Annotated in this window: 53 protein-coding genes, 1 pseudogene and 1 riboswitch (1 of these 55 only partly in view); of the genes and pseudogenes, 41 read left to right on the top strand and 13 right to left on the bottom strand. The window is 62.3% G+C overall.

What is annotated here, in order from left to right; translation table 11 throughout:
* Positions 1-34: 34 nt before the first annotated feature.
* Positions 35-898 carry a DUF2238 domain-containing protein gene (locus BN1969_RS06725; RefSeq protein WP_050623601.1) on the bottom strand — a complete coding sequence of 288 codons (864 nt, stop codon included), beginning with the start codon at positions 896-898 and terminating at the stop codon, positions 35-37.
* A 232-nt stretch (positions 899-1,130) separates the two neighbouring features.
* On the opposite strand from BN1969_RS06725, the gene BN1969_RS06720 reads away from it, so the two are divergent.
* Positions 1,131-2,390 (top strand): chloride channel protein, encoded by a 1,260-nt coding sequence (locus BN1969_RS06720; RefSeq protein ID WP_050623600.1) that lies wholly within the window; start codon positions 1,131-1,133, stop codon positions 2,388-2,390.
* Positions 2,391-2,534: 144 nt separating this feature from the next.
* Here BN1969_RS06720 and BN1969_RS17860 read toward each other — a convergent pair whose 3' ends face one another.
* Positions 2,535-2,780, bottom strand: a complete 246-nt coding sequence (locus BN1969_RS17860) for a hypothetical protein (protein ID WP_147577019.1) — start codon at positions 2,778-2,780, stop codon at positions 2,535-2,537.
* A gap of 191 nt (positions 2,781-2,971) precedes the next feature.
* Between BN1969_RS17860 and BN1969_RS06715 the strand changes: the two genes are divergently transcribed.
* The 7 genes from BN1969_RS06715 (at position 2,972) to BN1969_RS06685 (ending at position 10,507) form a co-directional block, all read left to right on the top strand.
* Positions 2,972-3,832: a MurR/RpiR family transcriptional regulator gene (locus BN1969_RS06715; protein ID WP_050623599.1), complete on the top strand. Its 861-nt coding sequence runs from the start codon at positions 2,972-2,974 to the stop codon at positions 3,830-3,832.
* A 78-nt stretch (positions 3,833-3,910) separates the two neighbouring features.
* Entirely contained in the window at positions 3,911-5,464 is a 1,554-nt protein-coding gene (locus tag BN1969_RS06710) for an ABC transporter substrate-binding protein (RefSeq protein ID WP_050623598.1), read from the top strand.
* 134 nt (positions 5,465-5,598) lie between these two features.
* Positions 5,599-6,519: an ABC transporter permease gene (locus tag BN1969_RS06705; RefSeq protein WP_050623597.1), complete on the top strand. Its 921-nt coding sequence runs from the start codon at positions 5,599-5,601 to the stop codon at positions 6,517-6,519.
* 13 nt (positions 6,520-6,532) lie between these two features.
* Complete coding sequence (locus tag BN1969_RS06700) at positions 6,533-7,393, top strand: ABC transporter permease (RefSeq protein ID WP_077138715.1); 861 nt, start codon at positions 6,533-6,535, stop codon at positions 7,391-7,393.
* A gap of 15 nt (positions 7,394-7,408) precedes the next feature.
* Positions 7,409-8,413: an ABC transporter ATP-binding protein gene (locus BN1969_RS06695; RefSeq protein ID WP_050623596.1), complete on the top strand. Its 1,005-nt coding sequence runs from the start codon at positions 7,409-7,411 to the stop codon at positions 8,411-8,413.
* Positions 8,406-9,395, top strand: a complete 990-nt coding sequence (locus BN1969_RS06690; protein ID WP_050623595.1) for an ABC transporter ATP-binding protein — start codon at positions 8,406-8,408, stop codon at positions 9,393-9,395. Before BN1969_RS06695 ends, BN1969_RS06690 begins: the two co-directional genes overlap by 8 nt.
* A 14-nt stretch (positions 9,396-9,409) precedes the next feature.
* Positions 9,410-10,507 (top strand): C45 family autoproteolytic acyltransferase/hydrolase, encoded by a 1,098-nt coding sequence (locus BN1969_RS06685; protein ID WP_050623594.1) that lies wholly within the window; start codon positions 9,410-9,412, stop codon positions 10,505-10,507.
* Between the two features lie 134 nt (positions 10,508-10,641).
* On the opposite strand, the gene ggt is transcribed toward BN1969_RS06685, so the two are convergent.
* The 5 genes from ggt to BN1969_RS06660 all read right to left on the bottom strand — a co-directional run bounded on the left by ggt (position 10,642) and on the right by BN1969_RS06660 (position 16,441).
* Positions 10,642-12,363: a gamma-glutamyltransferase gene (gene ggt, locus BN1969_RS06680; protein WP_050623593.1), complete on the bottom strand. Its 1,722-nt coding sequence runs from the start codon at positions 12,361-12,363 to the stop codon at positions 10,642-10,644.
* A 65-nt stretch (positions 12,364-12,428) separates the two neighbouring features.
* Positions 12,429-13,814, bottom strand: a complete 1,386-nt coding sequence (locus BN1969_RS06675) for a sodium:solute symporter family protein (protein ID WP_050623592.1) — start codon at positions 13,812-13,814, stop codon at positions 12,429-12,431.
* Between the two features lie 373 nt (positions 13,815-14,187).
* Positions 14,188-14,868: a GntR family transcriptional regulator gene (locus BN1969_RS06670; RefSeq protein WP_050623591.1), complete on the bottom strand. Its 681-nt coding sequence runs from the start codon at positions 14,866-14,868 to the stop codon at positions 14,188-14,190.
* Between the two features lie 108 nt (positions 14,869-14,976).
* Positions 14,977-15,435 carry a GNAT family N-acetyltransferase gene (locus tag BN1969_RS06665; protein ID WP_077138714.1) on the bottom strand — a complete coding sequence of 153 codons (459 nt, stop codon included), beginning with the start codon at positions 15,433-15,435 and terminating at the stop codon, positions 14,977-14,979.
* A gap of 16 nt (positions 15,436-15,451) precedes the next feature.
* A complete protein-coding gene (locus tag BN1969_RS06660; protein WP_050623590.1) occupies positions 15,452-16,441 on the bottom strand; it encodes a 2-hydroxyacid dehydrogenase in 990 nt (329 codons plus the stop codon).
* Between the two features lie 231 nt (positions 16,442-16,672).
* On the opposite strand from BN1969_RS06660, the gene BN1969_RS06655 reads away from it, so the two are divergent.
* From BN1969_RS06655 to BN1969_RS06640, 4 genes are all read left to right on the top strand, one after another.
* Complete coding sequence (locus BN1969_RS06655) at positions 16,673-17,095, top strand: Hsp20/alpha crystallin family protein (RefSeq protein WP_050623589.1); 423 nt, start codon at positions 16,673-16,675, stop codon at positions 17,093-17,095.
* A gap of 249 nt (positions 17,096-17,344) precedes the next feature.
* A complete protein-coding gene (clpB, locus tag BN1969_RS06650; protein ID WP_050623588.1) occupies positions 17,345-19,975 on the top strand; it encodes an ATP-dependent chaperone ClpB in 2,631 nt (876 codons plus the stop codon).
* A gap of 177 nt (positions 19,976-20,152) precedes the next feature.
* Entirely contained in the window at positions 20,153-21,565 is a 1,413-nt protein-coding gene (locus tag BN1969_RS06645; RefSeq protein WP_050623587.1) for a copper amine oxidase N-terminal domain-containing protein, read from the top strand.
* Positions 21,566-21,766: 201 nt separating this feature from the next.
* On the top strand, positions 21,767-24,016 hold the full coding sequence (locus BN1969_RS06640; protein ID WP_050623586.1) for an S-layer homology domain-containing protein: 2,250 nt from the start codon (positions 21,767-21,769) through the stop codon (positions 24,014-24,016).
* Positions 24,017-24,067: 51 nt separating this feature from the next.
* On the opposite strand, the gene BN1969_RS06635 is transcribed toward BN1969_RS06640, so the two are convergent.
* Positions 24,068-24,484, bottom strand: coding sequence for an RNHCP domain-containing protein (locus BN1969_RS06635; RefSeq protein ID WP_050623585.1), 417 nt, complete (start codon positions 24,482-24,484; stop codon positions 24,068-24,070).
* Between the two features lie 610 nt (positions 24,485-25,094).
* Positions 25,095-25,811, bottom strand: coding sequence for a hypothetical protein (locus tag BN1969_RS06630; protein WP_050623584.1), 717 nt, complete (start codon positions 25,809-25,811; stop codon positions 25,095-25,097).
* 251 nt (positions 25,812-26,062) lie between these two features.
* On the opposite strand from BN1969_RS06630, the gene BN1969_RS06625 reads away from it, so the two are divergent.
* The 5 genes and pseudogenes from BN1969_RS06625 to BN1969_RS06605 form a co-directional block, all read left to right on the top strand.
* Positions 26,063-26,926, top strand: coding sequence for a class I SAM-dependent methyltransferase (locus BN1969_RS06625; protein ID WP_050623583.1), 864 nt, complete (start codon positions 26,063-26,065; stop codon positions 26,924-26,926).
* Between the two features lie 110 nt (positions 26,927-27,036).
* On the top strand, positions 27,037-27,909 hold the full coding sequence (locus BN1969_RS06620; protein WP_050623582.1) for an energy-coupling factor transporter ATPase: 873 nt from the start codon (positions 27,037-27,039) through the stop codon (positions 27,907-27,909).
* The gene (locus BN1969_RS06615; RefSeq protein WP_050623581.1) at positions 27,906-28,166 is read left to right on the top strand and encodes a hypothetical protein; all 261 of its coding nucleotides are present in this window, start codon (positions 27,906-27,908) and stop codon (positions 28,164-28,166) included. The genes BN1969_RS06620 and BN1969_RS06615 overlap by 4 nt, the downstream gene beginning before the upstream one ends.
* A gap of 69 nt (positions 28,167-28,235) precedes the next feature.
* A complete protein-coding gene (locus tag BN1969_RS06610; RefSeq protein ID WP_050623580.1) occupies positions 28,236-29,102 on the top strand; it encodes an energy-coupling factor transporter ATPase in 867 nt (288 codons plus the stop codon).
* A pseudogene (locus BN1969_RS06605) lies at positions 29,103-29,819 on the top strand (energy-coupling factor transporter transmembrane component T family protein); the annotation flags it as partial.
* A 132-nt stretch (positions 29,820-29,951) separates the two neighbouring features.
* Here BN1969_RS06605 and BN1969_RS06600 read toward each other — a convergent pair.
* Positions 29,952-30,221, bottom strand: coding sequence for a hypothetical protein (locus tag BN1969_RS06600; protein ID WP_050623578.1), 270 nt, complete (start codon positions 30,219-30,221; stop codon positions 29,952-29,954).
* Between the two features lie 91 nt (positions 30,222-30,312).
* On the opposite strand from BN1969_RS06600, the gene BN1969_RS06595 reads away from it, so the two are divergent.
* From BN1969_RS06595 to BN1969_RS06570, 6 genes are all read left to right on the top strand, one after another.
* Positions 30,313-30,534: a helix-turn-helix domain-containing protein gene (locus BN1969_RS06595; RefSeq protein WP_050623577.1), complete on the top strand. Its 222-nt coding sequence runs from the start codon at positions 30,313-30,315 to the stop codon at positions 30,532-30,534.
* Positions 30,535-30,577: 43 nt separating this feature from the next.
* Entirely contained in the window at positions 30,578-31,330 is a 753-nt protein-coding gene (gene truA / locus BN1969_RS06590; RefSeq protein WP_050623576.1) for a tRNA pseudouridine(38-40) synthase TruA, read from the top strand.
* A 42-nt stretch (positions 31,331-31,372) separates the two neighbouring features.
* Positions 31,373-32,272 (top strand): DUF5711 family protein, encoded by a 900-nt coding sequence (locus BN1969_RS18520; RefSeq protein WP_050623575.1) that lies wholly within the window; start codon positions 31,373-31,375, stop codon positions 32,270-32,272.
* Positions 32,263-32,652, top strand: a complete 390-nt coding sequence (locus tag BN1969_RS06580; protein ID WP_050623574.1) for a hypothetical protein — start codon at positions 32,263-32,265, stop codon at positions 32,650-32,652. Before BN1969_RS18520 ends, BN1969_RS06580 begins: the two co-directional genes overlap by 10 nt.
* A gap of 35 nt (positions 32,653-32,687) precedes the next feature.
* Positions 32,688-33,455 (top strand): CvpA family protein, encoded by a 768-nt coding sequence (locus tag BN1969_RS06575; RefSeq protein WP_050623573.1) that lies wholly within the window; start codon positions 32,688-32,690, stop codon positions 33,453-33,455.
* Between the two features lie 114 nt (positions 33,456-33,569).
* Entirely contained in the window at positions 33,570-35,879 is a 2,310-nt protein-coding gene (locus BN1969_RS06570; RefSeq protein WP_050623572.1) for an ATP-dependent Clp protease ATP-binding subunit, read from the top strand.
* Positions 35,880-36,031: 152 nt separating this feature from the next.
* Here the strand turns inward: BN1969_RS06570 and BN1969_RS06565 are convergent, their stop codons facing one another.
* Positions 36,032-37,237: an acetate/propionate family kinase gene (locus BN1969_RS06565; protein ID WP_050623571.1), complete on the bottom strand. Its 1,206-nt coding sequence runs from the start codon at positions 37,235-37,237 to the stop codon at positions 36,032-36,034.
* A gap of 184 nt (positions 37,238-37,421) precedes the next feature.
* Here BN1969_RS06565 and BN1969_RS06560 point away from each other — a divergent pair, with 184 nt between their 5' ends.
* The 5 genes from BN1969_RS06560 to BN1969_RS06540 all read left to right on the top strand — a co-directional run bounded on the left by BN1969_RS06560 (position 37,422) and on the right by BN1969_RS06540 (position 42,467).
* Positions 37,422-38,606, top strand: coding sequence for a tRNA(Met) cytidine acetate ligase (locus tag BN1969_RS06560; protein WP_050623570.1), 1,185 nt, complete (start codon positions 37,422-37,424; stop codon positions 38,604-38,606).
* A gap of 18 nt (positions 38,607-38,624) precedes the next feature.
* Entirely contained in the window at positions 38,625-39,731 is a 1,107-nt protein-coding gene (locus BN1969_RS06555) for a DUF3810 domain-containing protein (protein WP_050623569.1), read from the top strand.
* Between the two features lie 134 nt (positions 39,732-39,865).
* Complete coding sequence (locus BN1969_RS06550) at positions 39,866-40,810, top strand: metal ABC transporter substrate-binding protein (protein WP_050623568.1); 945 nt, start codon at positions 39,866-39,868, stop codon at positions 40,808-40,810.
* On the top strand, positions 40,807-41,622 hold the full coding sequence (locus tag BN1969_RS06545; RefSeq protein ID WP_050623567.1) for a metal ABC transporter ATP-binding protein: 816 nt from the start codon (positions 40,807-40,809) through the stop codon (positions 41,620-41,622). The genes BN1969_RS06550 and BN1969_RS06545 overlap by 4 nt, the downstream gene beginning before the upstream one ends.
* Entirely contained in the window at positions 41,619-42,467 is an 849-nt protein-coding gene (locus tag BN1969_RS06540) for a metal ABC transporter permease (RefSeq protein WP_202973708.1), read from the top strand. The genes BN1969_RS06545 and BN1969_RS06540 overlap by 4 nt, the downstream gene beginning before the upstream one ends.
* A 73-nt stretch (positions 42,468-42,540) precedes the next feature.
* On the opposite strand, the gene BN1969_RS06535 is transcribed toward BN1969_RS06540, so the two are convergent.
* The gene (locus BN1969_RS06535) at positions 42,541-43,095 is read right to left on the bottom strand and encodes a phosphatase PAP2 family protein (protein WP_050623566.1); all 555 of its coding nucleotides are present in this window, start codon (positions 43,093-43,095) and stop codon (positions 42,541-42,543) included.
* Between the two features lie 170 nt (positions 43,096-43,265).
* On the opposite strand from BN1969_RS06535, the gene BN1969_RS06530 reads away from it, so the two are divergent.
* The 12 genes from BN1969_RS06530 to BN1969_RS06475 all read left to right on the top strand — a co-directional run bounded on the left by BN1969_RS06530 (position 43,266) and on the right by BN1969_RS06475 (position 54,423).
* Entirely contained in the window at positions 43,266-44,354 is a 1,089-nt protein-coding gene (locus BN1969_RS06530; RefSeq protein ID WP_050623565.1) for a glycosyltransferase family protein, read from the top strand.
* A 340-nt stretch (positions 44,355-44,694) separates the two neighbouring features.
* Complete coding sequence (gene purE, locus BN1969_RS06525) at positions 44,695-45,183, top strand: 5-(carboxyamino)imidazole ribonucleotide mutase (protein WP_050623564.1); 489 nt, start codon at positions 44,695-44,697, stop codon at positions 45,181-45,183.
* A 139-nt stretch (positions 45,184-45,322) separates the two neighbouring features.
* Complete coding sequence (gene purC / locus BN1969_RS06520; RefSeq protein ID WP_050623563.1) at positions 45,323-46,033, top strand: phosphoribosylaminoimidazolesuccinocarboxamide synthase; 711 nt, start codon at positions 45,323-45,325, stop codon at positions 46,031-46,033.
* A gap of 249 nt (positions 46,034-46,282) precedes the next feature.
* The gene (locus tag BN1969_RS06515) at positions 46,283-47,707 is read left to right on the top strand and encodes an amidophosphoribosyltransferase (protein ID WP_050623562.1); all 1,425 of its coding nucleotides are present in this window, start codon (positions 46,283-46,285) and stop codon (positions 47,705-47,707) included.
* A gap of 215 nt (positions 47,708-47,922) precedes the next feature.
* Complete coding sequence (gene purM / locus BN1969_RS06510) at positions 47,923-48,966, top strand: phosphoribosylformylglycinamidine cyclo-ligase (protein WP_050623561.1); 1,044 nt, start codon at positions 47,923-47,925, stop codon at positions 48,964-48,966.
* A 147-nt stretch (positions 48,967-49,113) separates the two neighbouring features.
* Positions 49,114-49,752 carry a phosphoribosylglycinamide formyltransferase gene (gene purN / locus BN1969_RS06505; RefSeq protein ID WP_050623560.1) on the top strand — a complete coding sequence of 213 codons (639 nt, stop codon included), beginning with the start codon at positions 49,114-49,116 and terminating at the stop codon, positions 49,750-49,752.
* Positions 49,753-49,773: 21 nt separating this feature from the next.
* A riboswitch (ZMP/ZTP riboswitch) is annotated at positions 49,774-49,854 on the top strand.
* A 58-nt stretch (positions 49,855-49,912) separates the two neighbouring features.
* Positions 49,913-50,149: a hypothetical protein gene (locus BN1969_RS06500; RefSeq protein ID WP_050623559.1), complete on the top strand. Its 237-nt coding sequence runs from the start codon at positions 49,913-49,915 to the stop codon at positions 50,147-50,149.
* Positions 50,136-50,876 carry an IMP cyclohydrolase gene (locus BN1969_RS06495; RefSeq protein ID WP_050623558.1) on the top strand — a complete coding sequence of 247 codons (741 nt, stop codon included), beginning with the start codon at positions 50,136-50,138 and terminating at the stop codon, positions 50,874-50,876. Before BN1969_RS06500 ends, BN1969_RS06495 begins: the two co-directional genes overlap by 14 nt.
* A gap of 18 nt (positions 50,877-50,894) precedes the next feature.
* Entirely contained in the window at positions 50,895-52,067 is a 1,173-nt protein-coding gene (locus BN1969_RS06490) for a phosphoribosylaminoimidazolecarboxamide formyltransferase (RefSeq protein ID WP_050623557.1), read from the top strand.
* A gap of 29 nt (positions 52,068-52,096) precedes the next feature.
* Positions 52,097-52,465, top strand: a complete 369-nt coding sequence (locus tag BN1969_RS06485) for a four helix bundle protein (RefSeq protein WP_050623556.1) — start codon at positions 52,097-52,099, stop codon at positions 52,463-52,465.
* Positions 52,466-52,501: 36 nt separating this feature from the next.
* Entirely contained in the window at positions 52,502-53,758 is a 1,257-nt protein-coding gene (purD, locus tag BN1969_RS06480; protein WP_050623555.1) for a phosphoribosylamine--glycine ligase, read from the top strand.
* Positions 53,755-54,423 (top strand): HAD family hydrolase, encoded by a 669-nt coding sequence (locus BN1969_RS06475; protein ID WP_050623554.1) that lies wholly within the window; start codon positions 53,755-53,757, stop codon positions 54,421-54,423. The genes purD and BN1969_RS06475 overlap by 4 nt, the downstream gene beginning before the upstream one ends.
* 89 nt (positions 54,424-54,512) lie before the next feature.
* Here the strand turns inward: BN1969_RS06475 and BN1969_RS06470 are convergent, their stop codons facing one another.
* The gene (locus tag BN1969_RS06470) at positions 54,513-55,538 is read right to left on the bottom strand and encodes an AEC family transporter (RefSeq protein WP_082203528.1); all 1,026 of its coding nucleotides are present in this window, start codon (positions 55,536-55,538) and stop codon (positions 54,513-54,515) included.
* A 259-nt stretch (positions 55,539-55,797) separates the two neighbouring features.
* On the opposite strand from BN1969_RS06470, the gene BN1969_RS06465 reads away from it, so the two are divergent.
* On the top strand, positions 55,798-56,270 hold the 5' portion of the coding sequence (locus BN1969_RS06465) for a helix-turn-helix domain-containing protein (protein WP_050623552.1). Its footprint extends 307 nt past the window's final position; 473 of the gene's 780 nt are visible here — the first part of the coding sequence; the start codon lies at positions 55,798-55,800; the stop codon falls past the right edge of the window.

Here is a 56,270-nt window from a genome sequence, read left to right as displayed (position 1 = left end):
GTGGACGGTCCTAGTATAAGCTGCCGCGGCAGTTTTATGTGTGGTCCGGGCCGGAATCTTCTTCATCGGCCTGCACCGGCTCTTCAGGCAGCACCTTGGGGATGAAACGGCGGGCAAACCTGCCCCGGCCACGGTTTTTCACATAAAAATACCCAATGATGGAGAATACAAAGGCGCCGATGAAATTGACGAACAGATCCTTCATGGTATCCAGCAGGCCTATGTCCAGATAGCCGCCCAGCCCCAGAGGGATCTCCTTCCCGCCTGCCACCACAATCACGTCTGTGATGCCCCGGATGGCGGTGATCTTGTTGCCGCCGGTGGGGTCCAGCATGACGGTGCTAATGTCGTGGACAATGGTGTCCTTCTGCATGTCCAGCAGGAAAAAGCTGTCCATGATACACTCAAAAAATTCCCACAAAACACCGATGGTCATGGAGAAGCAGAAGGCCACGATGGCCATGAACACCGGGGAGAGGGACAGGGAAAACCGCTCGTTGCGGTTGAACAGGTCCACCAGTGAGAAGCCGATGGCCGCGCAGAGGAAGCCGTTGAGCGTATGGAGCATGGTGTCCCAGCCATGGAAATAGGTGTAGTAAGCCTGGATCTCTCCCAGGATCTCCGCAGAGAAGATGAAGAGCAGGATGATGATCTCCAGCGTGTCGGGCAGATCGATGCGGACCCGCCGCTCGATGACGGTGGGCAGGGTGAACAGTACCAGCGTCAGGATGCACAGGAACACGTTTTCAAAGTTCCCGTTGAGAAATTGGGCCACCATGGTCAGGATGACCAGGACTCGAAGAATGATGTAGATGGTGACCACCGTTTTTTTCCCCTTCAGCTCTTCCCGCAGCTCACGCCGCATCCGGGCAGTTTTGCCGGGATCTTTTGGCCGCATCTATATCTCCCCTTTTATATTATATATTGTTATAGTATAGCGGTTTCCGGAACAAAAGTCAAGGAAACCGGGGCGGCGCCCGGTGGCCGTCCCTCTCTGTCTTGGTCTCCCGGAACAGAGAGCGAAAGTCAGAATCATGAAAAAAGGGTGGCAATCCTGCTATCTTATGGTATGATAGAGGCAGAATGATCAGAGCCGGCCCCCAGGGCCGGTCTGAGGGGAGGCAGATTCCATGCCCGCATTTTCCCCCCGGATACGGGGCCACATCGACGAGGCGCTGACCTTTCTCAAATGGGTCCTGTACGCCTGCAACATCGGGCTCATCGTGGGCGCTGTTGCGGTGGCGTTTCATTACGGAATCGACTGGGCGGCTCAGTTCCGGGCGCACCAGCCCTGGGTCATTCTTTTCCTTCCCCTGGGAGGCGTGGTCATCGTCCTGCTCTACCGCTGGAGCGGGATGGAGCGGGACCGGGGCACCAATCTGGTGCTGACGGCGGTCCGGGAGGCCGAGCCCATCCGTCTGCGCACCGCCCCCCTCATCTTCCTGTCCACCATCCTGACCCACCTGGTAGGCGGGTCGGCTGGCCGGGAGGGGGCCGCCCTCCAGCTGGGGGGCTCCATCGGGGCCTGGGTGGGCAGAAAGATCCACCTGGATGAGAAGGACCGCAGGATCATGGTCATGTGCGGCATGTCCGCCGCCTTCTCCGGGCTGTTCGGCACCCCCATCACCGCCGCCATCTTCGCCATGGAGGTGGTGAGCGTGGGAGTGATGTACTACGCCGCCATCGTCCCCTGTGTCGTCTCCTCTTTGGTCTCGGTCCAGCTGGCCCGCTTCTTCGGCCTTCATATAGGAACAGGCTATCTCATCGGAAATGTGGCTGTCCTGGGTCCCTGGTCCATGGCCCAGGTGTGCGTGATGGGGGTGCTGTGCGCTCTGCTCTCCATCCTGTTCTGCAAAGTGATGCATGCGGCCCCCAAGCTCTATGCCAAATACTTCCCCAATCCCCTGGTCCGGGCGGCTGTTGGCGGCGCCCTGGTGCTGCTGCTGACCCTGCTGGTGGGGGAACAGACCTACAACGGCGCTGGGGATGCTGTCATCCGCCGGATGCTGGCGGGCGAGACCATCTCGGAGGCGTTCCTGCTCAAGCTGGTCTTTACCGCCCTCACTCTGGGGGCCGGCTTCCGCGGCGGCGAGATCGTGCCAGTGCTCTTCACTGGTGCCGCCTTTGGCACGGTGGTCGGACCGCTGCTGGGCCTGTCCCAGTCCTTCGGCGGGGCGCTTGGGATGACGGCGGTATTCTGCGGCGCTACCAACTGCCCCATCACCTCCATCCTCCTGGCCTATGAACTATTTACCAGCCGGGGCCTGCCTCTTTACGCCCTGTGCTGTGCCATCTCCTACATGCTCTCCGGGTACTACGGCCTTTACAGCGAGCAGAAGATCATCTACTCCAAATTCAAGGCCACCTGGGTGGACCGAAAGGCGGAGTAGTTCCCCCTGTCCACGGCGCCGTTCTTCTGCTCCACGCTCAGCAGCGGAATGGTGGGCCTGGGTGCTCTGTCTATGGGCCGCAGTTTCTTCAGCGACCTCCATGTGACGGAACTGTAAAACAGTCCTATTCAAGCTCTTATTTTATCAAGCGGAGACATCCCGGCAGAATTTCCGGGACGTCTCCGTTTTTTCTTCATAAAATGAAAAAAATATTTTTCCCCTTGCAAATTTAATATATTTTTTCATTTTCTCCATTATTGCACTTTCTCCTTTGTTTTCTCTGTACTTTTTTCCTTCCATGTAAGAACGCATAACCTTTTCCCTCTCTTTTCTTTTTTTCGCCTTTCTTCCGGGTTTATTTTTGGTCAAAACATTCAATTTCTGCGGCACCCTTCTCTATTCTCTTGCCTGTTGTGCTGTCCACCCCCTTCATCTCTTTCCTTGTTCAGATGTTCCCTCCGTTTACTCAATCGTCAAAATATCGAGTATTCGATATTTTCGATTTGAAGTATTGACTTTTCAACATTTCATGTTATCATAGGTCTAACCAAAGAAACTGCAAAAAAGGATGGTATTTCGACATGGAGCTTCCCGCCGCCTTTTCCCAGCGGATCAAGTCCACTCCTCTTACCGCAAAGGAAGCCTTGGTGGCGGAATACATCCTGAACAATTTTCTCTCCGTATGCTATGTGTCCACCAGTGAACTGGCCCGCATCTTGGGCGTCAGCGACGCCACGGTCTCCCGTACCAGCAAAGTGCTGGGCTACCGCTCCTTTCTGGACCTTCAGAAGGAGATACAATCCTTTGTCTCTCAGAAAGCGGATTATGCACAGCGTGGCTTCTTCCCTCCCATTGAGCGTCTTCATACCCATCAGAGCCTGGATGCCAAGGAGAATATCGTAGCACAGTTTTCCACCCTTACCTACAAGAACCTACAGAGCGTTTTGGAAAAAAACTCCGAAGAATCCATCCATGCGGCGGCGGATCTGCTTTGCTCCTGCCGCATCAAATATATTGCCGGGCGCCGGCCCACCGCACCTATTGCTGAGAAATTCAGCTTTTTGATGCGCATGGTTGTCCCCGGTGTCGTATCGGCCACAGGGAGCGTCACCTTTGAACAGCTGCTGGACATCTCCCCAGAGGACTGCCTGTTCGTCATCAATTTCAATCCCTATGGTGAGGAAGTCCGGCGCTGGATCGATCTTGCCCACAGCCGCGGGGCGAAAATCATCCTGCTCACTGATAAGCCCTCCACTCCCTTCTCCGATTTTACTGATGTGCTGCTGTTGGCGGACATATACAGCGTCAGCTTTTTCAACTCCAATGTATCCGCCACCTTTCTTCTGGAGCTTCTTGTGTCTCTGGTCGCAGACCAGATGGACGAGACCGCCACCAAGCGCCTGGATCTTTTGAACCCTTACTTCGAGCGGAACAAGCGCTGATCTTCTCTTATGGGATCTCCCCTCGCACCGAGGGTGGTCTGAATATGCTTACCCCACTAAAAAAGGAGGAACGCCAACATGAAAAAAGCACTCTCTCTTGCCCTTGCACTGGCGCTCTGTATGGGGCTGTTCAGCGGCTGCGGCACTGAAACCGGCTCCAACAGCACCAGCCAGCCCGCGCAAAGCAGCGGGGAAACTGTTAAGACGGTGACATGGGCCAGCACCAGCGACATCACCGGCCTGGACCCCAGAAACGGCAACTCCACCATCACCGCCAGCATTCTGGCCTCCCTTTACAGCACCCTGGTCAAGACGGACCCCCAGGGGCAGATCGTGTGCGACGCTGCTGAGAGCTATGAGCAGGTGGATGACACTACCTGGCACTTCACTCTGCGGCAGGACGTGTACTTTACCAACGGCACCCAGATGACTGCTGACGATGTGGCCTACACCATCAACAGCCTGCGTGACTCGGAGAAGCACTACGCTCTGTCCGGCGATTTCTCCTTCATGCAGGTGGAGGTACTGGGCGACTTCGAGTTCAACATCATTACTGACTACGCTTTCCCCTCTCTCCCCCTGCGCTTGAACTATATCAAGATCGTCCCCAGTGCCTATGTGGAGGAAGTGGGAGACGAGGGCTTTGCCGCCGCCCCCATCGGCTCCGGCCCCTTCAAGTTCGTCTCCTGGGAGAAGGACCAGAAGGTGGTGCTGGAGAAGAATCCCGACTACTATGGCGAGGTGCCCCAGATCGATCAGCTGGTCTTCCGGGTCATCCCCGAGGCCGCCGACCGGGTAGCCGCTCTTCAGGCCGGCGAGGTGGACATCATCTGCAATATCCCCACCACCCAGGCCGAGTATCTGGAGAGCCTTGACGGCATCTCTGTGGTGGGCCAGCCCTCCACCCGTGTGGTCTGGCTGCAGTTCAACCTGGTAGGCGGCCCCACCCCCCTGGACGATGTGCGGGTGCGTCAGGCCATCAACTATGCGGTGGACCGGGACGCGCTGATCGCTGGCGTGCTGGACGGCTACGCCGTCAAGGTCGCCTCCATCTCCACCCCCGAGTACGAGGGCTATGATCCCAATGTGCAGGGCTACACCTACGATGTGGAGAAGGCCAAGCAGCTGATGGCCGACGCCGGCTATGCCGACGGCTTTGACATCGAGTGCTCCGTCTCTCCCGGCCTGCTCAACAGCACCGACGTGGTCCAGGCCATCGCCTCCCAGCTGGCTCAGATCGGCATCAACGTCACCATCAAGCAGGAGGACTCCGCCACGCAGCGGGACGAGATCGGCGCGGGCACTGTGGCCCCCCTGTTCCTCCAGGGTCTGGGCGGCCCCTACTGCGATATCAACCTGATCGCCTCCATTGGCTTTACTGAGGGTGCCCGGTACTGCACCTGGGTCTCCCCCGAGTTTATGGATCTGGCCTCCCAGGCCGCCTCTGAGATGGACGCTGAGAAGCGCGTGGCGCTTTACAGCCAGATGCAGCAGATGATGGTGGACGAGGCCCCCGCCCTGTGGCTGTATCAGCAGGACACCCTGTATGCCTACAACTCCAAGAAGGTCCAGAATTGGACTGCCCGCACCGACGAAGTCGTCCTCATGGACGGCGTCTCCGTGGCCGGCTGAGCGATTTGCTCCCTTAACTGAATATCCGCAGCTGGTGCGGTATTTCAATGGCAGAGAAACAGGCGGCGCACCCGTGATCTGGAACGGGTGCGCCGTTTCTCACTATCCTGGCTCGCTATGAAAGGTTGAAAAGCATGGGGAAATACTTACTCAAGCGGCTCGGGCAGTCCATCATCGCAATCTTGGGCATTACCGTAGTCGTATTTTTTATCCTGCACCTCACCGGGAACCCGGTGGAGCTGATGGTCTCCCCCACCACCTCCAAAGAGGAAATGGAGATCCTCAGTGAAGAGATGGGCTTCAATGACCCCCTGCCCGTCCAATATGTCCGCTTTCTGAAGGGGGCGCTGGTGGGGGATTTCGGCACCTCCTACTACTACAATGAACCGGCCATGTCCGTGGTGCTGGAGCGGGCGCCTGCCACCCTGACGCTGGCCTGTGCGGCCCTGCTCATCTCCGTGGTACTGGGCATCCCGGCAGGCATTGTGGCGGCTGTGAAGCGCAACAGCGTCTCCGATGCCGTGATCCGGGTGCTGGCCCTGCTGGGCCAATGCATGCCCGCCTTCTGGCTGGGCATCATGCTCATCATGCTCTTTGCTGTCAAGCTGGGCTGGATGCCCACTGGCGGCGCAGAGGATGGCCTGCGTTCCCTGATCCTGCCCGCCTTCACGCTGGGGGTCTTCTCAGCGGCCACCATCTGCCGGCTCCTGCGCAGCAACCTCATCGAGGTGCTGGGCAAGGAGTATATCGATGTGGCAAAGGCCAAGGGTCTTCCCAAAAGCAAGATCATCGGCAAGCATGCTCTGAAAAACGCGATGAGCTCCATCATCACCATCCTGGGCATGCAGTTCGCCTCTCTGCTGGGCGGCTCGGTCATCACCGAGCAGGTCTTCGCCTGGCCGGGCGTGGGACGTCTGGTCATCCAGAGCATCACCACCAGCGACTTTGCGGTGGTGGAGTGCATCGTCTTTCTGATGGCGGTGATCTTCGTGGTGATCAACTTCATCGTGGACGTGCTGTATTGCGTGATCAATCCCCGCGTCCGGCTGCAATGAGGAGGTAGGATCAGTGAAAAAAGGATTTAAAAGCGCCTGGTCCAGCCTGAAGAACAGCAAGACCGGCATGTTTGGGCTGATCCTGGTGCTTCTCATCATCATCTGTGCCATCTTTGCCCCGCTCCTGGCGCCTTATGACCCGCTGGCTCAGGACGTCATGATCAAGCTGAAGGACCCCATCTGGGGCGCTGACCCTGTGGCCGGCCATCTGCTGGGTACTGACCAGCTGGGCCGCGACATTCTCTCCCGTCTGCTGTACGGCGCCCGCGTCACCCTGATCGTAGCTCTGGCCGGCACCGTGGTAGGCGGCATCGTGGGCGTGGTCCTGGGCAGCCTGGCCGGCTACTACGGCAAATGGGTGGACGCGGTCATCATGCGCCTGGTGGACATCCAGCTCTGCTTCCCCTTCACGCTGCTGGCCCTGTTTATCGCGGCAGTGCTGGGCTCCAGCCTGGGCAATGTCATTTTGATCGCCGGCATCACCAGCTGGGTGCGATACGCCCGCCTGGTCCGCGGCGAGATCCTGGGCATCAAGGAGATGGAGTATATTGAGGCCATACGCGCTGCCGGCGGCACCGATGCCCGCATCATTTTCAAACATATCCTGCCCAATATCATCAGCCCTGTCATCGTTATCGCCACCCTGGAGATGGCCAAGATCGTACTGATCGAGGCCTCCCTCAGCTTCCTGGGCTACGGTGTCCCTATCACCATCCCCACCTGGGGGCGGATGCTCAGCGAAGCCCGTGACAACATTCTCACCGACCCCTGGCAGTGTATCTTCCCCGGTCTGTGCATCACGCTGACCGTGCTGGGCGTCAATCTGCTGGGCGACTGGCTGCGGGATTACCTGGATCCCAAACTGGATGTATAAGGGGGGAGCTCAGTTATGCAGAATGAACCTATGCTTTGCGTACAAGATCTCAGCGTCAGATTCAAGACCAAATACGGCTCCGCCGCTGCGGTGAACCACGTCAGCTTCTCCTTGAAAAAAGGGGAGAAACTGGGTCTGGTGGGGGAGTCCGGCTCGGGCAAAAGTGTCACTTCCAAGAGCATCATACGCCTGCTGCCCACCCCGCCCGCTCAGATCACCGGGAGCATCCGCCTCAACGGGGAAGAGCTGCTCACCAAGACCGAGCGCCAGATGTGCAGGGTCCGGGGCAACCAGATCTCCATGATCTTTCAGGAGCCCATGGTCAGCCTGGACCCCCTGTTTCCCATTGGAGACCAGCTTGGAGAGGTGGTCCGCCTCCACAAGAAGGTCTCCCAAGCCCAGGCCAACGAGATGTCTATCGAGATGCTGCGCACCGTGGGCATCCCCAGCCCGGAGACCCGACTGAAGCAATATCCCTTTGAGCTGTCCGGCGGCATGCGCCAGCGCGTCATGATCGCCATCGCTCTTCTGTGCGACCCGGAGCTGCTCATCGCGGATGAGCCCACCACCGCTCTGGATGTAACTATCCAGGCCCAGATCCTGGACCTGCTCCGGTCCATAAACGAAAAGCTGGGCACCTCCATCATTCTTATCACCCACGACCTGGGCGTCGTGGCCTCTATGGTGGATACTGTGGCAGTGATGTACTGCGGCCACATCGTGGAAAAAGCTGATGTGCGCACCATCTTCCAGCACCCTCTTCACCCCTATACGGAGGGACTGCTCCGCTCCATCCCGCACATGGATGACAGCCAGGGGGACCTGGCCACCATTGAAGGGTCGGTCCCCAGTATCTATCACATGCCGGAGGGCTGTGCCTTTCACAACCGCTGTGCCTGCTGCCGGAAGATCTGCACCCAGAAACAGCCTCCCCTCCTGACCCTGGATGGGGAACACACCGTCCAGTGCTGGAAATATACGCCCCAGTGGGACGAGGAAGGGGGGAGCGATCATGTCTGAACGCCCGATCCTGCTCCAGGCCGACCACCTGAAAAAATGGTTTCCGGTACGCAAAGGGGTCTTCTCCAAGGCCGCCCAGTACGTCAAAGCCGTAGACGACGTCTCCCTGGTCATTCGGGAGGGGGAGACCCTGGGCATCGTCGGGGAGTCCGGCTGCGGGAAATCTACCCTGGCCCGCACCATGATGCGGCTCATCGAGCCCACCGAGGGCACGGTCCTTTTTCAGGGTCAGGATCTGACCAGTGCCGACAAGGAGAGCCTGCGCCGGATGCGCCGGGATATCCAGATCATCTTTCAAGATCCCTATGCCTCCCTCAATCCCCGCCAGCGGGTCTCCGATATCCTCGCTGAGCCTTTTCTGATCCACAAGCTGGGCAGCCGGGAGGCCGCCATGAAGCGCGCGGAGGAGCTGCTGGATCTGGTGGGACTGTCCCAGGACAGCATGCGGAAATTCCCCCATGAGTTTTCCGGCGGCCAGCGCCAGCGGCTTTGTATTGCCCGCGCCCTGTCCGTCAGTCCCAAGCTGATCGTCTGTGACGAGTGCGTCTCCGCCCTGGATGTGTCGATCCAGGCCCAGATCATCAACCTGCTCATGCACCTGCAGCAGAAGCTGGGCATCGCGCTGGTCTTCGTCTCCCATGATCTGCGTGTGGTACAGCACATCTCCACCCATGTGGCGGTCATGTACCTGGGCAAAGTGGTGGAATATGCGGAGAAGCAGGAGCTCTTTGCCCACCCCACCCACCCCTATACCCAGGCTCTCCTCTCCGCCGTCCCCCTGCCAGACCCCACACGGCAGCCGGAGCGCATCATCCTTCAGGGCGACCTGCCCAGCCCCATCGCCGTCCCCAGCGGCTGCCCCTTCCACCCCAGATGCTTTGCCGCCATGGCAGAGTGTGCCTCTGCCGTCCCGGAAGCCAGGGACATCACGCAGAACGGACATATCTGCAGCTGCCTGCTGTGCGGACAGTCTCAGTCTTAAGGAGGTATTTCTGTATGAATTCCCAATATCAGCACGCCTATTGCCAAGTGAGCGGCACGCCCTTCGAGCAGGGCGTCCAGCAGGGGCAGGAGCTCTCTGACGCCATCCGCCGCAACCTGGCTTCCGTCCACCGGAAGCTGGAGCAGGAGAAGGTGGACCTCCAGGCCTATCAGGCCTTTGTGAACCAAAACCTCCGTTTCTTCCAGGAGCAGCGGCCTGAGATGTACGAGGAGCTCCAGGGCATCGCCCAAGGCAGCGGTCTGCCCCTTGACGACATCCTGCTGCTGAACATCCCCGCCTATTTCCTCTGTGAGTCCTTCCGTCACATCACGCAGGAATGCAGCATGCTCTGTGTCCGGGGACAGGCTGCCGCTGACGGATGCACCTACATCATCAAGAACCGGGACATGGGCATGCCCATGGAGCAGGCTCTGGTCCGCCACATCTACCCCGACGGCCAGGAGATCATCGAGGTGGGCGGGGCCGGTATCCTCACCTATCCCGCTGTAGGCATCAACAGCCATGGTCTGGCTGTGACCACCACCGGCTTCTGGACAGAGAAGGACCCCACCCGCATCGACCGGGTGGAGGAGGCCGATATCTTCCTCAATGTGCGGGTCCTCCTCTCCTCCTGCAGGACCGCCGCCCAAGCGGTGGAGTTCTGCCGCACCGCCCCCCGTATGAACGGCCTGAACGTCATTGCCGCCGACCCCACAGAGGCCTATGTCATCGAGATGACCTCCGACGAGATCTATGTGGAAAAGGATGAGGGCAGGGGGGTCCTCTTCCGCACCAACCACGTGGTCAGTGACCAGCTCAGCCATTTCAATCCCCCGGAGGAGAACTACCCCTCCACTCACAAGCGCTATGACCGCATTGCCCAGATGGTGGAAGAGCGCTACGGCTCCCTCCGGTTCCAGGATCTCTACCGCATCATGTCAGACCACACCAACGAGCCGAACTGTATCTGCCGTCATCCCCACGAGGGCGTCCCCGCCACCACCGTTTCCACCACCCTCTGCGTGGTAGAGGACCGCGAGGTGTGGACTACGCTGCAAAATCCCTGTCTGGCCCTGCCCCATGTCCAGATCGGAGAGCCCTCTGCACAGTGAGTCCCCTGTGCCAGGTTCTGGCCCCGGTACGCACCGTCCCTTCTCTTTATTGATTCCCAATATCAAAAAATGGTCAGCAGAAATTCTGCTGACCATTTTTCTCTTTTCGCTTTTTGATGCTTCAGGCAGGCCGCTCAATCCTCCTGACTGATCCCGTCCAGCACCATATGCCCGTCAGAGAGAAGGGCTCCGCCGCAGCCGTCCACCCGCTGGGTGCCGGCAGCGTGGTACTCCCCGTCCACATACATGACGCTGTTGAGCATGGTGCTCATGGCCTGGTCCACCGGGACCCGCACCGGCCGGTGCCCCTTCTGTTCCAGAAGCCGGATGGTGTCCTCTGAGATCCCGAACTCCAGCTCCAGCCCCTGTTCCCGGGTCAGGCAGTTGAGGTAGGGCTGGCGGACCAGCTGCTCCGGCAGCATCCCAAAGTCCACCGCGTTGACGATCCCCTGGAGGGTTCCGGTGATGATCCGGGGACCGCCCGCCGCGCCGATGGCCAGATAGGGCCGTCCGTCCTTGAACACCATGCTGGGGGCCATGGAGGACAGAGGCGTCTTCCCCCCCTGGATGCTGTTGGCGCTCCCATAGGTCAGTCCCTGGCTGGTGAGTGCGCCCGGCTTGGCGCTGAAGTCGGACATGGCGTTATTGAGCACAAAGCCGCAGCCGTCCACCACGATCCCGCAGCCGAACCAGTCCCGTACAGTCTGGGTCTGGGAGACCGCGTTCCCAAAGCGGTCCATCACCGCAAAGTGAGAGGTGTTTCCCGGGTACTCCTTGGCCTCGATCCCCTCCGCCGGAGCGTATTCCCCCGCCGTCTCCGGTGATGAGAGGGCATACCGCTCCGCCGCATGGGCCTTGCTGGTCAGCCGCTCCACGTCCACCTGGACGAAGTCGGGATCGCCCAGAGCCACGCTTCGGTCCGCAAAGCCCAGCTTCATGGCCTCCGCGATGGCATGGATGGAGGCGGCGGTGTTGTGTCCCATGGCGGCCAGATCGCTGTGCTCCAGAATGTTCAGCATCTCCACCACGGCGCATCCGCCGCTGGGCGGCGCGAAGGCCGCCACCTCCAGTCCCCGGTAGGTGGTCTTCACCGGGGTACGGTACTTGGGCTGATATCGGCTCAGGTCCTCCAGGGTAAAGCACCCGCCCCGCTGGTTGATCTGCTCCACCATTTTCCGGGCCACCGGCCCGGTGTAAAAGGCGTCCGCCCCCTCCGCCGCCACCAGCTCCAGCAGGCCGGCCAGCTCAGAGTTCACCTGCTTCTCACCGAAGCGGTAGCGGCTCCCGTCCGGCTTCAGATACAGCCGCCGGAACTGGGGTGAAAGATCCAGCTTCCGCCGGACCGAGTCGTCCTCCATGGTGAGCTCTCCGGTATAACTGGTGCCGAAGCCCTCCCGGGCACAGCGGATGGCGGGAGCCGCCGCCTGCGCCAGCGTCATAGTGCCGTACTCCCGCAGCATGGTTTCCATGGCTCTCAGCAGCCCCGGAATGGCTACCGACTGGCCCCCCAGGTCCTTCCACTCGTCCTGGACCTCTCCATCCTTGAGGAACAGGTCCTCCCCCGCCTTGGCGGGAGCCACGCCCCGGGCGTCCAGTGCCAAGACCTTCTGATCCCGCTGGGAGTACAGCAGGCTGAAACAGCCGCCCCCGATGCCGGAGTGGTGGGGCTCCACCACAGAGAGGGTCAGAGAGACCGCCACGGCGGCGTCAAAGGCGTTCCCTCCGGCCCGCAGCATCTCCAACCCCGCCCGGGTGGCATAGATATTGTTGCAGCTGACCGCTCCGCAGTCCCCGTGGGCGGAGGGCTTGCTCCACCGCGAGGGCCACATGTACTGCTGCTTCTTTGCTTCACTCATACTTGATCCGCTTCCCTTCCCGGCCGCGCCGGACAGTGTTTTCATCGAGTCTTGTTCGGATTCCATTATTCCTTCGCCAAACCATGCGTCTTTTTACTGGTCGCCAGAGATACCACAACACCCACTGTATAGCTGACCAGCACTGTGGGGTAGACCGCCTCCAGTGTGTCGGTCAGGCCCAGCAGCATCCAGGCCACACCTACCACCATGCCGCTGGCCATGGCCCAGAAGGCCCCCTGCCGGGTGCAGCGCTTCCAAGTCAGGCCCACCAGGATGGCGAAGCTCACCGGGGCGGCGGCCACGTGCTGCAGGGTGAGGAACAGGTTGGTGAGGGCGGCGCTGGGCATGATGACCGCAGGGATCAGAGTCAGGTAGGCAAAGACGAAAGTGATGATCTTGGACAGCTTCAGCAGCTTGGCGTCGTCCACGTTGGGATTGATGTCGTTTTTATAGACATTGGTAATGATGGTGCCTGTGGCCAGCATCATGGTGGCCATGGTAGCCGCGATGATCATGGTGGCAAAGGCAAAAATGATCCCAGCGAAAGCCGGATTGCTGAAGGTCTTGATGGAGTAGGCAAATGCGGTGGCACCGTCGCCCAGGTCCGCACCGGACGCCTTGGCAAAGATGCCGCAGGTGGCGGTGAGCAGGCAGATGGGGGCAGCCAGCACATAGCCCAGGATAGAGCCGGTGCGGGCGGCGGAAGCGCTCTTTGCGGCCAGCAGGGGCTGGAGCACGGACTGCATCACTGCGGTGGACAGGCAGCCGCCCAGGATCCAGGCGATGATGCGCTGGGTGGGCATATTGCCCATGGAGGAGTACTCTGCGGGAAGTTCAGAGAGCATCACGGTGAAGCCGCCGAACTTGGGCAGCGTCATGAGCACGAAGGCAATGAGCAGGATGTAGATGCCGAAGCATACGATGCGCCCCACAGCGGACATGCCCCGCATGCCGGAGAAGCTGGTGTAGATCACGGCGATGGTCAGGCCGATGAGCATGGCCAGCGTGATGTTCAGACCGGGGATGGCGATCTGGATGATGGAAGCCACGGTCTTGAGCTGATAGGGGATGTACAGGAAGCCGTAGACGATCCAGGCGTAGGAGTACAGGCGGCTGGTCTTGGTGTCGAAGCGCTTTTGCAGATAGATGGGCACCGAGTCGCCGGGCATGTTGTTGCGGATCAGCTTGGCGAACAGGGCCAGCGCGATGAAGTAGAAGGAGCCGGCGATGGAGTACCAGGCCCCGGAGATGCCCAGGGTGTAGCCGTTCTGAGCCGCCCCTACCACGGCCATGCCGCCAATCTGCCAGGCGGCAAAGACACAGCCCAGAGTCAGGGGGCCCATGGTCTTGTCACCGCCCGACCACTGGTTGGCACTTTTGATCTTGGTGCCGGACCAGACACCGATCCCCACGATAATGACAAAGGTCACGATCCATGTTGCGATTAACATACGGTTCTCTCTCCCTTTTGTTTATTTGCAGCGGATGCCGGTGCCGCCCCGCCTCCGGATGCGGAACAGATACCGCCCACCGCAGCTGCTCAAACCTGCCTGTGCCCTCCCTTTGCAACATATTACATTTTTCCTATTTTATTAAATATGTAATATATTACTTGAGTTCTAAAAAAGGAGAGCGCGCAGAACCGCTATTCTGTTCGCTCTCCAATACACTTGTTTTATGGCCTTATCATAAGATATTTTAGGGGCAATGTCAAGAACTTTTTCGAGCTCTGGTTGAAAACATTTTATATGGGATATATTTACATATTCAGACAGGTCAAACGGCCGCATCCTCCCGGGACACGGCCGTCCATGTTTTCTTCCACTATTCCGCCCAGAAACGGCTGACGGTGCGGCGGTAGGAGTTGGTCAGGTGTCGGGCCATGGCCTGCTCTGCCCGCTCGGCGCTCCCTTCCGCGATGGCATCGCAGATGGCCACATGCTCATCAAAGACGATCTTGGCGTCGATGGAGTTGTTATACACCGACTTGACCTCAAACCGGAGATAGTGGTCCAGGAGCAGCTCGCACTCCCGGTAGAGCAGGCGGTTCTGAGTGGCCGCCGCCACTGCCCGGTGGAAGATGTGGTCCAGGCGGTACAGGTGCTGCCCATCCCTGGTGGAGAGCTGGTCCCGGAGGCGGTCCAGGCTCTCCCGCATGGCCTGAAGGTCCCGCTGGGCAGCACGGTTCGCCGCCAGCTTCGCGTTGATGCACTCGATATACATCCGGGTCTCCAGGATGTCCCGGGCGTCCCGGTCAGACACCGGCACCACCTGCACCCCCTTGCCCCGGGAGAAGGAGACATAGCCGTCCTTCTGGAGCTCCAGCAGAGCCTCCCGCACCGGGGTTCGGCTGATACCCAGCTCCTTGCAGATGTCGTCCTGGGAGTAGATGGCCCCTACCCGAAACCGGTTGAAGAGGATCGCCTCCTTGATCAGGCGGTATGCCTGTTCTTTATAAGAGGGCGTGGCCCCCACATCCTGTCCGCCAAACAGCTCCTCTGCCATAAGCTCTCCTCCCGTCCCATGCCAGCTTTTCCCCATCTTACCATCCCCGGACGCCCGGTGTCAAGCGGAGCTGCGGACCTGCTCCCGGGGCAGCGGGGTCTTAGCGGATCAAGGCTCCCCGCGCCGCGGTGGAAGGTGCTGTCCTCCCCTGCGCCATTCCATATGGTACTCTTCCCGGCCGGTGTTCTCCTCCCGCTCCGCGGCCCGGATGGCAAAGCCCTCCCGCTGGTAAAAGCGGACCGCCGGGCTGTTCTCCCGGTACACATGGAGTGTCAGGCTCTCCCGCCCCTCCTTGGCCCGCTCCAGCAGCGCCCGCCCGATCCCCCTGGACCGGGCGGCACGCCGGACGAAGAGCCCCGCCAGATAGTCGCCGGTCAGTCCCGCAAAGCCCTGGAGCCCCTCCCAGTCCTGATAGACGAACACCTGGGCGGCGGGCAGCACCGCCCGCACCTCCTCCATATGGTCACACCAATAGCTCTCAGGAAGAAAGCAGTGGGCTTCCAGGTTGGCGTCCAGCCAGATCTGCATCACCTGGTCCAGATCCTCCGGACGGAGAGCCCGGATCATAATGCCGTCCCCCCTCTTACAGCCCGTTGACCACGTTGGTGGGCCGCTCTCCGTTCAAAATATGCCGGGCGTTGGTCCACATGGTCAGATGCGCCTTGGCAAAAGCCCCCCCGGAGCTGCCCCCCAGGTGGGAGCTGTAAACCACCCGATCTCTGACCTCCGGCGGCAGGTCCACCAGAGGGTGGTCGCCGGGGGTGGGCTCCGGGAAAATAGTATCCAGCGCCGCGCCCCGGATGGTCCCGTCTATGAGTGCCTTCCGCAGGGCCTGGTTGTCCACCAGGTCGCCCCGGCCGCAGTTGACCAAGATGGAGTTGGGCTTCATCCGGGCCAGGAAGGCCCCATCCACCATCTCCCGGGTCTCGTCGGTGACCGCGCAGTGGAGCGAGATGATGTCGCACTGGGCGGTCAGCTCCTCCAGAGGCAGATAGGTCACCCCAAAGTCCTCCTCCACCTGAGGCGGACGGCGGTGGCGGGTGTAATAGTATAGCTTGCAGCCGAAGCTGGCCAGCCGCCGGGCGGTGGCCTGGGCGGTGTCTCCAAAGCCCACCAACCCCACCGCACACTGGAACAGGCCGGGGGCGTGGGCGGCGATGGCCTTCTGCTTCATCTGGATCTGTTGCCCCTGGATGACCGCGTTGTGTCCAGGGATGCCGAAGCGCAGAGCCATCAGCATCAGCATGATGGTGTGCTCCGCCACCGATTCCGCGTTGCACCCCTTATTGTTGCACACATAGATCCCCCGCTCCCGGGCGGCCTGGCAGTCGATGCAGTTGTACCCTACACCCTCAGAGTGGATCATCTTCAGCTCTGGAAGCTGGTCCATCACATCGGGACCCACATCCGTGATGGCATCCACAAAAATGATCCTCGCGTCCGCATTTTCCTGGGCCGCCTGGACATAGGTCTGGTCCGGGCGGCGGAACACCAGCTCCACCGGCATCTCATCCGCAAATGGGGGCCGGTACACGTCATAGCGGTCTCTGGGGCCAAAAACTAATATCTTCATGGGGTGCCCTCCTTATTTTAATTGTATGACAATTATACCACCCGTTTTTCGCCAATACAAGGGGAGCCTTTCTGCAAAATATTAGCACTCTTATTTATTGAGTGCTAATATTTACACTTGTGACACATCTGTGTAACAAAAAATTCATAATCCCTCACTATAATAAAGCCAAAGTTCAGAGAGGCCCGGGCCGGAGGATGCTCCGCCCGGGACCGAAAGGAGTTTTGACTTATGTATATGATCCCCTACACCCGCCGCAGCAACAGCAGCATGATGGATCTGTTTGACGAGTTGGAGCGCAGCATGTTCGGCGAGAGCGGCCGCCGCACGCCGGTCTTCAGCACTGATATCCGGGACGAGGGTGCCCACTACCTGCTCCAGGCCGACCTGCCCGGCTTCCGCAAGGAGGACATCGATCTGGATGTAAAGGACGGCGTGCTCACCATCTCCGCCAAGCACCAGGCCGATGACCGCACCGCCGCCGACAACTACATCTGCCGGGAGCGCCGCACCGGCAGCTTCTCCCGGTCCTTCACCCTGGACGGCATCCAGGAGGACGCCATCCGGGCCTCCTATCAGGACGGGGTGCTGGAGCTCATTCTGCCCAAGCGGCAGGAGGTCCTTCCCCAGTGCCACAAGATCCAGATCCAGTGAGGTCTCCCCAGCTGCGGTCAGGCGGAGCCGGTACGCCGGCTCCGCCTGACTCTTTTCCAAATCGCGTTTCTTCCAAAACTCAATTTTCAGTTTGTGTGCCCCTGCAGGACGCAGCACACAAAAGTATGGAAACTTGAAAAAAGACTTGCAAATCTTGTCCAATGGCTCTATACTAATTTTAGCAGTTAAGTTTATTGAGTGCTAAATTTTAAGAATCAATATAGATCGGATCTAGGAGGTGTTCCTTTTATGAATATGAATCAATTTACCCAGAAATCGCTGGCCGCCATTCAGGGCGCCCAAGACATCGCCCTGGAGTACGGGCACCAGCAGATCGAGCAGGCCCATCTGCTCATGGCGCTGGTCCAGGACGGCGAGGGGCTGATCCCCCAGCTGCTCACCAATATGGGCCTGACCCTCCCCAGCTTCCAGGCCGCCGTCCAGCACGAGGTGGAGAAGCTGCCCCGGGTCTCCGGTGGAGGCCGGGAGGCGGACAAGGTCTATGTGGCTCAGGACGTAGACCGTGCCCTGAAATCCGCCGAGTCCGCCGCGGCGTCCATGAAGGATGAGTATATCTCTGTGGAGCACATCCTGCTGGGCCTGCTGGACAGTGCCAACAGCGCCCTGAAGGAGCTGTTCCGCACCTACAACGTCACCCGGGAAAAAGTGATGCAGGCCCTGACCTCTGTCCGGGGCAACCAGCGGGTCACCAGTGACAACCCTGAGGAGACCTATGACGCCCTGAAGAAGTACGGCACCGACTTGGTGGAACGGGCCCGCCAGAACAAGCTGGACCCGGTCATCGGCCGGGACGACGAGATCCGCAATGTCATCCGCATCCTCTCCCGCAAGAGCAAAAACAATCCCGTCCTTATCGGGGAGCCCGGCGTGGGTAAGACCGCCATTGCCGAGGGACTGGCCCAGCGGATCGTGAAGGGAGACGTGCCCAACAGTTTGAAGGACAAGACCATCTTCTCCCTGGATATGGGCAGCCTCATCGCCGGGGCCAAGTACCGGGGCGAGTTTGAGGAGCGGCTGAAGGCCGTCCTCAATGAGGTGAAGAAGTCCGAGGGGCGTATCATCCTCTTTATCGACGAGCTGCACACCATCGTAGGGGCGGGCAAGACGGAGGGCTCCATGGATGCGGGCAATCTCCTCAAGCCCATGCTGGCTCGGGGAGAGCTGCACTGTATCGGCGCCACGACCCTCAACGAGTACCGGCAGTATATTGAAAAGGACGCCGCTCTGGAGCGCCGCTTCCAGCCTGTCATGGTGAATGAGCCCACGGTGGAGGATGCCATCGCCATCCTCCGCGGCCTGAAGGAGCGGTACGAGGTCTATCACGGCGTCAAGATCACCGACGGGGCCATCATCGCCGCCGCCACTCTCTCCAACCGCTATATCACTGACCGCTTCCTCCCCGACAAGGCTATCGATCTGGTGGATGAGGCCTGCGCCATGATCCGCACCGAGATCGACTCCATGCCCACCGAGCTGGACGTCATCCAGCGGAAGATCATCCAGCACGAGATCGAGGAGGCCGCTCTGAAAAAAGAGACAGATAAGCTGTCCCAGGAGCATCTGTCGGAGATCCAGAAGGAGCTCTCCGACATGCGGGATGAGTTCAACGCCAAGAAAGCCCAGTGGGAGAACGAGAAGAACGCCATTGGCAAGGTCCAGAAGCTCAGGGAGGAGCTGGAGGAGGCCAACGCCCAGCTGGAGAAGGCCCAGCGGGAGTACGACCTGGAGCGGGCCGCCCAGCTCCAGTACGGCCGCATCCCCGAGCTGAAAAAGGCCCTGGAGGCGGAGGAGCAGATCGCCAATGAGGGGCGGCAGCGTTCCCTGCTACGGGACAAGGTCACCGAGGAGGAGATCGCCCGCATCATCGAGCGGTGGACCGGAATCCCCGTCTCCCGGCTCATGGAGGGGGAGCGTGAGAAGCTGCTTCACCTGGAGGACATCCTCCACCAGCGGGTGGTGGGTCAGGACGAGGCGGTACGCCTGGTGTCCGAGGCCATCCTCCGCAGCCGGGCTGGCATCGCTGACCCCAACAAGCCCATTGGCTCCTTCCTGTTCCTGGGCCCCACCGGCGTTGGTAAGACCGAACTGGCCAAGACCTTGGCTGAGGCCCTGTTCGACAGCGAGAAGAACCTGGTTCGCATCGACATGAGCGAGTATATGGAGAAATTCTCCGTGTCCCGGCTCATCGGGGCTCCTCCCGGATATGTGGGCTATGAGGAAGGCGGCCAGCTCACTGAAGCGGTGCGGCGGAAACCCTACTCCGTTATCCTCTTTGATGAGGTGGAAAAGGCCCACCCGGACGTGTTCAACATATTACTCCAAGTATTGGACGACGGCCGTATTACAGATAGTCAAGGCCGCACCGTGGATTTCAAGAACACTATCATCATTCTTACCTCCAACCTGGGCAGCCAGTTCCTGCTGGACGGCATCGACAGCCGGGGGGAGATCAGCCAGGAGGCCCGGGAGCAGGTCAGCGATCTGCTCAAGCGGTCCTTCCGCCCGGAGTTTCTCAACCGGCTGGATGAGATCGTGTTTTACAAGCCCCTGACAAAGGACAACGTGACCCATATCATCGATCTGATGGCCGCCGACCTGAACCGCCGGCTGGAGGACAAACAGCTCACCGTGGTCCTCACCCCCGCGGCCAAGGAGGAGATCATTGCCAGCGCCTACGACCCCATCTACGGCGCCCGGCCCCTGCGCCGCTATCTCCAGCATACGGTGGAGACCCTTATCAGCAAGAAGATCATTGCCGACCAGGTGGAGCCCGGCTCCCGCATCACCGTGGACTGCCGGGATGGACAGCTCACCGTGGACAGCCGGGAGGTGCTCACCGGCGAGGTCATCGACGCCTGATTTCTCCCCTATTCCTCCTTTTTTCGGCGCGGACCTGCGGGCCCGCGCCGGATTTTTTCTTCCTTCTCCCTCTCGCTCCTTGTCTTTTCCCCCCGGATATGCTATATTGAGACCGGAAAAAAGCTCGGCTTTCGGGCCGCCTGGCGGCCCATGTCAATTTTAAGGAGTGGATCTGTCATGTTAAACCGCGCGTTCCGCACCGCCCTGTGCGCCGGCGCCCTGCTTCTGGCGCTCTGCCTGCCCGCCTCCGCGGCCCAGGAGGGGGATTTCTCCGTCCTGGTCAATGGGGAGGCCGTCACCTTTACCGACGCCGCCCCCCTGCTGAAGGACGGCCGTTCTTTCCTGCCCATGGTGGAGACCTTTGACGCCCTGGGCTTCGCCCAGGGGGATATCACCTGGGACGCCGCCACCCGCAGTGTCACCGCGGCCAAGGATGACACCTCCATCACCCTGACCATCGACCAGAAGGAGCTCACTGTGACCCGTGGGCAGGAGAACGCCGCTGAGACGGACACCATCACCACCGATGCCGCTCCCTTCATCGACGCCGCCTCCTCCCGCACCTACGTCCCCGTGGGACTGGTGGCCGGTGCCCTGGGGTACAACGTAGGCTGGGATGCCCAGACTTCTACTGTCATCATCGACGACGTAGATGCCATCCTGGCCGCCAACTCCGAGACCTACGCCATGATGGACCGGTATCTGGAGTACACCCGGGATCTGACCGGCGGCACCTGCAAGGTGGAGGGCAGTCTGGCAGTGGAGATGGAGCTCTCCTCCCTCATGACCGGCGGCATCCAGGGAGATTACTCCATGCTCCAGAGCGACAGCTCCGCCTTCCAGTTCAGCACAGAGCTGGATATGGAACTGTCCGCTCCTGATGCTGAGGTATCCGCCCAGATCGATCCCATCGACCTGGAACTGCGGGGCGACCTGGAGGAGGGCCTGTTCTACTTTTCCTCCGATGCACTGACCCAGATGTCCGATCCCAGCGTCACCGGCCTGTGGTTTAAGATGGATCTGAAGTCCATGATGGACCAGCTCTCCCTCCAGACCGGCCTGGACTACACCGACCTCCTGCTCATGGCCCGGGCCGCTCAGGACATGAGCTTTGCCGACTCTCTGGCCCTTATCCTGCGGGAGGTCCCCCTCACCTCCGCCTCCATGACCACTCGTGATCTCCTGGCTCTTTATAACAGCATGTTCTCCGACAGTGCCCTGGAGCAGAAGGGGACCACTTATATCTCCACCACCCAGGCGGAGGACATGGACATCACCTTTACTCTGTTCACCTTCGACTCCAAGGTCACCGGCTATTCCATGACCATGAAGGCGGACCAGGAGGGGGCCATTGTGTCCGTGGACGCCTCCATGAAGGGCAAAGAGCTGGCTATGACCATGGAGATGAGCACGCCCGCCGTCATCGACGAGGCCTCCGGCGTCTCCATTCCCGGCTTCACCTACACCGTGACGATGGACGGCACCTACTCCGCCTCCAGCACCCAGCCCCAGACCCAGCCCCCCGCCGGCGCCGACGTGGTGGACCTGATGGAGCAGCTGACCGTTGAGATGGATCCGGTCTCCGTCTGAGCCGCCCCCGGACCATCAGCCCCCGGCCCGCTCCCGTGTGACATCTCTCATACGGGAGCGGGCCTTTTTGACGCTGTTTTCCCCTTCCGCGGCGTATTTTTCAGCTCTGCCCCTTGGCCTGGCGCTTGTCTTTCCACCCCGGATATGATAGGATGGAGACAGGCTTCCGGGCCCAAAATCGTCTGTATTGGAGGCATCTCTATGAAGTGCGGCCGTCTTCTGCCACTCCTGCTCTCCCTCCTTCTGTCTGTCTCGCTGCTCGCTCCGGCGGCCCTGGCCCGGGAGACCGAGTTCTTCCCGGACTTCCCGGAGCCGGTCCCCGCCTCGGCCCAGGACTGGAGCCCCGCCGACCCCAGCAGCTTTGATGCGGCCCGTCAGGCACTTCTGACCGCCGTTCGGGGGGAGGATGCCTCAGAGCGCTCGGTCCTCTCTCTGCTGTCCAGGATGACGGACCGCTTCAACGAGCTGCTCACCGAGTACTACTTCTGCTCCCTGGACTATATGCGCTCCCCCGCCTCCTGCACCCAGGAGTATGTCCGTTACAGCTCCGTCTGCGGTCAGGCGGAGAGCGACTACCTCTCCGCCGTCCAGGAGGTGCTGAACAGCGCCTACGGCTCCGTTCTGGCCGGACTGCTGAGGGAGGGGCAGGCTCAGTCCCTCCTGTCCACCTCTCCCAATACGCGGGAGGAGCTGGCCCTGCTGGAGCGTGAGACTGCTCTGGTCAACGAATACTGGGAGGCGGTGGTCCAGGAGCCCTCTGTCCAGTCCGGCGGCAGGACCTGGACCCGTGCCCAGGCGGACGCCGCCTATCTGGTGGGCTCACTGGAGGAGGATGCCTATCTGACCCTGGTGGGGGAGCTGGCCGCCGTCCGCAATGGGGTCCTCGCCCCTATCTACCTGGAGCTGGTAAAGGTGCGCAATCAGTACGCCGCCTCCAAGGGCTATGATGACTATGTCCAGTACGCCTATCAGACTGTCTATGGTCGGGACTATACGCCGGAGGAGACCGCCCTCCTCCATCGCGCGGTCAAGGCCCTTCTGCCCCGTCTGGAGTCCGAACTGCTGATCGCCCAGTCCCGCCTCAGCTCCCTGTCCCCCGTCCGGCTCTCCTCCCTGGAGGACATGACCCAGGAGGAGGTGCTGGACGCTGTGGAGCCCTATATGGATGCAGTCTCCAGCGAATACAGGGAACTGTACGGCTATATGCGGGACAACGGTCTCTACGATCTGGACATACTGGCCAGCTCCAGCACGCTGGGCGTCACTGTCAGCCTGCCCGCCTATCGCTCTGCCTATATCCTCAGCTCCGCCCAGGGCAGCTATCTGGACGTAAAGACCCTGATCCACGAGTTCGGCCACTTCGCCAACCACTGCCTGGCTGAGGATGAGCAGTTCTGCTACGACGTGGCCGAGACCCACTCTCAGGGGCTGGAGGCCCTGTACCTCACCTTTGCTGACAGCTTGGCGGGCCAGGCGGGCGGGGACGCCTACCGGGCGGCCATTCTCTCCGACCTGCTGGGGATGCTGTACTTCTGCATGTACGACGAGTTTGAGCAGGCGGTCTATCAGGCGGACGGCCTCACGGTGTCCGGGATGAACCGGCTCTACCGCTCTATCTCGGAGTCCTACGGCTTCCTCTACTCCATCGGCGGGGAGGATGCCTATGACTGGGCCGCCAACTCCCAGCTGTTTGAACAGCCCTGCTACACCATCAGCTATGTGACTTCTGTTCTCAATTCCCTGGAGCTCCTTGTGGACTCCGCGGAGGACTTCGATGCCGCCGCCGACACCTATCTGGCCCTGGTGGCCCAGACAGACACAGCCGGCTACCGGGACGCCGTCGCTCAGGCGGGTCTCACAGACATGCTCCAGCCCGGTGCCGCTCAGGATGTCCTGGAGGCGGTGGAGCAGTATTTCTATCGGGAGATCTGCGGTCTGTCCTTTCCCGACCTGACGGGCCACTGGTCTGCCCGCTACGCCCTGACCTGCGCCTCCTCCGGCCTCTTTTCCGGGGATGAGGCCGGCAACTTCCGCCCGGACAGCGGTGTGACCTGGGCGGAGCTGCTCACCGTGCTCTGGCAGGTGGCCGGCGCCCCCCAGCTGTCCGGTCCCTGGGACGGGGCGTGGTATGCCGGCGGGGCCAACTTCGCCCTCTCCGCCGGGCTGGTCCGTGAGGATGCGCTCCTGCCCCAGCAGGACATGACCCGGGAGGACGTGGCCCTGGTCCTCTACCGCTTTGCCCTCACTCTGGGTGCCGAGGCCCTGACGGACACCGGGGCACTGATGGCCTATCCGGACGGCGGAGAGCTCTCCGGGGAGGGGGCTGCCGCCGTGGCCTGGGCCCTGGAGCAGGGCATCCTGGCCGGACAGCCAGACGGGCGGCTGGACCCCGAGGGGGCCGTCACCCGGGGGGAGCTGTCCGTCATGCTGGCCAACTTTCTCTACGCCTGATGAAAAAAGAGGACGCCGTGGGCTGAGCCCGCGGCGTCCTTCGCGTTTTCCTCAAATCGTTCCACCCATCAGCTCAGTCAGCTCCTCGATCCTCTCTAACGGAAAGGGCGGGAGGCACAGGGGCTTCATGGCGATGGACATGAGCTTCATGGGGCTGTCGTCCGCCGCCACGCGGTTGGAACTCAGTGCGCCGCAGCGCCGGCAGCGGTGGATCACTGCCCATTCCCCGTTCTTCCTCACCCACACCGCCACCGCATCCATGACGCTGCCGCAGTCTGATGCCCGGTCTCCCGGTTCGTTGTCCAGGTGGAGGCTGGACAGGCAGTTGGGGCAGTGGTTCCGGTGGCCGCTCCCGGCCCCATCCGATACCACCAGGCGGCCGCACGCCTTGCAGGTGAAGCTGTCTGTACAGGGGTGGGTCTTATAATATCCTTTTTCGTATTTCTGTCTTTTATGTTCCCGATTCATGGTTTGGTCCCTCATCTCATCAAATATCATGACAGTGCCGGCACGGCCGGCCTGCACGTCTTCTGTTCAGGACAACAAAAAATGGATGGCCCCGCTGGTCCCGGGCCATCCGTTTTCCCATATTGCGGCAGCAGCCATCCCTCCGGCTGCTTAGGGGACCCTGCCGCCTGACAGGCGCGGCAAAGCTCCCCCTCCCTTCGGAGACAGCTTGATGATCGATCCGCAAAATAGGCACAGCAAGACGGCCCATCCCAGCAAAAGATGAGAACCAGGTCTTTCTTGTCCTGTTTTCAGCGGATCGCCGACATCAAGCCACCACCCTTTTCTTAAAATCGGTGACAGTATAGCACAGCCCTCCCCCTTTGTCAAATGAGGAGCGCAGAAAGCGGGCCTATCAGGAAATACGGCTCCCGCGGTCTGTTTTTTCCCACATGAGATCATTCAGTGACCGGGGCGGACAGGTGCAAATCTCAGACTCTCCCGTCCTATATTGATCGGCCCGGCGAAAAGACGCCCCCTCATCCGTCTCGGCATACGCCGCGCTACCTTCCCCCAGGGGAAAGGCTGGAGGAGAGCGGTGTGCCGGGCGCAGCGTCACACGACAGAGAGCTCAGGGCTCCTCTTCCAGCGGAACCGGGGCGGGCACCTTGTCCGGGGCGGTGCTGTCATAGGCACGGGAGAGCTCCTCCAGAGCCACGTCCTGGTCGGAGAGCAGGGTGGACACCTGCTCCAGGCACTTTCCCGCCTTGTCCAGCTGATCGGCGGCGTGGGAGATAGTGGCCTCCACCTCGGTGCGCAGGGCGTCGTACTCCCGGCCCACCCGGGTCATCCACTGCTCCATCTGCTGGCGCAGATGCCGGGCCTGGCTGTTGGCCTGGTCCAGCACCCCCTGGGCCCTGCGGTGGGCCTCCAGCTCCACCCCGGCGGAGCGGTCCTTCACCGCGGCGTAGGCAGCCGCGTCCGGCTCCAGCCGGGCCACCTGCTCCCGCAGCGCCTCCGCCTCCCGGCGGCTCTCCTCCAGGGCCTGCTGCGTCTGTCGGGCGGTCTGCTCCCGCTCGCCCAGCTGGGTGCGGAGGGCGGCCAGTTCGCTTTGACTGCGCTGCACGCTGCGCAGCAGTTCTTCCTTCTCCCCCTCCAGGGCCCGCTTCTGCTCCTCCAGCGCCTGCTTCTGGGCGCAGAGCTCGTCCCGCTCCCCTTCGGCCCGGCCGATGCTCTGCTCCAGCTCCTGGCGCTTCTGGGCATTCTCCCGGGCCAGGGTCTCCAAATAATCCAGCACATCCTGCCGGTTAAAGCCGCCGAAGACGGCGTTTCTGAACTGATGGTCCATGGGGCACCTCGTTTTCTCCGTCCCCGGACGGGAGCGGATGGTTTTGTCTGACTTTGTCTGATTCTATCACAGGCGGAGGAAAAACACAACCCTGGCCCTCTGTTTTGGAAAAAAGCCACTCCTCTCCTCCCCTTTTCTCCACAAAAACGGGGGAATTTCCCCTCCCTTTTCATTGACGGAGGGGGAGGCGGATGATATACTATTATAGTTTTATTTTGAAGTGATCTTATCCAGAGAGGTGTGTGCCTGTTATGTGGGTTTCCGACCGGTGGACGGACTATGAGCTCATCGACTGCGGCCGTGGGGAGAAGCTGGAGCGCTGGGGGGACCAGCTGCTGGTACGGCCAGACCCCCAGGCCATCTGGAACACGCCCCGGACCCATCGGGGCTGGAAGCATCCCCACGGGCGGTATGCCCGCTCCTCCTCCGGCGGGGGGCAGTGGGAGAAGAAGGACATGCCGGAGCGCTGGACCATCCGCTACGGCGGCCTCACCTTCAACATCAAGCCCATGAATTTCAAGCACACCGGCCTCTTCCCGGAGCAGGCGGCCAACTGGGACTTTGCCCAAGAGCAGATCCGGCGGGCGGGACGGCCCATCCGGGTGCTCAATCTGTTCGCCTACACCGGCGGAGCCACGGTGGCCTGCGCCGCCGCCGGGGCCAGCGTGTGCCATGTAGACGCCGCCCGGGGCATGGTGTCCTGGGCCCGGGAGAATGCCAGGAGCTCTGGACTGGAGGACGCTCCTATCCGCTGGATCGTGGATGACTGCGCCAAATTCGTGGAACGTGAGATCCGCCGGGGCCGGCAGTACGATGCCATTATCATGGACCCCCCCAGCTACGGACGGGGCCCCACCGGTGAGGTGTGGCGGCTGGAGGAGAACCTCTACCCCTTTGTGGAGCTGGTGCGGGGGGTGCTGTCCGACCAGCCCCTGTTCGTGATCCTCAACTCCTATACCACCGGTCTGGCCCCCAGCGTAGTCACCTATATCCTGGAGACCCTGCTCTCCCGGAAATTCGGCGGCCGCACCGACAGCCAGGAGCTGGGCCTCCCCGTCACCGAGAGCGGCCTGGTCCTCCCCTGCGGCGCCACCGGGCGCTGGAGCAGATCTTGACCAGTTAGGAGTTATGGGCGCGGCCGTTCACTGCCGCCCTCTCCAGCTCCCGAAAAAAAATTCTCAATTGCCAACTTCTCATTCCTGACTCAAAACAAGGGGTGTTTTGATTGAAAGACGCGATCATCCGCGCGGAAGCTCTCCGCTTCTCCTACACCTCCGCCGAGGGCGTCGCCCCCGTTGTGCTGGACGGGGTGGACCTGTCCATCCAGGAGGGCACTTTTGTGGCTGTTCTGGGCCACAACGGCAGCGGCAAATCCACCCTCGCCAAGCACATGAACGCCATCCTCCTGCCCAGCGGCGGCAAAGTGTATGTGGATGGCATCGACACTGTGGATGAGGACCGCCTGCTGGACATCCGGCGCACGGTGGGCATGGTGTTCCAGAACCCGGACAACCAGATCGTCGCCAACGTGGTGGAGGAGGATGTAGCCTTCGCACCGGAGAACCTGGGGGTCCCCCCCGCCGAGATCCGGGAGCGGGTGGACGACGCCCTGCGTGCGGTGGGGATGTATGAGTTCCGGGAGCACGCTCCCCATCTCCTCTCCGGCGGTCAGAAGCAGCGGGTGGCCATCGCCGGGGTCATCGCCATGCAGCCCCGGTGCATTGTGCTGGACGAGCCCACCGCCATGCTGGACCCCATCGGCCGCTCCGAGGTGCTGCGCACCATCCGGGATCTGAACCGGAAGAAGGGGGTCACCGTGGTCCTGATCACCCACCACATGGATGAGGCCGCCCAGGCCGACCGGCTGGTGGTCATGACCAAGGGCAGGGTCATTGCCGACGGCCCCCCGCGGCAGGTGTTCCAGGACGTGGAGGGCCTGCGCTCCGTGGGGCTCACCGTCCCTGACACCACTCAGCTGCTGTGGGAACTGCGGCAGGAGGGGCTGGACGTCCCCCTGGACGCCCTCAGCGACGAGGAGTGCGCCCAGGCTCTCTGTCAGCTGCTGAACGCTGCATCAAAGAAAGGAAGCCAGCCATGAACAGTACAGAGAGAAGCACCCGGGTCTTTGCGGGCATCGCCGCATTTCTGGTGGTCTTTTCTGCCCCCAGGCTGCTGCTGGAGATGTTTGATGACAGCTTTCCCACGGTACTGCTGGGACTGACCGCTCTGGCCGCCGCGTGGGCGGTCGTGTGTCTGGTCTCCCTCCGGCAGCGGGTCAAGCGGCTGGAGATGCAGGCCCGCCATCTCCAGGCCCAGCTGGATGATCTGGCAAAACAGACCGGCGTCCTGCCGTAACTGTGATATTTTCGGGCGCGACCCCGCGGGGCGTGCACCACTTCACTGAAAAAGGATGGAACACAACGGATGGAAGCAATTCTGGAGACCAAAAAGCTCTCCCACATTTACAGCGCCGGCACCCCCTTCGAGCGGGGGGCGCTGCTGGAAGTGGACTTCACCGCCTACGCCGGGGAATACCTGGGCATCATCGGCCACACCGGCTCGGGCAAGTCCACCCTGATCCAGCATCTCAACGGCCTGCTCAAGCCCACCTCCGGCCAGGTGCTCTTCCAGGGGGAGGACATCTGGGCGGATGCCAAGCGCACTCGTCAGACCCGGTTCCAGGTGGGGCTGGTGTTCCAATACCCGGAGTACCAGCTCTTTGAGGAGACCGTCTACAAGGACATCTCCTTCGGCCCGAAAAACATGGGGCTGGACGAGGGGGAGGTGGACCGCCGGGTGCGGGAGGCCGCCCGCTTCGTGGGACTGCGGGACGACCAGCTGGAAAAGTCCCCCTTTGAGCTCTCCGGCGGCCAGAAGCGGCGGGTGGCCATCGCAGGGGTCATCGCCATGGAGCCCAGGGTGCTCATTCTGGACGAGCCCACCGCCGGGCTGGACCCTGTGGGAGTGGAGTCCATCCTGGGCAACATCCGGGACTATCACCAGTCCAACAATGCCACCATCATCCTGGTCTCCCACTCCATGGAGGAGGTGGCCCGCACGGTGGACCGGCTGGTGGTGGTCAACGACGGCCGCATCCCCTTCCAGGGCCCGCCCCGGGAGGTGTTCCGCCACGGTGCGGAACTGGAGCGCATGGGGCTGGGCGTGCCCCAGATGACCCGGGTGTTCAGCCGCCTGCGGGCCATGGGCGTGGACATCGACGCCTCCGTCTACACCATCCCCCAGGCCAAGGAGACCATTCTGCGCAGGCTTCGGGAAAAGGGGGTGGAGTAAATGGCTTTGAAGGATATCACGCTGGGGCAGTACTTCCCCGGCAATTCCATCGTCCACCGCCTGGACCCCCGCACCAAGCTGATCGCGGTGGTGCTGTATATCGTGGCCCTGTTCCTGGCCAAGTCCTTTGTCACTTACGGCATCATGTTCCTGCTGCTGGCCGTGTCCATCGCCGTCTCCAAGGTGCCGGTGAAGTCCATTTTCCGGGGCATGAAGCCGGTGGTGTTCATCGTCATCTTCACCGCCATCCTCAACCTGTTCTACACGCCGGGGGACACGGTGCTGGTCCGCTTCTGGATCTTCACCATCACGCTGGAGGGCGTGTTCAACGCTTTCTTCATGGTGGTCCGCATCCTGATGCTCATTGCCGGCACCTTCCTGCTGACCTACACCACCTCCCCCATCCTGCTCACCGACGGGCTGGAGAACCTGCTGGGCCCGCTGAAAAAGATCCATGTGCCGGTCCATGAGCTGGCCATGATGATGTCCATCGCCCTGCGCTTCATCCCCCTGCTGATCGAGGAGACGGACAAGATCATGTCCGCCCAGCGGGCCAGGGGGGCGGATTTTGAGTCGGGCAACCTGATCCAGCGGGCCAAGGCGCTTGTCCCCCTGCTTGTCCCCCTGTTCATCTCCGCCTTCCGCCGGGCAGACGAGCTGGCCATCGCCATGGAGTGCCGCTGCTACCACGGCGGCGAGGGGCGCACCCGCCTGCGCNCCCCCGGGCGGGGGGGGGCCCCCCCCGCCGGCGCCAGCTGAAATCCCGGCGCACTGCCGCGGCCGTCATCCTGCTCTTCCGGGTCCCCGCGGCGGGGGTGGGGGTGCTGGGCCGCTTCGGGCTGTGAGCCCTCACTCCTCCAGCATCAGCCCGGCGGCCAGCTCCCGCCGCAGCCCCAGCCCGAAGAGGTAGCAGGCGTCGAGCTGCTGGGCCATATAGTCGTTCAGCTTCTCCTCAAATTCGTTATAGAGGTCATACCCCAGCCGGTCCGCCACCTGCCGGGCGATCTGGAGATATTCCCGCTCCGCCCTGACATAATCGGGGATGGAATTACAGAATGTATATAGTTCCTCTGGCAAGTTCGGATTGTCAGAAAACATTATTTTCAACATCTGCTCCATGATTTGCCCTCCCAAAAAATGCGTATAAAACGCGTTTATTAATCATATAATAAACGCGTTTTACGCGCATGTCAAGAGGAATGAGGTATTTATGGCAAAATTTTCAGAAAGACTTCGGGAATTGCGAAAAGAACGCGGCTTGAAGCAGCGGGAAATGGCTGAGATCTGCGGTTTGAAGCTGCGCGGTTATCAGCAGTACGAATATAACGAAAGCTACCCGGAAGTCCCGGGTCTGGTGGCCCTGGCGGACTTCTTCGGCGTCAGCCTGGACTATCTCATGGGCCGCAGCGACAAGCGGGAGATCAGCCGCTGACCGCCCCCGAAAAAGACAAGATCCGCCCCCCTTTGGTGATAAAATGGAACGAAACATTGCTTTAAAACTGATGTATGTGGGCACCGCCTACCACGGCTGGCAGGTCCAGAAAAACGCCGTCACCGTGGCCGAGACGCTGGAGCGGGCCCTGTCCACCGTGGTGTGCCACCCGGTCAAATGCACCGGCGCCGGGCGCACCGACGCCGGCGTCCACGCCCAGGTCTATGTGGCCAACTTCCGCACCATCTCCACCATCCCCTGCGACCGCCTGCCCCTGGCGGTCAACACCCGCCTGCCCGACGACATCGTGGTGGTCCGGGCCGTCCAGGTGCCCATGGAATTCAACGCCATTGGCTCCTGCCGGAAAAAGGAATACACCTACCGCATTTATAACTCCCGCCTGGGCAACGCTTTCTATGTGGACCGGGCCTGGTTCTACCCCAAGCATCTGGACGAGTCGGTGATGCAGCGGGCCGCCAGCCAGTTCGTGGGCACCCACGACTTTCGGGCGGTGCGCTCCGTGGGCACCGAGACCCGCACCACCGTGCGCACCGTCCACTACTTCCAGGTGGAGCGGAAGGGGGAGCTGATCGAGTGCCGGGTGTGCGCCGACGGCTTCCTCTACAACATGGTCCGGGCCATGGTGGGCACTGTGGTCTATGCCGCCGAGGGCAAGCTGGCCCCAGAGGACATCCCCGCCATCCTGGACTCGGGCAACCGCACCCTCGCCGGCCCCACCGTCCCACCCGGCGGGCTGTATATGACCAGGCTGTGGTATGACGAGGACGTTGTGTAAGGGGGCCTGGCGCCCCCTCCCGCCCCGGGGGAGAGAGGTAACATGAAGGATCAGACAACAAAGCAGGCATCCGCCTCCCAAAAACCGAATATTCTGGTCCGGCTGCTGGCTCTGCTGGTCACCGCCGCTTTGGCCCTGGGAGCCCTGACCCTGGTGGTCTACCGGGACCAGTTCAACCTGGACGCGGTGAAGCGCTGGCTCGCCCTGCGCTCTGTGGAGACCGACGCCTCCGGCGCCGCCGCCCCCTTCACCCACGCGGGCGGGGACAGCATCTCCTTCGCCTATCTGAAGGGGGGCATCCTTCAGTGCTCCGCCGCCGGCGCCCACTACTACTCCTTCTCCGGCGACCAGTACGCTGAGGAGGTCACCCCCCTCAGCCAGCCCGTCCTGTCCGCCTCCTCCTCCGCAGGCGTGGTCTATGACGCCGGCGGAGAGAGCCTGTTTCTCTTTCAGGACGGTCAGGAGGCCTTTTCCCTGGACGTGGACGGCACCCTCCTCTCCGCCCGGGTCAACGACAGCGGCTGGCTGGCTGTTACCGCCCAGCAGAGCGGCTATAAGGGCTCGGTCACGGTGTACAACGTCAACAGCACCAGCCGGAAGGAGATCATCCAGCTGAACTTTTCCAGTGTGTTCGTGGCCGACGCCGCTGTCTCTCCGGACAGCAAGACGGTGGCCGTGATCACCATCGGGCAGGAGAACGGCTCCTTTTTCAGTCAGCTCCTCCTCTATCCGGTGGACAGCAGTGAGCCCTCCGCCACCCTCTCCCTGGGCAACCTGGCGGTGCTGGACCTGGACTATGAGGCGGAGCAGCTGTGGGTTCTGGGGGAGGACCGCCTGCTCTCGGTGGCCGCCGACGGCTCCGATTATGAGACCTACTCCTTTGGCCGCAGCTACCTCAAGGGCTGCCACCTGGGCGGGGACGGCTTCGCAGNATGTGTATAAGAGACAGCGCCGACGGCTCCGATTATGAGACCTACTCCTTTGGCCGCAGCTACCTCAAGGGCTGCCACCTGGGCGGGGACGGCTTCGCAGTGCTCCTGCTGGGCCGCTACCAGGCCGGCGGTGCCGAGCAGGTGCTCACCATCGACCCCCAGTGCCAGCTCATCGCCCAGGCCCCCCTCCGGGGGCAGGTGCTCTCCTTCTCCGCCGCCGGGCGCTACCTGTCCCTGCTCACCGGCAGCGGCCTGGAGATCTACACCCGGGACATGTCCCTCTACCGCGCCCTGGAGGACACCCAGGACGCCCGCTTCACCGCCCTCTCCCCCAACGGCAGCGCCCTGCTGGCCGACAGCCAGCAGGCCTGGCTCTATATCCCCTCCTGAGTTCCCTTTTCTCCTGATCCAAGCGAGGTATTTTGATGTCTTTTGTGATTTTTGATGTTGTCATCCTCATCCTGCTCCTCCTCACCGCCTGGAAGGGCTACCGCCGCGGCTTTGTGCTGACGCTGTGCTCCCTGCTGGCCGTCTTTGTGGCCTTCATCGGTGCCACCGTCATCTCCAGCCAGCTGGCCCGGCCCATGAGCCGCCTGATCCAGCCCGCTCTGGAGCGGAGCATCACTCAGGTGCTGGAGGAACAGACCCATGCGGTGCTCCCCCCGCCTGAGACCTCCGAGGCCTCTCAGCCCCCCGCCCTTTCGGACGCCTTCAGCGGGGAAGAGGGCCAGGAAGGCGAGGAGGACTGGCTCGCCCAGCTCCCCCTGGACGAGGTCCTGGACGCCCTTCAGGCCTCCAGCCTGTACCAGCACTTTATCCAGCCCATCCAGGATGCCATCCAGGATGGGGTGATGGAGGTCACTACCTCCGCCGCCCGGGCGGTGGCGGATTATCTGGCCCTGGAGCTGACCCGGATGTTCCTCTTCCTGGTCTCCTTTGCCCTGGTCCTGCTTCTCTGGCTGCTGCTGAGCCGGGTGCTGGACCTGGCCTGCAAGCTGCCTGTCCTGTCCACCCTGAACCACTGGAGCGGCGCCGCCCTCGGGCTGGTGAAGGGGGGACTGATCGTGTTCATCCTCTGCTGGCTTCTGAGGGGCTCCCTGATCTCCCAGGAGGCGGTGGAGGGGACGGTGCTCCTCCGCTTTTTCTGCACCCACACCCCTCTCTCCCTGCTGGCGCCTCTGCTCTTTCGTTGAGTTTCTCTCTGTGTTCCCAGCCTTTTCTTGCGAATTCACGACAAGTTCACATTTCGGGGTTATCCTGTCTTTGTTCCAAAAAATTTCTCTCTCCCGGAAGGAGTGTTTGCATAGATGCAGCCCACCATGTGCAGCCGCTGCCACAAGCATGTGGCGGTGGTCTTTATCACCAAATTGGAAGGCGGCCAGTCCAAGAATGAGGGACTGTGCCTCAAGTGCGCCAAGGAGCTGGGCATCAAGCCCATCGACGACATGATCCAGAAGATGGGCATCACCGACGAGGACCTGGAAAACCTCACCAGTGAGATGATGTCCGCCTTCGGCGGGGCCGAGGGGATGGAGGGACTGATGCCCCAGGACCGGGAGGACGGGGACGAGGACGACGGACGCACCGCCACTTTCCCCTTCCTGAACCAGCTTTTCGGCGCCGCCGCCGGCGGGGACGCCGAGCCCAAGAAGGACGCCGCCCCCCGGCCGGACAAGAACGGCGGCAAGGGGCAGGAGCGCCCCGTGAAGCGGAAGTTTCTGGAGAACTACTGCATCTCCCTGACCCAGCGCGCCCAGGAGGGCAAGCTGGACCGGCTCATCGGCCGGGAGCGGGAGCTGGAGCGGGTCATCCAGATCCTCAACCGCCGCCAGAAGAACAACCCCTGCCTCATCGGCGAGCCCGGCGTGGGCAAGACCGCCATCGCCGAGGGGCTGGCCATGAAGATCGCCAAGGGCGACGTGCCCTATAAGCTGCTGGACAAGGAGGTCTATCTGCTGGACCTCACCGCCCTGGTGGCGGGCACCCAGTTCCGCGGCCAGTTCGAGAGCCGGATGAAGGGCCTCATTGAGGAGATCAAAAAGCTGGGCAATATCATCCTGGTCATCGACGAGGTCCACAACATCGTGGGCGCCGGCGATGCCGAGGGCTCCATGAACGCCGCCAATATCCTCAAGCCCGCCCTGAGCCGGGGGGAGCTCCAGGTCATCGGCGCCACCACCCTCAATGAGTACCGCAAGCATATTGAGAAGGACACCGCCCTGGAACGGCGCTTCCAGCCCGTCATCGTGGAGGAGCCCTCCATCGAGGACAGCGTGCAGATCATCGAGGGCATTGCCCCCTACTACGAGGCCTACCACCAGGTCGTCATCTCCCCTGAGATGTGCCGCCTGGCCGTCACCATGAGCGAGCGGTATATCACCGACCGCTATCTGCCCGACAAGGCCATCGACCTCATCGACGAGGCCTGCTCCAATGTGAACCTGGAGAACCGCACTCTGGCCCGCCGGGCCGAGGTGGATAAGGAGCTGGCCGACCTGGACAAGGAGAAAGAGGTCATGATGGCCGCCGCCACCGAGGAGTCCTATGCCCGGCTTGCCGCCATCCGCAGCCAGGAGCTTCGGCTGGAGCAGGAGAAGGGACAGCTGGACGCCGCCCCCACCCCCGCCCTGACGGTGGAGCATCTGGCCAACGTCATCGAGCTGTGGACCAAGATCCCCGCCAGCCAGATCCAGGAACGTGAGTACCAGCGCCTGGCCCGGCTGGAGGAGCGGCTGAAGCAGCACATCATCGGTCAGGATGAGGCAGTCCACGCCGTCTCCTCCGCCATCCGGCGGGGCCGTGTGGGCATCAGCCCCAAGCGCAAGCCGGTGTCCTTCATCTTTGTGGGCTCCACCGGCGTGGGCAAGACCGAGCTGGTGAAGCAGCTGGCCCACGACCTGTTCAACACGCCGGAGTCCCTGATCCGGCTGGACATGTCGGAGTTCATGGAGAAGCACGCGGTCTCCCGCATCATCGGCTCCCCCCCGGGGTATGTGGGCTATGACGAGGCGGGCCAGCTGACAGAGAAGATCCGCCGCAAGCCCTACTCCGTCATTCTCTTCGATGAGATCGAGAAGGCCCACCCCGACGTGCTCAACATCCTGCTCCAGATCCTGGATGACGGCCGGATCACCGACGCCCACGGCCGGACGGTGAACTTTGAAAATACAGTCATCGTCATGACCTCCAACGCCGGCAGCAACACCAAATCGGGCTCTGTGGGCTTCGCCCGCACCGCCAATGAACAGGGCAGGGAGCGGGCCATGAAGGCCCTCCAGGAGTTCCTGCGGCCCGAGTTCATCAACCGGGTGGACGAGATCGTCTACTTCAACCAGCTCACAGAGGACAACTTCAAGGCCATCGCCGCCCTGATGCTCCAGGAGCTCCAGGACTCCCTGGCCGAGAAGGGCATCGTCTTCACCTGGCAGGACAGCCTGCTGGACTATCTGGTGAAAAAGTCCTATTCCGCCGCCTACGGCGCCCGCAACCTGCGCCGCCTGATCCAGAAGGAGCTGGAGGATGCCATCGCCTCCCGCATCATCGACAGCTGGCAGCACCCGGTCGCCCGGCTGGATGCCTCCTCCGACGGCGAGCAGCTGGTCCTGTCCGCCCTGTAAAGATCCCTAAGTCCTTTTGCGTCCCTCTGGCGGCGCTGCCGCCGCCATCTTTCTCCCCAAGAGCGTGTGGGCACAAAAAGGGGCCCGGAACGATATCAAAAAACGCCCGGCAGTCACAGACTGCCGGGCGTTTTTTGTTTTCAGGACCGCGCTCAGCCCTTGGCGATGGCGGCGGTATCCATAGCGATCATAAGCTCCTCATTGGTGGGGATCAGCAGCACCTTCACCTTGGAGTCGGCGGCGGAGATGACGGTCTCCTTCCCCCGGACACTGTTGGCCTCGGCGTCCATCTTGACCCCCATGAACTCCAGGTCGGAAGCGATGGCCAGGCGCTGGGAGGCGGAGTTCTCGCCCACGCCGGCGGTGAAGATGATGGCATCCACGCCGCCCATGGCGGCGGCATATGCGCCAATGTACTTCTTCACCCCGTAGTTGAACATATCCACCGCCAGGCCAGCCCGCTCGTTGCCTTCCTTGTGGGCGTTCTCCAGGTCACGGAAGTCGGAGGACACGCCGGACACGCCCTGCACGCCGGACTTCTTGTTCAGGATAGACACCATCTCCTTGATGTCATAGCCGTACTTGCCCATGATATACTCCAGGATGCCGGCGTCCAGGTCGCCGGAGCGGGTGCCCATGGGGAGTCCGGCCAGAGGGGTGAAGCCCATGGTGGTGTCCACGCTCTTGCCCCCATCGATAGCGGTGACGGAGGAGCCATTGCCCAGGTGGCAGGAGATCAGCTTGAGCTCCTCGATGGGCTTGCCCAGCATGGCGGCGGCGCGGCCGGCTACGTACTTGTGGCTGGTGCCGTGGAAGCCGTAGCGGCGGACCTTGTCCTTCTCATAGTACTCGTAGGGCAGCGCGTACATGTAAGCCTTGGCGGGCATGGTCTGGTGGAAGGCGGTGTCGAACACGGCCACCTGAGGCACGTCCTTGCCCATGACGGCGGTGCAGGCGTTGATGCCGGTGATGTTGGCGGGATTGTGGAGAGGCGCCAGGGGGATGCAGTCCTCCAGAGCCTTCATCACCTCGTCGGTGATGAGGACAGACTGGTTGAAAGCCTCGCCGCCGTGGACCACCCGGTGACCCACCGCGTCGATCTCCTTCATGGAGCCGATCACGCCGTTGTCCTTGTCCACCAGGGCGTCCAGCACAGCCTGGATGGCCTCAGAGTGGGTGGGCATGGCAATGTCGATAGCGTCCAGCACCTGCTTGCCCTCCATCTGGGGCTTATAGGTGAACTTGCCGTCGATGCCGATGCGCTCGCAAAGGCCCTTGGCCAGCACCTGCTGGGTCTCGGGGTTGAGCAGCTGATACTTCAGGGAGGAGCTGCCGGCGTTGATGACCAGAATATTCATGGGAAACGATCTCCTTTTCACAGTTTTTGTTGCCTATCTGGGCGGAATGTACTAAACTGTATCTGTACCTGATGGAATCATTCTACTGCTTTTTCCCCTGGAGGACAACCATTTTTTTGGATTTCATCATACATTTTTTCAAGCATCTCCATACAGACATCCTATCAGACAGGGGGCGTTCCGCTTGAAAACTGCCGGTATCGTAGCCGAATACAATCCCTTCCACACTGGCCACGCCTATCAGATCGCCCGCACCCGGGGGCTCCTGGGTGCGGACTGCGCCGTCGTCGCTGTCATGAGCGGCAACTGGGTCCAGCGGGGCGCCTGCGCCGCAGCGGACAAGTGGACCCGGGCGGGCTGGGCCCTGGCCGGGGGGGCGGACCTGGTGCTGGAGCTGCCCACAGTGTGGGCGGCCTCCTCCGCCGAGTCCTTTGCCACAGGCGCCGTCGCCCTGCTCCGGGCCTGCGGCGTGGTGGACGTCCTCTCCTTCGGCAGCGAGAGCGGGGACCCGGCCGCCCTGGCCGCGGCGGCCGCCTGCCTGGACAGCGAGGCATACCGGGCGGGCCTGAGCCGCTTTCTGGACGAAGGGATGCCCTTCGCCGCCTGCCGCCAGGCTGTGGTGGCGGCCCTGCTGGGATCGGAGCGGGCGAAGGTCCTCTCCCGTCCCAATGACAACCTGGGGGTGGAGTACCTGCGGGCCGCCTCCGCCCTGGGCTGGTCCCCCCAGGTGCTGGCGGTCCCCCGCCAGGGAGCGGGCCACGACGCCCCGCGCCCTGCGGAGGGCTTCGCCTCCGCCTCCATCCTCCGGGAGTGGATCGCCGCCGGCCGGCGGGACCTGGCAGACTGTTTCCTGCCCGCCCCCTGGCCGGAGGAGCTGGAGCCCGCCTCCCTGTCCCACCTGGAGCGTGCCCTCCTGGCCCGTGTCCGCTCTCTGTCCCAGGCGGAGTGGGCCCTCCTCCCGGACTCCGGTGTGGAGGAGGGGCTTCCTGCCCGGCTCGTCCAGGCGGGAAGCAGGGCCCTGTCTGTGGAGGAATTTCTCACCCTGGCCAAGACCAAGCGGTACTCCCACGCCCGCCTGCGCCGTCTCCTGCTGTGGGCCTTCCTGGGCCTGACCGCCGCCGACCGCCCGGCTGCCCCGCCCTACCTCCGGGTTCTGGGCTTCACTCCACGGGGGCAGGAGCTCCTGCGGGCCATGAAGGGAGCGGCCTCCCTTCCCATCCTCACCAAGCCGGCCCACGCCCGGTCCCTGGACGGGCCGGGCCGCAGACTCTTCCAGCTGGAGGCCCGCTGCACCGACCTGTACGGCCTGTGTTTCTCCACTCCCCGCCCCGGCGGACTGGAGTGGACCACCGGCCCCGTCCTGATCTGACCCGTCCCAGGAGGTCCCATGGAAACCAAGGAAAAAACCACCCGCCGCCTGCGTCCGCTCCTACCCCTGCTCCCCCCTGTCCTGCTCTCTCTTCTCTTCTACCTGTTTCGGGGCCGTCAGTCCCTGATGGACGGCTGGGTCATCCATGTCATGGCACCGGCGGAGCAGCTTCTGGGCCGCCTGTCTGCCCCGCTCCCCTTCTCCCTGGCGGAGGTGCTGGTCACGGTCTTTCTCACCGCCTGCGCTCTCTGCCTCATCCGCGGCACGGTGCTGGCCGTCCGGCTCCACGCTCCGCATGAGCTGGGCCGGCGGCTGGTCTGCCTGCTCTGTGCCCTGCTTTGGGTATGGACCGGCTACTGCTGGCTTTGGTCTGCGGGCTACTACTCCGCCTCCTTCGCAGAAAAGAGCGGTCTGGAGACCCGGCCCTACACCGTGTCCACCCTGGCCCAGGTCACGCTGTACTTTGCCTGCCAGGCCGCAGACCTCTCCACCCAGATGGTCCGAGACAGCGAGGGCCACTTCGCTGAGGATCTGGACGACTGTTTCCGCCGGGGAGTCTCCGTCTATGAGGAGCTGGAGCAGAAGCTCCCCTGTCTGGCTATGCCCTCCGTACCCTGCAAGCCCATGTTCTTCTCCCGGCTGCAGAGCGTGATGGGCTTCACCGGCGTCTACTTCCCTTTCACCGGCGAGGCCAACGTCAACGTGGACGCTCCCGCCTGCCTGGTGCCGGCCACCATCGCCCACGAGATGTCCCACCAGCGGATGGTCTTCTCCGAGCTGGAGGCCAATTTTGTGGGCATCGCCGCGGCGGTGTCCTGCGGCGATCCGGTGTTCCAGTACTCCGGATGGCTGATGGGCCTGATCCAGCTGTGCAACGCCCTCTACGCCGTCTCCCCGGATCTGTGGTATCAGATCGCGGCGGCCTCCTTTACACCGGAGCTGTCCACCGATTGGAAGGACAACAACGCCTATTGGCGTGCTCTGGAGTCCCCCGTGGAGGAGGCCGCTGCCCAGACCTTTGACACCTTTCTGAAGAGCAACGGCCAAGATCTGGGCATCCAGTCCTACGGTGCCTGCGTGGACCTGCTGGTGACCTGGTTCGGCGACGAAGCCGGCGCCTTCTGAGCCCTGACGGGCGGAGTGTTCTTCTCCCTTCTGCCGGGGCAAAAAGAGACTTTCCCCGCTATCCGTTTACAAATCCCCGCCATCGCGCTATAATAATATGATTCGATCCACTCTGATGAAATTTGAGGTATCCCATGAAACGACCCATTTTATCCATGCTCCTGTCCGTCCTGCTCCTGCTTCCCGGCTGCACCCAGGCCCCCTCGGGCTCCTCCCAGGAGGAGGGGCTGACCGTCCTGGCCACCACCTATCCGGTCTATCTCTTCGCCCGGACCGTTGCCCAGGGCGTGGAGGGCGTCACCGTGGAGCGGCTGAACACCGGCTCTGTGAGCTGCCTCCACGACTATACCCTGTCGGTGGACGACATGAAAAAGATCGAGGGTGCGGATGTCATCGCCATGAACGGCGCCGGGCTGGAGGACTTTATGGATGACGCCCTGGCCGACGCCAGCGCGGCGGTCATCGACTGCTCTCAGGGGGTGGCGCTGCTTGAAAACGCGGACCACATCCACGAGGAGGGAGACGGTGGCCACGACCACGGCCACTGGGACCCCCACTACTGGATGGACCCAGGAAACGCCGCCGTCATGGTGCGCAATCTCCAGGAGGGCTTCGCCCTGGCGGACCCGGACCACGGAGACGCCTACGCCCGCAATGGGGAGGAGGCCGCCGGCCAGCTGCCCAGCTTTGCCGGCGACTGCACCCAGGCCCTGGAGGGGGCAGAAGGCGCGGCCCTCATCACCTTCCACGACGGCTTCCGCTACTTTGCCCAGGCACTGGGCCTGCCCCTGCTGGCCTCCATCGAGGAGGAGGAGGGCAGCGAGGCCAGCGCCATGGAGATCAATGAGATCACCCAGCTGGTGAAGGAGCACCAGCTGCCCGTCATCTTCACCGAGGTCAACGGCTCCGACGCCACCGCCAACGCCATCTCCCGGGAAACCGGCTGTCAGGTGGCCCAGCTCACCATGCTCATGGACGGCCCGGAGGAGGGGGACCTGTCCACCTATCTGGAAGGCGTGCGGAGCAACGTGAACACCATCGTATCCTTCTTCGGGGGAGAGGAGTTGGATCAGCTGTGAGAAAGATCAAGCACGGCAGGCTGGCCGGGGGCTGCTCCGACGCCTGCTGCCTGAAGCTGGAGGGCCTGTCGGTCCACATCCAAGGGGAGGACATCCTGGAGGATGTGTCCTTCCACCTCCACTGCGGAGAGATCGCCGCCCTCATCGGCCCCAACGGGGCGGGCAAGTCCTCCCTGTTCCGCAGCATCCTGGGGCAGATGCCATACTCCGGCACCATCACCTTCTCCCCTGCCGGCGGGCCTGCCGTCCGGCTGTCCGACGGGGCCAACGCTCCCCTCGCCGCCCGGGGGACCCGCCCCCTCATCGGCTATGTGCCCCAGTCCCCCAGCTTTGACCGGGGGGACCCGGTGAGCGTACTGGACTTCTTCGCCGCCGCCGTCACCCGCTGGCCTGTCTGCCTGCCCGTGCCCAGGCGCCACCGGGAGCTGGTGGCCCGCTGTCTGGCCCGAGTCCATGGGGAGGACCTGCTGGACAAGCCCATGGGAGGCCTGTCCGGCGGCCAGCTCCAGCGGGTGCTTCTGGCCATGGCCCTGGAGCCGCTACCCCATATTTTGATCCTGGACGAGCCCCTGTCCGGTGTGGATATCGAGGGGGAGCACCAGCTGCTGGAGATGCTGGATGAGATCCGCACCAGCTATGACCTGTCCATCTTCCTGTCCACCCACGACTTCGCCACCCTGGGCCAGTTCGCCGACAAGGTTATCCTCCTCAACCGCCGGGTGCTCAAGTCAGGCCCGCCGGACGAGGTGCTCTCCTCCCCGGAATTTTATGAGACCTTCCACCTGCGGGTGGGGAAAGGGGGACAGGCATGATGGAGCTCTGGTACGCACTGGTGGACCTGCTGCCCTTTGAGTGGGCCCAGCCCGGTTCCATGTACTTCATGAAAAACGCCCTGCTGGCGGTGCTGGTCATCTCCCCTCTGTTCGGCATCCTGTCCACCATGGTGGTCCACAGCCGGATGTCCTTTTTCTCCGACGCCCTGGGCCACTCCGCCTTCACCGGCATGGCCATCGGTGCCCTTTGCGGCTTCTCCGAGCCCACCTGGGCCGCCGTCCTCTTCTCCCTGGTCTTTGCCCTGCTTTTCAACTTTGTCCGCCGCCGCACCCGGCTGGCCAGCGACACGGTCATCGGCGTCTTCTCCTCCACTGCGGTGGCACTGGGCATCTTCATCTCCACCCTGGGCAGCCGCTCCTTTACCAAATTCAACAGTCTGCTCATCGGCGACATCCTCTCGGTGGAGCCCGGCAAGATCGGCCTGCTGGCCCTGATCCTGCTGCTGGTCCTGGCCCTGTGGGGTCTGTCCTTCAACCACCTGATGCTCTCCGCGGTCCATCCCGCCCTGGCGGACAGCCGCGGGGTCCGCGTCTTCTGGCAGGAGGCCCTGTTCTCCGCCGCCATCGCCGTGGTGGTCACGGTGTCCATGACCTGGGTGGGCCTGCTGGTCATCAACTCCCTCCTGGTCCTCCCCGCCGCCGCGGCACGGAACATCTCCCGGAACATGTTCCAATACCACCTGTGCTCCCTGCTCTTCGCGGTGGGCGCCGGGATCGCCGGGCTGATGACCTCCTACTACATCGGCTCCTCCGCCGGCGCCTCCATCACCCTGTATCTGGCCGGCATCTTTCTGGTCACCTTCCTGCTGCGAAAGCGGGGATGAACTCCCAAGAGAAAAGCGCCGTCCGGCATCTGTTTAGATGCCGGGCGGCGCTTCTGCGCTCCTCTATGGCAATTCAGCGGAGCCTAGATCCCCGCCGCTCCTCCCACAGCTGCAGCAGCTTCCAGGCCGCCCAGCCGCAGAACAGGCCTACCAGTGCCCCTGCGATCACATCGCTGGGGTAGTGGACCCCCACATACAGGCGGGACAGGCCCATGCACACCGCCAGCACCAGCCCGGTCCACCTCATCCATCTTCTGGGCAGCGCCCGCCACCAGGCGGATGCTGCCGCAAAGGCAGCACAGGTATGCCCTGAGGGAAAGGAGTTGGGGTCCGGCTCCTGGATCAGCGGCACCAGCCCCGCCACATCCAGCCAGGGGCGGGGGCGGGCCACCACATGCTTGAGGACCACGTTGGTACACAGCAGCCCCAGCACCATGGCCGCCAGGGCCGCCACCCCCGCTTTCCGGGTAGGCTTCCAGCACAGCATGGCTAGAGAGAGCACGATCCACATCAGGCCGGTGTTGCCCAGTGTAGTATATCCCTCTACGATGGGGTCCAACAGTCCCCGCAGGTTCTCCTGGATCCAGAGCAAGGCCCCTCCATCCAATGTCTGAAGCACGGATAACATGGAAAAACTTCCTGCCTTTCCTTCCCTTGACCCGCCGGGGCCCCGGGACTATAATAAAGTGAGATATGACCGGTCAAAGCCCGACCGGCCGGCAGGGATATTATACCCTGCTCCCGGGCCCGAGGCAAGCCGTTTTTGTTAGATCATGAGAACACGGGAGGTCCTCCCTTTTGAAGCAAGTCGTCTGTCTCTCCACCGAGCCCTGGAGCCCCACCCCCGGCCGGACCCAGCACCTGATCACCCGGCTCAAGGACGCCCAGGTCCTCTACTTCTGCCCCGGCGGCGGACTGTTGGATCAACGCTGGCGCCAGCCGGGCAGGAAGGTCCGCCCCAACGTCACCGTCTATACCATGCCCCCCGCCCTCCCTGTGGATGAGCGCCACGACCGGCTGTTCCGGCTCTCCCGGCAGCGCCAGATCCGCTTTCTCGCCGACAAGCTGGCCCGGCACCGCTTCCGCCGTCCCCTTCTGTGGACCACCTCCCCTGTCCATATCCACGCCCTGGATGCGCTGGAGTACGACGGTCTGGTCTACGACTGCGACCAGGTGTGGGACGAGCTGCCCGACCGGTGGGAGGGCAGTCTGGCTGGTGCGGCGGACGTGGTCTTTGCCGCTTCCCCAGGGCTGGCCGACCGCCTCTCCCCGTGCAGCGGCAACATCGCGCTGCTTCCCAACGGGGTGAATTACCCTCTCTTCGCCGCCGCGGGCTCCGCCGGGCGTCGGGGGGAGCTGGACCACCTGACCGGGCCCCTGCTGGGCTGGGCAGGCACCATCCATGCCGACCTGGATCTGACCCCCATCCTCTATGCCGCCCAGGCCCGGCCCGCCTGGACCTTCCTGCTGCTGGGGCGCCGGGAAGAAAACCCTCTGCTGCGCCGTCTCTCCCGCCTGTCCAATGTGATGCTGGCCGGCCCCTGCCCGCTGGTGGAGGTCCCCGACTATTTGGGCCGCTGCCAGGTTCTGCTGGACCTGCTGCGGGACAGCCAGCCCTATAACGACGTGGTCCCGCCCCGGCTCTATGAGTATCTCTCCACCGGCAAGCCCATCGTATCCATGCTGTGGCCGGAACAGGTGGAGCTCTTCCCCGATGTGGTCTACGGCGCCCACTCCCCGGAGGAGTTCCTCCATCTGTGCCAGCAGGCGCTGGCGGAGGACCCGGGCTGGGTGGATCAGCGCCGCCGGGACTACGGTGCGGCCGCCGCCTGGTCCGGGCGGGCCGACGAGGTCAAGCGCATCCTGGTCCCGGCGGGTTTGCTGTGAGCCCGCCCCCGCCGTCCTGACGACTTCCCTGTCATTTTTTCTCCCGCTCCTTGTGGAAGCTGACAAAAATGCCCTGCCCCCTTGCAAATATCGGGATTTTTCGATAAAATGAAAGTCCATTCATTGTTGGGCAAGGAGGTCCTCCTATGTTTGTGTGCCTGTCTTCCATCTGTCGGCAGCACAGCATCCTGCGGGGGATTTGTGCGCCCAAAAATAACAGGTAAGCGATCCCAGGCTGTCCGTTCCAGGCGGGCGGCCTGAATCTTTTCCCCGGGGAGAGCGGTCCGGGCCGCTCCTTTTCGCCTATCCCCCGGCCGGGATCCTGAAAGGAGAGTTTTTTATGAAGAAAGTCGCTGTCATTATGGGCTCTGATTCTGACTGGCCGGTGGTCCAGGGGGCCTGCGCCCAGCTGAAGGAGTTCGGCATCCCCTATGAGGCCCACATCCTCAGTGCCCACCGCACCCCCGCCGCTGCCGCCGAGTTCGCCCGGGGTGCCCGGGCCAACGGCTTCGGCGTGCTCATCTGCGCCGCCGGCATGGCCGCCCACCTGGCGGGGGCCTTCGCCGGGAACTCCACCCTGCCCGTCATCGGTATCCCCATGAAGGGGGGCGCCATGGACGGCCTGGATGCCCTGCTGGCCACCGTGCAGATGCCCAGCGGCATCCCCGTGGCCACTGTGGCCATCAACGGGGCTAAGAACGCCGCTGTGCTGGCCGCCCAGATCCTTTCCGTCTCCGACGATGTGCTGGCCGCCAAGCTGGACGCCGCCCGGGAGAAGATGGAGGAGCAGATCGCCGCCAAGGAGGCCAAGCTCCAGGCAGAGCTTTGATCCAGACAGGAAATCGGAGTGATGGAGCGCGCTACGCGCGCATTTTAGGCACCCCAGCACCGCTTTTCAACTCCTATCTCAAGCAGGTTTCTGCTTCCCGATCAACTAGATTTTTGAGAAAAAGAAAGGACGGTCTACTATGAAGAAAGTCGAGCAGCTGTATGAGGGCAAGGCCAAGAAGGTCTATTCCACCGAGGACCCGGGTCTGGTCATCGTGTCCTACAAGGATGACGCCACCGCCTTTGACGGTCTGAAAAAGGGCACCATCACCGGCAAGGGGGCCATCAACAACCAGATGACCAACTACCTGATGGGCCAGCTGGAGAAGGCCGGCGTGCCCACCCACTTTGTGGAGGAGCTGAGCGAGCGGGAGACCGTGGTGAAGAAGGTGGCCATCGTCCCCCTGGAGGTCATCATCCGCAACATCTCCGCTGGCTCCTTCGCCAAGCGCTACGGCGTGGAGGAGGGCATCGTGTTCGACGCCCCCACCATCGAGTTCTCCTATAAGAACGACGACCTGCACGATCCCCTCATCAACGACTACCACGCCGTAGCCCTGAAGCTGGCCACCTGGGACGAGATCGACACCATCAAGAAGTACGCCTTCCAGGTCAACGACTTCCTGAAGAAGACCCTGGCTGAGTGCGGTGTCACCCTGGTGGACTTCAAGCTGGAATTTGGCAAGACCTCTGACGGAACCATCGTGCTGGCCGACGAGATCAGCCCCGACACCTGCCGCTTCTGGGACTCCAAGACCGGGGAGAAGCTGGACAAGGACCGCTTCCGCCGGGACCTGGGCAACGTGGAGGGCGCTTACCAGGAGATGGCCCGCCGCCTGATGGGGAAATAAGCCTTGGGGATCATCGGCTCAGCGGACGGTCCCACTGCCGTAATCGTGACCGGCTCTCCGGGGCCAGTCCTTCTGCTCCTGGCGCTGCTGATCCTGGGCGCGGGGACCCTGGCCTGGCTTTTGATCCGCAAACACAGGAAATAGATCTCCCTGGGCAGGCGCAGGGGGGTGGGGAGCGAGGGAGTATGTTCTCCTCTTTCCCTTTTCTCCACGCGCAACTCTTCACTCTAAACTTTTTAGGAGGACCACATGGGCGGCTTTTTTGGCGCAGTTTCACACCAGGATGTGACCCTGGATATCTTCTTTGGAGTGGACTATCACTCCCACCTGGGCACCCGGCGGGGCGGCATGATCATCCATGACGCCAAAGATGGGTTCCAGCGGCAGATCCACTCCATTGAGAACACCCCCTTCCGCACCAAGTTTGAGAAGGATCTGTCCGATTTCCACGGGTGCAGCGGCATCGGCTGCATCAGCGACACTGACCCACAGCCCCTGCTGGTACGGTCCCACCTGGGACTGTACGCCATCACCACGGTGGGCATCATCAACAACGCCGAGGAGCTGATCCAGCGGTATTTTTCCGACCACGGCCATCAGTTTATGGCCATGAGCTCCGGAAAGGTCAACTCCACCGAGCTGGCCGCTGCCCTCATCAACCAGAAGGATGACCTGGTCTCCGGCATCCTGCACGCCCAGGAGGAGATCGATGGCTCCCTCACCCTGCTGCTCCTTACAGAGCAGGGTGAGATCATCGCCGCCCGGGACCGGCTCGGCCGTCTGCCGGTCCTGGTGGGGCAGAACGACAGCGGCTGCTGTGTCTCCTTCGAGTCCTTTGCCTACCACAAGCTGGACTACCACGACGCCTACGAGCTGGGCCCCCGTGAGATTGTCCGCATCACCGCTGACGGCTTCGAGATCCTCTCCCCCGCCGGCCAGGAGATGAAGATCTGCGGCTTCCTGTGGACCTACTACGGCTATCCCAACTCCAACTACGAGGGGATCAATGTAGAGGTCATGCGCTACCGCAACGGGGAGATCATGGCCCGGGACGAGGTGGCCCGGGGCCAGCTGCCCAAGGTGGACTATGTGGCCGGGGTGCCTGACTCCGGCGTCCCCCACGCCATCGGCTTTGCCAACCGCAGCGGCAAGCCCTTTGCCCGCCCCTTCGTCAAGTACACCCCGACCTGGCCCCGCTCCTTCATGCCCACCAATCAGGATGTCCGCAAGCAGGTGGCCAAGATGAAGCAGATCCCGGTGCCTGAGCTCATCGAGGGCAAAAAGCTCCTCTTTGTGGACGACTCCATCGTCCGGGGCACCCAGCTGCGGGAGACCGTGGAATTTCTCTATGAGTCCGGCGCGGAGGAGGTCCATATGCGCTCCGCCTGCCCCCCCATCATGCACAGCTGCAAGTATCTGAACTTCTCCCGGGGCAACTCCGACATGGACCTGCTGGCCCGCCGCACCATCCAGGAGCTGGAGGGGGATGAGGGGCAGCAGCATCTGGATGAGTACGCCGACGTACATACTGAGCGGGGCCAGTGCATGCTGAAGGCCATCTGCGAGAAGCTGGGCTTCGACTCCCTGGGCTACCAGTCCCTGGAGGGACTGCTGGAGTCCATCGGCCTGGACCGGGACAAGGTTTGCACCTACTGCTGGAACGGCAGGGAATAAGGCCCCTCCAGGGGGGCGATGTCCCCCCTGGATACAACGTCGCTTCCCCGTCGATATCCCCTCGCCTTTCCACAGGAAAGGCGGCCCTGGCCGCCACGGCCAGGGGTCATGATGTCCTGCGGCGAAATGGATTCGCCTGCGGACTCTTTGTTGTCCTTTCCGCTTTCGGCGGAAAGTCTGCGAGGCTTTAACACAGTGATTTGGAGGTTTTTAAGATGAAAAACTCCCATTCGGAGTCCTACGCCGCCGCCGGGGTGGACGTCACCGCCGGATATGAGGCGGTGGAGCGCATCAAGCCCATGGTGGAGTCCACCTATATCCCCGGGGTGATGGGCACCCTGGGCGGCTTCGGCGGCATGTTTGCCCCTGATCTGACCGGCATGAAGAAGCCGGTGCTGGTGTCCGGCACCGATGGCGTGGGTACCAAGCTGAAGCTGGCCTTCCTGATGGATAAGCATGACACCGTGGGCATCGACTGCGTGGCCATGTGTGTCAACGATATCATCTGCGGCGGCGCTGCCCCCCTCTTCTTCCTGGACTACATCGCCTGCGGCAAGAACTACCCCGAGCGCATCGCGGACATCGTCTCCGGCATCACCGAGGGCTGCCGCCAGGCGGAGTGTGCCCTGGTGGGTGGCGAGACCGCAGAGATGCCCGGCTTCTACCCCGAGGAGGAGTACGACCTGGCCGGCTTCTCCGTCGGGCTGGTAGACGAGGAAAAGATCATTGACGGCAGACGCCTGAGCGAGGCGGATGTGCTCATCGGCCTGGCCTCCTCCGGGGTCCACTCCAACGGCTTCTCCCTTGTGCGGAAGGTGTTTGACGTGGAGCACGCCGACCTGAAGACGCCCCGTGAGGATCTGGGCGGCAAAAGCCTGGGCGAGGCCCTGCTGGCCCCCACCCGCATCTATGTAAGATCGGTGAAGGCCCTGCTGAGGGCCGGGGTGGACATCCATGCCGTCAGTCACATCACCGGCGGCGGCTTCTATGAGAACGTGCCCCGGATGATGACCCAGGGGCTCACCGCCCAGATCGACCTGAGCACCTTCCCCCGCCTGCCCATCTTCGATCTGATCCAGAAGACCGGGGACATCCCGGAGCGGGACATGTACAACACCTACAATATGGGCATCGGCATGATCCTGGCCCTGCCCGCAGAGCAGGCCGAGCAGGCTCTGTCCGTTCTGAAGGGGGCCGGTGAGACCGCCTATCAAATCGGCCGCGTCATCCCCGGCGAGGCCGGCGTGGAGCTGGTCTGATCACATTAGGAATGAGAAATGAGGAGTTGGGAATTGTGTCTCCGGCTCCGCCGGACCGATTTCAAACCGTGCGCCCCAGGCGCACTCCATCCATTCCAAATTCTTAATCCCTAACTTTCTAATTCCTAACTCACTCGGAGGTTCGCTATGTCCAAACGTATCGCCGTCCTGGTCTCCGGCGGCGGGACCAATCTGCAGGCCCTGATCGACGCCCAGGGGCGGGGAGAGCTGGTGAATGGCCGGATCTCCGCCGTCATCTCCTCCACTCCGGACGCCTTCGCCCTGGAGCGTGCCAAGAACGCCGGCATCCCCGGCTATGTGCTCCCCCGGTGGGATTTCTCCGACAGCCGCGGCTACACTGCCGCCCTGACCCGCCTGCTGCGGGAGACGGTTGGGGCCGATCTGGTGGTCATGGCCGGCTTTATGACCATCCTCACGGAGGAGCTGTTCCAGGCCTACCCCAACGCCGTCATCAACATCCACCCCTCCCTCATCCCTTCCTTCTGCGGAGTGGGCTGCTATGGCCTCCACGTCCACGAGAAGGCTCTGGAATACGGGGTAAAGATCTCCGGTGCCACCGTCCACTTTGTCACGGAGGAGTGTGACGCCGGCCCCATCATCCTACAAAAGGCAGCTGAGGTGCTGCCCGGCGACACGCCGGAGGTCCTCCAGCGGCGCATCATGGAGCAGTGCGAGTGGAAGCTGCTGCCCCAGGCCGTCTCCCTCTTCTGCCAGGACCGGCTGAAGGTGGAGGGCCGGGCGGTCCGCATCTTGGACTGCCTGTAATACGCCTCCACACAAAGATCAAACACGCGGTGTAACTGACGGAAGTGGAATGGACCACAGGGAGCATCGTTGTGGACCATGCCGACCGTCTGGGCGCACCCGTTTTCCGAAACGCGGTGCGCCCTTTTTGCCGCTGTATGAGAAAGAAAGGAGCACCCTCATGTCCGCCAAGACCATTCTCGCCTCCGGCTTTCTGCTTCTGGGCGGAGCCCTGCTTCTGGTCGTCAGCAGCCTGGATTACAGTGATTTCTACAGTCTTTTTGGCCTGCTGTTCACGCTGGCAGGAGCGGTCCCCCTGCTCATCCACCTGGGGTCCCGCTATCTCACATGGTATCACAAGTCTCCCCCATCATCCACAAATGAGGACAACAAGGAGGATCCCCATGAAAATTCTTGATATAAATGAACTCCTGCAAGCTCACCCCTACCCCGGCCGTGGCATCGTCCTGGGCCGCTCCGCCGATGGCCAGAAGGCGGTCATCATCTACTTCATCATGGGCCGCAGCGGGAACAGCCGTAACCGCATCTTTGAGGCCACCGGGGACGGTATCCGCACCCGGGCCTATGACGAGAGCAAGATGGTGGACCCCTCCCTTATCATCTACCACCCGGTGCGCCAGGTGGGGGAGGTGACGGTGGTCACCAACGGAGACCAGACCGACACCATCCGGGACAGCCTGCTGGCGGGCAAGAGCTACATCGACGCCCTGCGCACCCGGTGCTATGAGCCCGACGGCCCCAACTATACCCCCCGCATCTCCGGCGTGGTGGACCAGGACGGCTCCTTCTGCCTGTCCATCCTGAAATCCGCCGACGGTGACCCCGCCTGCAGCCACCGCTACTTCTATGAGTACGACGCCCCCCTGGCTGGGGAGGGCCGCTTCATCCACACCTACCAGGAGAATGCCGAACCTCTCCCTTCCTTTGAGGGGGAGCCCCGCCGGGTGTCTGTCTCCGCCCCTGACGCTGAGACCCTGGCCAGTCAGGTGTGGGCCAGCCTGAATGAGGACAACAAGGTGTCCCTGTTTGTGCAGTATATCCACCTGGCCACCGGGGAGCGTGAGACCGTCATCCTCAACAAGCACGGAGAGCAGGCCCACGCCGCCTCCAAAGTCCCAAACTGAGAAAAAGAGGTGCAGATCATGACAGAACTGGAACTGAAATACGGATGTAACCCCAACCAGAAGCCCGCCCGCATCTTCATGGAGGAGGGCGATCTGCCCCTGAAGGTGCTCAACGGCCGTCCGGGGTATATCAACTTCATGGACGCCCTGAACTCCTGGCAGCTGGTGAAGGCCCTCAAAAAGGCCACCGGCCTGCCCGCCGCCGCCTCCTTCAAGCACGTCTCCCCCGCCGGGGCCGCCCTGGGCCTGCCCCTCAGCGACGTAGAGCGGCGCATCTACTTTGCCCCGGAGGGAGAGCTGTCCCCCATCGCCTGCGCCTATATCCGGGCCCGGGGGGCCGACCGGCTGTGCTCCTTCGGAGACTGGGCCGCCCTGTCCGATGTGTGCGACGGGGATACCGCCCGCTTCCTGGCTGCTGAGGTATCCGACGGCGTCATCGCCCCGGGCTATACCGACGAGGCCCTGGATATCTTGAAAGCCAAGCGCAAGGGAGGCTATAATGTGGTTGAGATCGACCCCAATTATGAGCCCGCCCCCATCGAGCGCCGCAATATCTTCGGCATCACCTTCGAACAGGGATACAACAGCCTGGATATCAGCGAGGAGATGCTCCAGAACATCGTCACCGAGAACAAAGACCTGCCCCAGCAGGCCAAGCACGACATGCTCCTCTCCCTCATCACCCTGAAGTACACCCAGTCCAACTCCGTGTGCTATGTGAAGGACGGCATGACCATCGGCGTGGGCGCCGGCCAGCAGAGCCGCATCCACTGCACCCGACTGGCGGGCAGCAAGGCGGACATCTGGTGGCTGCGCCAGCATCCCAAGGTCCTGGGCCTCCAGTTCGTGGACAACATCCGCCGCCCCGACCGGGACAACGCCATCGACCTGTATATCTCCGACGAGTACGAGGACGTGCTGGCCGAGGGCGTATGGCAGAACACCTTCCAGGTGAAGCCAGAGGTGCTCACCGCCGAGGAGAAGGCCGTCTGGATCGCCCAGATGTCCGGGGTCACTGTGGGCTCCGATGCCTTCTTCCCCTTTGGGGACAACGTAGAGCGGGCCCGGAAGTCCGGCGTGCAGTACATCGCCCAGCCCGGCGGCTCCATCCGGGACGATCAGGTCATCGCCACCGCCAACAAGTACGGCATGGTCATGGCGTTTACCGGGATTCGGCTGTTCCACCACTAATTCAATTAGGAATGAGGAGTTAGGAATTTATGAGCAGCGAACGTATCCTGATGCCCAAAAGCCTTGCTTTTGCCAAGCGCATTGTCTTTGCTTACCGATATTTATCGGAGGAGAAGAAGGAATATGTCCTCTCCAAGCAGATGCTGCGCAGCGGCACCAGCATTGGCGCTAATATCGCAGAGGCTCAGTACGGAAGCAGCCGGAAGGACTTCTTAAATAAACTGTACATTGCCTTGAAGGAATGTGCGGAGACTCTCTACTGGCTGGAACTGCTCTATTCCTGCGACTACATTTCCTGCACTGAATATGACTCTCTCCATTCGGACTGCGAAGAATTGAGAAAACTGCTCTCCTCCATCACAAAGTCTGTCCGTGACGGAACAATTCCTAATTCCTAACTCCTAATTCCTAACTTGCTGAAAGGTCGTGTTTTTATGAAGGTATTAGTCGTCGGCGGAGGCGGCCGTGAGCACGCCATCTGCTGGAAGCTGGCTCAGAGTCCCAAGGTGACCGAGCTGTACTGCGCCCCTGGCAACGGGGGCATCGCCCAGGTGGCCCAGTGCGTGCCCATCAAGGCCACGGACGTGGAGGCCATGGTGGCCTGGGCCAAGGAGCACGCGATGGACTTCGTCATGGTGGCCCCGGACGACCCCCTGGCTCTGGGCATGGTGGACGCCCTGGAGGCGGCGGGGATCCCCGCCTTCGGCCCCCGGGCCAACGCCGCTGTCATTGAGGCCAGCAAGGCTTTCTCCAAAGAGCTGATGAAGAAGTACCACATCCCCACCGCCAAATACGAAACTTTCACCGATATGGATGGAGCCCTGGCCTATGTCCGGGCGCAGGGGGCCCCCATCGTGGTGAAGGCGGACGGCCTTGCCCTGGGCAAGGGCGTGGTGGTGGCCGCCACTGTGGAGGAGGCCGAGGAGGCCGTGCGTTCCATGATGCAGGACCACAAATTCGGTGCCTCCGGCTCCACCGTGGTCATCGAGGAGTGCATGGTGGGTCCCGAGGTGACTGTGCTGGCCTTCTGCGACGGGGAGCACCTGGTCCCCATGCTGTCCAGCCAGGACCACAAGCGGGCCTACGACGGCAATCAGGGCCCCAACACCGGCGGCATGGGCGCCTTCTGCCCCTCCCCCAAGTACACCCCGGAGATCGCCGAGCGCTGCATGAAGGAGATCTTCCTGCCCACAGTGGCCGCCATGAAGGCGGAGGGCAGGCCCTTCAAGGGGGTCATCTACTTCGGCCTGATGCTCACTCAGGACGGCCCCAAGGTGGTGGAGTACAACGCCCGCTTCGGCGACCCGGAGACCCAGCCCCTCATGTCCATGCTGGACACCGACCTGATGGACATTTTCCAAGCCTGTGTGGACGGCACCCTGGACCAGATGGACATCCGCTGGAAGCCCGGCGCCTCCTGCTGCATCGTGCTGGCCTCAGGCGGCTACCCGGTGAAGTACCAGAGCGGCTACCCCATCTCCGGTCTGGAGGCAGCCGGAAAGCTGGCCACGGTGTTCCACGCCGGCACCAAGCTGGGTGAGGACGGGACCGTCCTCACCGCCGGCGGCCGGGTGCTGGGAGTGACTGCCGTGGGCGGAGACCTGGAGGAAGCCATCAAAAAAGCCTACGCCGCCTGCAAACCCATCTCCTTCCAGGACATGCACTTCCGCACGGACATTGGGAAGGTATGACCGGCTTGAAGATAGAAGGCGTCGTCTTTGATGTAGACGGGGTGCTGTTCGACACCGAGCGTCTCACCCAGCAGACCTGGCTGGCCGTCAGCCGGGAAATGGGCTGGCCCCAGGTGGGAGAAGCCTATCTGGAGTTCGTGGGCCAGAACCGTGCCGACATTTTTCAGAAAATGGAAGATCTCTTTGGGGCGGAGTTTCCCAAGGACGCATTTATGGCGGCCTGTTCCGCCCGCTCCCAGGCCCGGATGGAGACGGAGGGCGTCCCTATGAAGCCCGGCGTGGGGGAGGTGCTGGAGCTGCTGCGGAGCCGGGGCGTCCCCACCGCCCTGGCCACCTCCACCGGCCGCCCCCGGACAGAGCGGCGGATGGAGATGACCGGCTTGGGCCCCTGTTTTTCCGCCATCATCACCGGGGATCAGGTGGCGCACAGCAAGCCTGACCCGGAGATCTACCTTATGGCCTGCAGGGCCCTGGGGACCACCCCGGAGCGCACTGTGGCGGTGGAGGACTCCCGAAACGGCATCCTCTCCGCCTCCCGGGCGGGGATGCGGGTGGCCATGGTCCCCGACCTGCTGCCCCCCACTCCTGAGCTGGAGCCCCTCCTCTGGGGGCGCTTCGACTCCCTGCTCCAGCTGCGGGACCGTCTGGCAAAGGAGCTGGACTGAACCAAAAAGATACGCCTGGACCTCTGAGATAAGGAGGTCCAGGCGCTTTTTTCTGATCTCAGGTCTCCGGAAAAGCCCCGGCCCTCTGCTCACAGCAGGTCCAGTCCCAGCTGAAACAGCAGTACCATTACCGGCATGGTCACCGCGCACAGCAGGGTGGTGAGCACATTGATGGAAGAGACATACCCACTGTTGGGGTTGTGGTAGAGCTGGGCCATCTGAGTGATGGCGGAGGCCGCCGGCCCAATGGCGCACAGAAGGCTGACCAGCAGCACGTTGTCCCCGTCGCTGTGGGGCCACAGCACCCGCAGGGCCAGGAGCACCGCCATGGAGAGCAGGGGGTAGACCAGCAGACGCAGCCCCGCCACCCAGTAGATGCGCCCCTGACAGAGCACCCGCTTCAGGTCCAGCTCAGAAAACAAGATCCCGATCACCAGCATGCTCAGGGGTGCCATGCAGCTGCCCAGCCCCTCCATGGCGGTGACCAGAGGCCCCGGCAGGCGCAGCCCGGTGATGAACAGCGCCAGTCCCGCCAGGATGGCGGCGATGGCGGGTGTGGTCACGATCTTTTTCCAATCAAACTGCTGGGCACCCCCCATCAGCTTCTGGCCATGGGTCCACATCAGGATGTTCTGCACCAGGATATAGACGCTGGTGTAGATCACATACTCCTGCCCCAGAATGGCCATTACCATGGGCAGGATCAGGTTGCCTGCATTGTTGTAGATCACGGACGCCTGCTCCTCCGGGGCAAGTCCGTGCCCGCTCCGGTTCATCAAGCCATTGAGCGCCAGGTAGAGCAGGTGGAGCAGCACTGCCGCCCCCAGGGCCAGCAGCAGGCCGGTCAGCTTGTCCGCCTCCATGGCCGTGTTGAAGGAGGTCATCAGGCTGCACGGCACCGCCAGATAGATACACATGCAGGAGAGCACCCGGCTCTGCTCCCCTGTGATCAGCTTCAGTTTTCCCACACCATAGCCGGCCAGACCCATCAGCACCATGCTGGCGATCTGCTGCACCAGCAGCCAGCTCACTTCCATCCGCGCTCTCCTCCCGATCTCACGCCACGGGGCCGCCAGCACCCGGGACTTCATCTTCCCCAGTCTAGCGGTCTGCATCGTGTTTGTCAATCCTTTCCCCGTGCTCTGTCCGCCCACCGCGCTTGTCAAGCCCGGTGTGCTGTGGTAAGATAAGCCCCGGCGGACGTTTGTCTCTTTTCCCGTTTTTGGACCAAAAAGTTGAAAAAATCCCGGATGCAACTGTTAGTTGTCAAATTGTATGCCTCTTTTGGTTGCCCTGTCCGCCTCTTTTTGCTAAGGTCTTCTTGCCGCCGGGGCGTGCCGGCCGGTCTTATCACTTGATCCAGGAGGAGTCTCTATGGAATTTCAAAACCGTCTCTATGAGTTGCGGAAAAAAGCAGGGCTGAGTCAGGAGGGGCTGGCCGATCTGCTGGGGGTGACCCGGCAGGCGGTCCAGAAATGGGAGGCCGGCAGCAGCCGGCCGGACATGGACAACCTGGCCGCCCTGGCCCGATATTTCAATGTCACGCTGGACTATCTGGTCACCGGCCGGGAGCCGGAGCCCTATGCCCAGGAAGTCCCCACCACCATTATCAACCACAACTATTACCCTCGCTGGCACTATGAGTATAAGAGCCAGCGCACCCTGTTCGGCCTGCCTCTGGTCCACATCCGCCTGGGGGATCGGGGCTTCGGCGTGGCCAAGGGGATCTTCGCCGTGGGCAACGTGGCGGTTGGGCTCTTCGCCCTGGGCGGCATCTCCCTGGGACTGTTCAGCCTGGGCGGGGTCTCCCTGGGCCTGCTGCTGGCCCTGGGCGGGATGTCCGTGGG

Source organism: Clostridium phoceensis (assembly GCF_001244495.1).
Lineage (GTDB): Bacteria > Bacillota > Clostridia > Oscillospirales > Oscillospiraceae > Lawsonibacter > Lawsonibacter asaccharolyticus.
This window is presented reverse-complemented; position numbering and strand designations above follow the sequence as displayed.

Coding starts and splice junctions, on each gene's coding strand:
- BN1969_RS06610 (WP_050623580.1), top strand. CDS start 28,236: ATGGAAGCAATTCTGGAGACCAAAAAGCTCTCCCACATTTACAGCGCC.
- BN1969_RS06695 (WP_050623596.1), top strand. CDS start 7,409: ATGCAGAATGAACCTATGCTTTGCGTACAAGATCTCAGCGTCAGATTC.
- purN (WP_050623560.1), top strand. CDS start 49,114: ATGTCCAAACGTATCGCCGTCCTGGTCTCCGGCGGCGGGACCAATCTG.
- BN1969_RS06540 (WP_202973708.1), top strand. CDS start 41,619: ATGATGGAGCTCTGGTACGCACTGGTGGACCTGCTGCCCTTTGAGTGG.
- truA (WP_050623576.1), top strand. CDS start 30,578: ATGGAACGAAACATTGCTTTAAAACTGATGTATGTGGGCACCGCCTAC.
- BN1969_RS06575 (WP_050623573.1), top strand. CDS start 32,688: ATGTCTTTTGTGATTTTTGATGTTGTCATCCTCATCCTGCTCCTCCTC.
- BN1969_RS06655 (WP_050623589.1), top strand. CDS start 16,673: ATGTATATGATCCCCTACACCCGCCGCAGCAACAGCAGCATGATGGAT.
- BN1969_RS06470 (WP_082203528.1), bottom strand. CDS start 55,538: ATGCAGACCGCTAGACTGGGGAAGATGAAGTCCCGGGTGCTGGCGGCC.
- BN1969_RS06720 (WP_050623600.1), top strand. CDS start 1,131: ATGCCCGCATTTTCCCCCCGGATACGGGGCCACATCGACGAGGCGCTG.
- BN1969_RS06635 (WP_050623585.1), bottom strand. CDS start 24,484: ATGAATCGGGAACATAAAAGACAGAAATACGAAAAAGGATATTATAAG.
- BN1969_RS06685 (WP_050623594.1), top strand. CDS start 9,410: ATGAATTCCCAATATCAGCACGCCTATTGCCAAGTGAGCGGCACGCCC.
- BN1969_RS06600 (WP_050623578.1), bottom strand. CDS start 30,221: ATGGAGCAGATGTTGAAAATAATGTTTTCTGACAATCCGAACTTGCCA.
- BN1969_RS06550 (WP_050623568.1), top strand. CDS start 39,866: ATGAAACGACCCATTTTATCCATGCTCCTGTCCGTCCTGCTCCTGCTT.
- BN1969_RS06595 (WP_050623577.1), top strand. CDS start 30,313: ATGGCAAAATTTTCAGAAAGACTTCGGGAATTGCGAAAAGAACGCGGC.
- BN1969_RS06715 (WP_050623599.1), top strand. CDS start 2,972: ATGGAGCTTCCCGCCGCCTTTTCCCAGCGGATCAAGTCCACTCCTCTT.
- clpB (WP_050623588.1), top strand. CDS start 17,345: ATGAATATGAATCAATTTACCCAGAAATCGCTGGCCGCCATTCAGGGC.
- BN1969_RS06660 (WP_050623590.1), bottom strand. CDS start 16,441: ATGAAGATATTAGTTTTTGGCCCCAGAGACCGCTATGACGTGTACCGG.
- BN1969_RS06570 (WP_050623572.1), top strand. CDS start 33,570: ATGCAGCCCACCATGTGCAGCCGCTGCCACAAGCATGTGGCGGTGGTC.
- BN1969_RS06640 (WP_050623586.1), top strand. CDS start 21,767: ATGAAGTGCGGCCGTCTTCTGCCACTCCTGCTCTCCCTCCTTCTGTCT.
- BN1969_RS06615 (WP_050623581.1), top strand. CDS start 27,906: ATGAACAGTACAGAGAGAAGCACCCGGGTCTTTGCGGGCATCGCCGCA.
- BN1969_RS06500 (WP_050623559.1), top strand. CDS start 49,913: ATGTCCGCCAAGACCATTCTCGCCTCCGGCTTTCTGCTTCTGGGCGGA.
- BN1969_RS06515 (WP_050623562.1), top strand. CDS start 46,283: ATGGGCGGCTTTTTTGGCGCAGTTTCACACCAGGATGTGACCCTGGAT.
- BN1969_RS06725 (WP_050623601.1), bottom strand. CDS start 898: ATGCGGCCAAAAGATCCCGGCAAAACTGCCCGGATGCGGCGTGAGCTG.
- BN1969_RS06555 (WP_050623569.1), top strand. CDS start 38,625: ATGGAAACCAAGGAAAAAACCACCCGCCGCCTGCGTCCGCTCCTACCC.
- BN1969_RS06630 (WP_050623584.1), bottom strand. CDS start 25,811: ATGGACCATCAGTTCAGAAACGCCGTCTTCGGCGGCTTTAACCGGCAG.
- BN1969_RS06580 (WP_050623574.1), top strand. CDS start 32,263: ATGTGTATAAGAGACAGCGCCGACGGCTCCGATTATGAGACCTACTCC.
- BN1969_RS06475 (WP_050623554.1), top strand. CDS start 53,755: ATGACCGGCTTGAAGATAGAAGGCGTCGTCTTTGATGTAGACGGGGTG.
- BN1969_RS06645 (WP_050623587.1), top strand. CDS start 20,153: ATGTTAAACCGCGCGTTCCGCACCGCCCTGTGCGCCGGCGCCCTGCTT.
- ggt (WP_050623593.1), bottom strand. CDS start 12,363: ATGAGTGAAGCAAAGAAGCAGCAGTACATGTGGCCCTCGCGGTGGAGC.
- BN1969_RS06675 (WP_050623592.1), bottom strand. CDS start 13,814: ATGTTAATCGCAACATGGATCGTGACCTTTGTCATTATCGTGGGGATC.
- BN1969_RS06535 (WP_050623566.1), bottom strand. CDS start 43,095: ATGTTATCCGTGCTTCAGACATTGGATGGAGGGGCCTTGCTCTGGATC.
- BN1969_RS06485 (WP_050623556.1), top strand. CDS start 52,097: ATGAGCAGCGAACGTATCCTGATGCCCAAAAGCCTTGCTTTTGCCAAG.
- BN1969_RS06565 (WP_050623571.1), bottom strand. CDS start 37,237: ATGAATATTCTGGTCATCAACGCCGGCAGCTCCTCCCTGAAGTATCAG.
- purC (WP_050623563.1), top strand. CDS start 45,323: ATGAAGAAAGTCGAGCAGCTGTATGAGGGCAAGGCCAAGAAGGTCTAT.
- BN1969_RS06625 (WP_050623583.1), top strand. CDS start 26,063: ATGTGGGTTTCCGACCGGTGGACGGACTATGAGCTCATCGACTGCGGC.
- purE (WP_050623564.1), top strand. CDS start 44,695: ATGAAGAAAGTCGCTGTCATTATGGGCTCTGATTCTGACTGGCCGGTG.
- purM (WP_050623561.1), top strand. CDS start 47,923: ATGAAAAACTCCCATTCGGAGTCCTACGCCGCCGCCGGGGTGGACGTC.
- BN1969_RS06670 (WP_050623591.1), bottom strand. CDS start 14,868: ATGGCAGAGGAGCTGTTTGGCGGACAGGATGTGGGGGCCACGCCCTCT.
- BN1969_RS06495 (WP_050623558.1), top strand. CDS start 50,136: ATGAAAATTCTTGATATAAATGAACTCCTGCAAGCTCACCCCTACCCC.
- BN1969_RS06665 (WP_077138714.1), bottom strand. CDS start 15,435: ATGATCCGGGCTCTCCGTCCGGAGGATCTGGACCAGGTGATGCAGATC.
- purD (WP_050623555.1), top strand. CDS start 52,502: ATGAAGGTATTAGTCGTCGGCGGAGGCGGCCGTGAGCACGCCATCTGC.
- BN1969_RS06705 (WP_050623597.1), top strand. CDS start 5,599: ATGGGGAAATACTTACTCAAGCGGCTCGGGCAGTCCATCATCGCAATC.
- BN1969_RS06690 (WP_050623595.1), top strand. CDS start 8,406: ATGTCTGAACGCCCGATCCTGCTCCAGGCCGACCACCTGAAAAAATGG.
- BN1969_RS06710 (WP_050623598.1), top strand. CDS start 3,911: ATGAAAAAAGCACTCTCTCTTGCCCTTGCACTGGCGCTCTGTATGGGG.
- BN1969_RS06490 (WP_050623557.1), top strand. CDS start 50,895: ATGACAGAACTGGAACTGAAATACGGATGTAACCCCAACCAGAAGCCC.